The organism is Bacillus sp. OK048 (assembly GCF_900103525.1).
Lineage (GTDB): Bacteria > Bacillota > Bacilli > Bacillales > Cytobacillaceae > Neobacillus.
Map to the genome: position 1 here is coordinate 428,300 of NZ_FNHN01000001.1, position 57,671 is coordinate 485,970.

Below are 57,671 nucleotides of genomic sequence, written 5' to 3' on the forward strand. Positions count from 1 at the left end.
GCTGTTACTGCCAGATCCCTTTAACCCCATTACATTCCAGTCGTCTAATACTTCAAGCTCCTCCTGTGGAATGACCATAATCGCCATTTCCATTCCGCCATCTTCATTTACTAATGGAAAACCAAAGTAACACCAGTCTGCGTGTGGGCTCCCGGAAACAAACGGCCATTGGGCTTCCTCAATATAATAGCCGCCGTCAACCTTTTTGATATCACATTTAATTGGCTTGAAATTCCCAGCCAAAACAACATCTTTATCAGTATTGTAAATTTCATTTAGAGCTTTTTCGCCAAATGTGTAAGAAATCATATAATCACGAATATTACTAAGACATACAAACCAGCCTGCCGACCCATTCCCTCGTGATATTTCGGTAACCACTTCCGTAAATGCTCTCATATTTGTTTGGTAGCCTCCAAACATAAGAGGTCTTAATACTTTCAAAAGACCTTGATTTTTTAAATCCTCAACAATTTCATCTGGAATTCTACTATTCTTATCTATGTCTTCACTATACTCTCTAAGTTTAGGAATTAGCGCCCTAGCTCTTTCCACCAATACATTTTTTGTTTCCAATACACTTTGTTCCATATCATTACCTCCTGCCATCATAGTGGCTAAACTTTGGTCTTACACCATTTTAGTTATACATAGGGTGATTGGAATCTACTGCTTGGGACACTCTTACTGCTTCGGCAACACGAAGTAAATGTCTTTCCATTAGATTTTTTGCCAATTTAGAGTCTTTTTCTTTTAATGTATAGTAAATCATCCAATGCTCTGCTTGCGATTGTTTTCGTCTATCCTTTGAAAACAGTACAGATGGTTTGCCAACATAATTCAAGTAATCCCAGAGCTGTTTGGCAAGACTTAATGCATAGGTTAATTTAGCTGCTTCATAAATAGTCCGATGAAACTCAATATTAAGTGAGGAATATTCATCCACAGATATATCAGGATTATCCATCGTCGTTAGGATTTCTTTCATATATGTAAGTTCTTCTTCGTTGAGTTTTTCTACTGCATGCTCCGTCATTAAGGCATCTAGATTGGCACAAACCAATAAACGTTCTATCACGTCAGCTTGCTCCGGCCTTTTAACAAATACCCCAACTTGAGGAATAATTTCAAGAAAACCTTCTTGTTCAAGCTTAGCTAATGCCTTGTGTACCGGGGTTCTGCTAATGTTCAAATGCGCTGTGACTTCATTGACATTGATAGCTGTTTCTGGTTCCCAAGTACCATCGATAATATGTGTTTTAATATAACGATAGGCTAAATCTATTTTCAATTTCATACACCCTCGATTCTCTTATTGTTATCTTTCCCTCGAACAAACATAAGGGAATCAACGGTATAGGAACAAGATGGATAATCTTATAATTCACCGTTGAAAAAGTCTGATGTTAGTTTAATAAATCTTTCCTTTTGCTCCACTTGTGCCCAATGTCCACACCGTTTGAAAATATGAAGCTGTGCATTTGGCAAATAATCCATTACATAAAGGCTGCTTTGCAGCGGTACAAATCGATCTTGATGTCCATGAATAAGTAAAATTTCTTGATCCATTTGCTTAAGGGCAGAAGGAGGCACAAGCATATCTGACAATTGTGATTTTGCGAAGTTTTCCTCATAAGATTTGCGAACATCCGGTCTTAAGAATAGCTCTAAACGTTCAGCAACGATTTTCTCGAGTTTATCCTCAAGAATACTTTTATCGTATAGGAACCAGCTTAGTAAATTTTTAAATGCCACTGGATCTGGATCTTTATGGAAGTTTGCTAATTTAGCAAGTTCTGGGGTTGGTTCAGTTAAACCACCTCCGGCTCCCATCAATACCACTCGGTTGAATCTTTCTGGAGCATACATCATGAGGTGAAGTGCTATAACACCGCCAAGGGAGTTTCCAACTAAATGTGCTTTCCCAATCTCTAACGCATCCATAAGCTCAATTACTTGTTTTACCCTTATGTTCATCCATTCCGCCCCGTTTTTCGGGTAATTTTCTGGATGATCTGTATTTCCAAATCCGAAAATATCTGGAGCCACTACGTGAAACTTTCCCTGAAAATGAGGAAGAATCTCCCGCCAATTTGACTGCGCACTTACCCCTGGTCCGCTTCCATGTAGAAATATAATGGTTTCAGAGGCAGGATCACCACCTTGATTAATAAATGTTTGATAGTTTCCAGTTTGTATCTTCCGAGTTACAACTCCTGTCATTCCTAAAAACCTCACTTTATAAAATAAAATTAAAAAGCATGCTTTTTCCCTTACTAAAATTTCAGTTTCATATTATCACTTTAACAATAGTGTAAATACCATTAAAAAAGCGCTTTCATTAACTAACTATAATTTTACTTACAGCATTCCCATTTGTCAATGAATTCAAAATATTTTTTGATTTCAGATTTCATCTCCTAAAAAACCTACTACAAAAAGAAAAGGATGTTACAAGAATTCTTCTGTAACACCCCCTTATTATTTAATGATTTAAAGTTGCCTCGATACCTTTTGTTGGTTTCTTTACAGCGATTGCCCAAATTACAGCTAGGACTACTAAGCCACTTGCACTGACAGCCAATGGGAACCTGCCGATATCTTGGTTAAAAGTATTTTGGACAATTTGAAATCCAAATGGACCTAAGATGCCGCCTAATCCTTGACCAACCACTACTAAACCAAATGCTGGCGGAGCGCCTGCAGGAGTTAGTTCAGAAACCTTCGTAAATACCCCTGGAAGTCCAATTCCCATCGCAAACCCACCGATAATACTACCAACAAAAATCATCGTTAACGTTGGTGAGAAATAACAGATAGCCATCCCTATTCCTGTTACTAAAACACCCACAGGTAGATAATAGGTCGGAAGTGCATGTTTGATTTTTCCAAATAAGAATCCTGCAATCAGAGTACCAAAGGTAAACACTGAGATAGCCATTCCAGCTTCTGTAGCATTACCTAACTGATCGCCCTGAATGACAACAGAAATATTTGTTACATAACCAAAAATCAACCCAGAATAAAATACTTGCCCTAAGCATACCCAATAAATTGCTTTTGGGAATTTTACCTTTACGTTAGCATGGGCAGCTTCTGGTACCTGCTTTTTTTCAGGTTCAGGTAAATATAGGAGTGTTATCACTAAAATCCAAATTGGGAAAAGGTAGGTTAAGAAGCCATACTGCCAGCCAAAGGAATCTGCTAAAATCCCACCACCTAATTGGAAGAAAATCGCCCCAATACATGCTACAGTAGAAGTCCCAAAACCAATCAAGAAGTCTCTTTCTCTACCATCAAAGAAATCTGTGATGACATCCACCGATAATGGCATTGTAATTCCAACTCCAAGACCTAAAAGGCCTCTCAACGCAATAATAAGTGGAAGACTGTCAATAAAAGTAGGAAGCGTTCCACCTATAATGAATAAGGTCAAGCCTACGAACAGGAGCGTTTTCTTCTTAAATACCTTTGTAAGCTTTCCATAAAAGAGTGCAGGGATGATTTGTATTAGACCTGGAAAAGTCGCCACCAACATGACAATTGTCGGATCGTAGTCTGGAAATGCCTTAATAATGTCAGCCATTATCGATCCTGCTACACCAGCAGCAACATCTTGGAATGCTAAAATGACGACCAAAAATTTAAGCATGTTTTTACTGATATTTTTTGCCATTTTTTATCCTCCCCTGGTTTTGGTTTATCCATCTTTACATGAAACTTCCTTTGTAAAAAGAAGCCCATTGAAACCGTTTTCATTTTAAAAAGAATAATACCTCCGCTGCTATTGTGGCCATCAATAACAACCTCCTAAAATTTAAGGTTACTAAACCTAAAATTTTAATCTTCTATTTTTTACGTTTTTACCGGTTCAAATCGTAAAAAATGCGTAATCCATTGCTAACTGTAATTTTACAGACGTGAAATATACTTGTCAATATTTTCATAATATTTAATATATTCTGGACAATTACTTACAGATTATCCTTATAAAACTAAAAAACTCGCGAAAATTTCAACGTTTTTTAGTTAATTTTTTTCTAATTTTCATCTTATTTTTCCTTACAATAGCTCCCTACTATTGCGTACCGCCTAAAATTTCACTTCTACGAAATTATGTAACCGCCTACATTATTATTGTTCAAAAACATTTAAAGAATTTAAAGTAATTTCATTTAAAATATTTGAAAATATGTTATATTCTAATAAATAAAAAAGGAGTGAGAAAATGAATTCACTAATACAGCGTGCCTATAATTTTAATGCTGGTCCATCCGCCCTTCCGCTTGATGTTCTTGAAAAGGCCAAAGAGGAACTTGTTGATTTTCGAGGCACAGGTATGTCTGTCATGGAGCTTAGTCACCGGAGTGCAGCCTATGAAGAGGTACATAATCATGCGATTGCTCTTCTAAAAGAATTATTATTGATCCCAGACAATTATGAAGTCCTCTTTTTGCAAGGTGGCGGAAGTCTACAATTTTCAATGGTCCCCATGAACTTTTTAAAGCCTGGAGAAAAAGCGGGTTATATTATGACAGGTTCTTGGTCAGAAAAAGCTTTTTCCGAGGCAAAATTATTCGGGGCTCCTTATCATGTTGCGAGTACGAAAGAGGGTCAATATCGTCGGATCCCACAATTTGATGAATTATTCTATAATTCTACAGATGCCTATATTCATTTAACATCTAATAACACCATTTACGGCACTCAGTGGAAGGACTTTCCAAATACTGGAGATATACCTTTAATTGCAGATATGTCTAGTGATATCTTATCCAAGCCATTTGATGTCAGCAAATTTTCATTAATTTACGCTGGAGCCCAAAAAAATCTTGGCCCTTCCGGTGTTACGGTGGCAATTATTCGTAAAGATTTAATTGAAAAAGCCAACCCTAACATTCCAACAATGTTAAAATATAGTACCCATTCCAAAAACAACTCTTTATATAACACACCTCCGACATTTGGAATCTATATGCTTGGTGAAGTGTTAAGCTGGATAAAAGACTTAGGCGGGATAAATGCACTAACCAAACGGAATGAACAAAAAGCTCAAGTTATTTATGACGCCATCGACCAAAGCAATGGATTTTATGTTGGCCATGCTGAAGTTGACAGCCGTTCTCTGATGAACATCACTTTCCGGGTAAATGATGAAGAATTGGAGAAAAAATTATTAGCAGAAGCAAAAAAGGAAGGGTTTGTCGGTGTAAACGGTCATCGTTCTGTTGGAGGCTGCCGAGCATCTACCTATAATGCTGTTCCATACGAAACGTGTAAGGCATTCAGCGAATTCATGACTCAATTTCAAACTGTTAATCAATAAATATTAAAAGGAAATATATGATATTTATATATTTCCTTTTTTTATTTTTCGAAATAGACGATATCCCTTTCTAACACCGTTAACGATAAAGTAAGGAATCCTTGGGTGATACTTATATAGAAATGGCAGGTAAATTTTGTAATAGGCTGTTTTCAGATCATCCCACTTACGGCAGTTACCTTGCTTATAAAAATCTGAAACATCGACGATATACCCTCTTCCATTGCTCATCACCACATTTTTCCCATGGACATCAAACGGGTTAAGCCCCACTGACCGAGCATAAGCGATCCCCTCATCCACATCCTTAATCACAGATTCTGGTATAGGTATCCCCTTAACAGCTGCGTCAAATAGGTTAATTCCATCTATCCTCTTTAAAATCAAATAATTATCTCCATGGTCAATGAGTGAGGAAAAGGATTCGTGATTGCCCAATTTCTTATAAACTTCTACTTCCCTTTTTAATTCCTCAGGTTTTCTTCCATATACCTTTACAACCCACTTAGGATTGGATTGATGTAGGAAGACACCTGCATAATTCCCACTACCAATTGTCTTCCAAGTATTTGAGATATTTTTCACAATAATTGGATCAAAGGGTCCTTCTGTTTTTAGGTTGATATTGGGTAATAATTCGTTACCAATTAATCTTATATATTTCTCTATTTTCATGTTCACACACCTCTGAACGAAACGAATGAAGTCACTCTATATTTAAGTATACATTCGATATACAATTAGAGTAGATAAAATATTCTCTATTTTTCAAAAAAGTTCATCTATATATTTTTTACTTTAAAAGAGGTTTTAAGACCAGAAAGGAAAAAACCAGGGGTAATAATTCTCCTGGTTTTGCCAATTCTTAAAAAAAAGAAAAAACTAGGAAGTAAAGACTTCCTAGTATGTTTATTCCTCTTCGACTCCGAGTAAGAAATCTGGATTTAACTCCTCGAATTCCTCGTCGTCAACATCCAATCCCCAATCATCGTCATTGTCCTTGCAACCGTGTGGATTAATGGCGACACAAACTTTCGTTTCACCAATGACTTCCACTAGGAATTCCCTTTCAACATGGACAATGATCCGATTTCCATTAGGGGAGATAACTGCTTCACAACAATTAGGCTGCTGCAGGACGCGAGCACAAATTTCATTGTCATCCAAGCAATCATTGTCACGATACTTTAACTTAATGACATCACAGTATTGGACCTTTTCGGTAACAACTTCTGTTCTGGTATTGTCATTAAATGAATACCAAACGTTGATGTCATACGAGCCGTGTATCTCTACAGTTTTGCCGACTTTTTTCGCGTTGTATTTATGGTTGATAATCCAACATCCAAGAATGCTTGTTGGACTATGTGCCGGGCTAATCGTATGATTGGACTGGGTGAATTTACGCCCTTTCGCTACTACGGCCTTCGTAATTATCTCTCTGTATTCTCCCATTTCGCGCGAACCCTCCTCATTCATTTTCATTTCATCCTATGCTAGATTTTTGACTAGTGTGAGAAATATTTCTGTGAATACTGGATAAAAGTTTAGTCATAATTCATTTTATGCGGGAGTTTAAGGTAGGTTCCAATTAGGCAAGTACTTTAAGTGGAGAAGGATTATTAAAAAAGGACAAAAAAAGTCGGGCTTTTTAAAAGCCCGACTCCCGTTACTTAATGTTCGTGATTGTGATCATGGTCATGATCATGATTTCCACATGACCCGCCATTTTGTAGACTTGCTCCTGTTTCTCCGCGTAAAACATCTCCGCCAGTTGATTCAATAATCACATCTGTTACCTTATTAGAGATTGTAGTCGCAATTAACTGGAGTAATTCATTTACTTCAATTTGAGACTGTTTAAATTCTTGAACAACTGGAATGTCATCCAGTTCCTGTTCGATAGAAGCAATTTTAGCTTCCACTTTTTTCAATGCCTCTGGTTTTCCGTAATGTTGTAAATTAACAGCTTGCTTTTGCAATCCCTTAATATCTGAAATTAACGTACTGACCTTTGGATTGACGTGAATTTGTGCTTCCGCACGTTTGAAGAAATCAACTTCCTCAGTATCTGCTATCATATGTGCTAATTCTTGAGCCCGAGTGATGATGTCGTTTTTTGTGTATTTAGCCAACTTACTTCACCTCTACTGTTTCTATTTCTTCCACCATTTCTCCGTTTAATGACCATGTTTTTGCGTCAGTAATTCTCACCTTTACAATCTTACCAATAGCAGATTTAGGTGCGACAAAATTTACAAGCTTGCTCCTAGATGTGTATCCTGCAAGGACATCAGGATTGTTCTTGCTTTCCCCTTCAACAAGAACGTCTACAATTTGACCTTTATGCCTTTTCATTGCTACAGCTGAAAGCTCGTTAACTAACGCATTTAAACGCTGTAAACGTTCCTTCTTTACCTCCATTGGAACATTATCCTGCATTTTTGCCGCTGGTGTACCTTCTCGAGGTGAATAGATATACGTATATGCAAGTTCAAAGCCCACTTCTCGATATAACGATAATGTTTCTTCAAATTGTTCATCCGTTTCATTCGGGTAACCAACGATAATATCAGTGGTGAATGCAACGCTTGGAATAGCTGCTTTAATTTTGCGTACCAGCTCTAAATACTGTTCTCTCGTGTATTTACGAGCCATAATTTTTAATACATCAGTAGAACCGGATTGAACAGGTAGGTGGATATGATCCATTAAGTTTCCGCCTTTTGCAAGGACCTCAATCAAGTGATCATCAAAATCACGTGGATGACTTGTCATAAAACGAATACGAGGAATATCAATCTTCTGTAATTCTTCAAATAGGTTTCCAAGACCATAGTTCAATCCCTCTAGATCTTTTCCATATGCATTTACGTTTTGGCCTAATAGAGTGACCTCTTGGTATCCTTGTGCTGCTAAATGACGCACTTCTTGGATAATCTCTTCAGGGCGACGGCTTCGTTCTTTACCACGTGTAAACGGAACAATACAATAGGTACAGAACTTATCACAACCGTACATGATATTAACCCATGCCTTAATATTGCCGCGTCGTACTCTTGGAAGGTTTTCAATGACGTCACCTTCTTTAGACCACACTTCAACAACCATTTCTTTCGACATGTATGCTTCATGTAAAATATTTGGCAGGCGATGAATGTTATGCGTACCAAAAATCATATCAACCTGATTATAGGTTTTAAGAATCTTATTAACTACAGATTCCTCCTGTGACATACAACCACAAACACCTAATAATAAATCTGGCTTTTCCAACTTCAAATGCTTTAAATGTCCTAGTTCACCGAACACTTTATTTTCTGCATTCTCACGGATTGCACATGTATTTAGTAGAATAACATTGGCATCCTCTGTGGAATCTGTTGGCTCATATCCTAATGCCAAAAAGATCCCTGCCATCACCTCGGTATCATGTTCATTCATTTGACATCCATAGGTACGAATATAGAATTTACGTCCTTCTCCCATGTTGCGAAATTCTTCTGGAATAGAGAAATCGTTATGATACTTCACTTCTTCTTTACCGCGTTTTTTAGCATCCTTTAAAGAAGGTGCTGTAATGACTTGCTCAAAGTACTTGCTGTAATCCTTGGCGGATTTTTTGTCCGAAGAATTAGCAGTTTCGATTTGTTGAGCTTCTAAACGTTGTTTTTCATTCATCCGTAAAAAATCTCCTTTCGAACAATTAGAAAATTTGACTATGAATATTTTTAAAGGTAATTTTTCCCTTGTACTAGTGTATAAGAAACCGCCTGACACACATCCGCACATTATTATAGTATAAAGGTTAATAGGTTTGAAAACAATAGAAAATCCCGTAGCAGACGACTACGGGATTTTTGCGATACCTATTACATAAATTCATTAACTAATTTATCAAAGTATTCTTGATCAAGGTCTAATTCAGCTTCTGCCAAAGGAGTTTCAGAGAATCCAGAAATTAATTCTTGGTAAGACTTACGCTCTGTATTTTGATAAATCAGACCAGTAACAAGGCCATTATGTTTCATTAACGTTTGCATGGCATCTTCGCGGTTTGAAGGATCATATCCTTCAATATCACTTAACTTTGTAAGATTTTCTTTAAACCAGTCATAGGTATTTACTTTGTTATACGTTACACAAGGGCTGTAAACGTTTATTAGAGAGAATCCTTTATGTTTAATACCTGCTTCAATTAAAGCAGTTAAATCTTTTAAATCTGTTGAGAAGCTTTGGGCTACAAATGTTGCCCCTGCAGTCAACGCCATTTCCATCGGTGAAATGGCTTGTTCAACCGAACCCATTGGAGTTGATTTCGTTTTAAATCCTACAGCTGAACGCGGAGACGTTTGTCCCTTTGTCAATCCATAAATTTGGTTATCCATTACAACGTAAGTAATGTCAATATTTCTGCGAATAGCATGAATGGTATGCCCCATACCAATTGCAAAACCGTCTCCATCACCGCCTGAAGCGATAACTGTTAAATCACGGTTTGCCATTTTTACACCTTGGGCGATTGGTAATGAACGTCCATGAATTCCATGGAAACCATATGAATTAATGTATCCAGAGATACGACCAGAACATCCGATACCAGAAATAACAGCTAAATTTTCAGGCTCTAGACCTACATTTGCTGCTGCACGTTGCATTGCCGCTTGTACAGAGAAGTCGCCACAGCCAGGGCACCAGTTCGGTTTTACATTATTTCTAAAATCTTTAAAAGTGGCCATGTTTAGAACAACTCCTTACATTTTGTATATACTTCGTGTGGTAAGAACGGATTACCGTCATATTTTAAATGTTTAATAATCTTTTCAGCATGACCAACATTCATTTTCATGATGTTTGCCAATTGTCCAGTTGCATTGTTTTCAACAACGACAACTTTTTTTGCTGAACGAACAAGTGGAAGGACTTCGTCCGTTGGGAATGGGTGGATTAAACGAATCTGTGCATGATTCACTTTTATTCCTTCATTTTCTAAACGTACCATCGCTTCCTCAATTACACCTCTAGTAGAGTTAAAGCCAACTAGTAAAACGTCTGCATCTTCATGCTTCGTATTTTTATAAACAGGTGTTTTGAAACGAATATTTTCAATTTTACGGAATCGCTTGTCCATTTGAGCAATTCTATTTACAGCTGATTCTGAAGGCTTTCCAGTTTCATCATGTTCTACCCCTGTAACATGGTGGATGCCATTTTTCATACCAGGAATAACACGTGGAGAAACTCCATCAGTAGTAACTTCATATCGTTTGAAATATCCTTTGTTTTCAATTTCAGGAATTTCATCTGTTACGAGCTTGCCGCGTCTAATTTCAACTTTATCCATACTTAAAGGCTCAACTGTCTGCTTTCCTAAGGATAGTTGAAGGTCTGTCAGAATAATAACAGGACATTGATATTCTTCAGCAAGGTTAAACGCCTCTGCCGTGTCATAGAATGCTTCTTCTACCGTACTTGGTGCCATAACGATTTTAGGGATTTCTCCATGTGTACCATAGATCATCGCCATTAAATCTGATTGTTCCTGCTTTGTGGGTAATCCAGTAGAAGGACCTCCACGCTGCGTATCAACAACAACAAGTGGAGTTTCAGTAATACCTGAAAGACCAATTGCTTCCATTTTTAAAGAAAGGCCTGGACCAGCAGATGCAGTAATGGTACGAACACCAGCATAGTTAGCACCAATTGCCATTGTACAAGCAGCAATTTCATCTTCTGTTTGAATAACAGCTCCACCAAGTGCAGGAAGCTTTTTAATTAAATATTCCATTATTTCAGAAGCTGGTGTAATGGGGTAAGCAGCCATAAAACGACAGCCAGCAGCAACGGCTCCTAATGCAATTGCATCGTTTCCAATCATAAACATCCGCTTCTTGCCGTCAGCTTTTTCCAGCTCCATAATTTCAGTGCCATCCACAAGCTGTTTTTTCATATAATCAAATCCAGCTTTAATTGCATCCATGTTTTTCGCTACTACTTGAGCACCTTTTTTACCGAAAATCTCTTGAACTACTTCTTCAAACACATGGATATCAAGGTCCAAAACAGCAGAAGTCGCCCCAATGGCTACCATGTTTTTCATAAGAGAAGTCCCTAACTCAGTAGCAATTTCTGTAAATGGAACCGCATACAATGAGCTTTGCGTATCTTCCGGTTTTTTTGGCGTGAATTTTGCATCTGCAAGGATTACACCTTTAGCATGCAACTCTTTGTAATTTAAATCGATTGTTTCTTGGTCAAAAGCGACAAGAATATCAAGATCATCAGAGATAGAACGAACTTCTGTCGTACTTACTCTAATTTTGTTATTGGTATGACCACCTTTAATACGAGATGAAAAGTGACGATAACCATATAAGTAATAACCGAGGCGATTCAATGCAATAGCAAATATTTCCCCTGTACTTTCAATACCTTCCCCTTGTTGTCCGCCAACTTTCCACGAAAGTTGATTGATCATGACTTACACCCCTTTGGATATGTAAAAAGTATATTTTTTAAATCGCGTTTAGTGTAGCACTTTTCCGAGTAATTCACTAGAATTTAGCCTATCGTGCTTTAAAGACGAAATAATATGAATTCAGAGAATGTACTAAACGCTTACAATTCTAGACCTCATAACAAAAAATTGCAACCCTTTCGCATTAAAAATTGTCTAAAATATGAATATTTTTTCATAATTTAAAAATTGACATTTGCTTGATTTATGTGAATGGCCATAAAATGCCATTCCTACGGCTTTTGCAAGATATTTCTTAATATATCTACACCTATTATTTTACCATAGAAAGCGTTTTCGGGTTTTCTAGAATAATATTTTACCTGAAATAATAGCATAAAAATACCTGCTTATAGATAAGCAGGTAAAAAGGTCGTTATTTGTTCTTCTTTCTCATGTTTGATTCTATCTCCTTCATCTCGGTTCAACAATAAGCTTTATAGCCGTGCGTTCTTCACCATCAATTTGAATATCAGTGAACGCAGGGATGCAAATCAAATCAACTCCGCTAGGTGCTACAAATCCTCTTGCAATCGCTACTGCCTTAACAGCTTGATTTAATGCACCTGCACCAATCGCCTGTATTTCTGCTGCACCTCTTTCACGCAGAACTCCAGCAAGTGCACCAGCTACAGAATTAGGATTAGATTTTGCTGAAACTTTTAATATTTCCATTCCTAGCTCCCCCTTGTATAATCCCGATCCTGGCATGAGCAGTTTCATGAGCAAATCAGGTATATAAGTTTCCACTGCTACTATATTCATTCTACAATTGACATATTCCGGCTTGGACAAAAAAAGTGCTTATTTATCTAATAAAGAAAAACCCTCCAAATTGGAAGGTTACGAATACCAAGGATTATCTTCATTTATTAAAATTCTTTCCAGTTTTTTGCACTTGCCAGTTTTTCTGTCAAGTTCCATGTAGACTCCACTAAGCTGGGTTCTACCCGTTTTAGGGACTTCAAATCTTACTGGAAGGCTTGTAAGGAATTTTGTGATGACAGCTTCCCTCTCCATTCCAAGAATTCCATCATACGGACCTGTCATCCCTACATCCGTTAAATAGCCTGTACCATTCGGCAGGACACGGCTATCTGCGGTTTGGACATGTGTATGCGTTCCGACGACTGCAGAAACCCTTCCATCTAAATACCAACCCATTGCCAGTTTTTCACTAGTTGCTTCTGCATGAAAATCCACAAAAATAAAAGGTGTCCTTGCTTGAGCCAATTCCACCAATTCATCAGCTTTTTTAAATGGACAATCTAACGGAGGCATAAAGGTACGACCTTGCAAATTTATTACAGCAACTTCCAAATCATTTACCTTAAAAAAGACTAATCCTCTACCTGGAGTTCCTTCAGGGAAATTTGCCGGCCGCACCATATTCTTTGCCGAATCGATAAATTCAAAAATCTCTTTATTATCCCAAGAGTGGTTTCCAAGAGTCACGGCTTGAGCACCAGCTCCCAGAAATTCTCGGTAAATTTTTTCTGTAATGCCTCTGCCGCCTGCTGCATTTTCACCATTTATTATCGTAAAATTAGGTCGATATTTATCCTTTATTTTTGGTACATACTCTTTCACCATATCTCGGCCTGGCGAGCCTACTACATCTCCAATAAATAATAAGTTCATTTGTTATCCTTTCAAAAGCCATATTTACTATAAATTGTATCACACTTTTATTGAATTTAACCGCCAATCAAATAGGCAAAAATAAAGCGGTGCTAAAAGCACCGCTTTATTTTGCATATTCCACAGCCCGTGTTTCACGGATCACTGTTACTTTAATATGTCCTGGATAATCAAGCTCTTCTTCAATTCGTTTCCGAATATCTCGAGCTAGACGATGTGCAGCTAAATCATCAACCGCATCAGGTCTTACAATAATCCGCACTTCACGACCAGCTTGGATCGCAAAGGACTTCTCAACACCTTCATACGACTCAGAAATTTCCTCCAATTTTTCTAAACGGCGGATATAGTTTTCAAGAGTCTCACTTCTTGCACCAGGTCGTGCAGCTGATAATGCGTCAGCAGCAGCAACTAGAACAGAAATGATTGATGTTGGTGCAGTATCCCCATGATGTGAAGCAATACTATTGATAACAACTGGGTGTTCCTTGTATTTAGTTGCAAGCTCAACCCCAATTTCAACATGGCTTCCTTCTACTTCATGGTCAATTGCCTTACCGATATCGTGCAAGAGGCCTGCTCGGCGTGCCAGCGTCTCATCCTCACCAAGCTCAGCTGCAAGTAAGCCCGAAAGCTGTGCAACCTCCATTGAATGTTTTAAGACATTTTGTCCGTAACTTGTACGGAACTTTAAGCGACCAAGGATTTTAATTAGGTCTGGATGCAATCCGTGAACTCCGACTTCAAAGGTCGTTTGTTCACCTACTTCACGGATATACTCATCCACTTCACGACGAGATTTTTCAACCATTTCCTCAATACGTGCAGGATGGATCCGTCCGTCTTGAACTAACTTTTCAAGAGCCAAACGGGCAGTTTCTCGACGAATTGGATCAAAGCCTGATAGAATTACCGCCTCTGGCGTATCATCGATAATCAAATCAATTCCAGTAAGCGTTTCTAATGTACGGATATTTCTTCCTTCACGGCCGATGATACGACCCTTCATTTCATCATTTGGAAGGTTGACGACAGATACTGTCGTTTCCGCAACATGGTCAGCAGCGCAACGCTGGATGGCGAGCGATAAGATTTCCTTCGCTTTTTTATCAGCTTCTTCTTTCGCGCGATTTTCACTTTCTTTAATCATTATCGCAGTGTCATAGGTTAACTCCTGCTCCATTTTATCGATAATGATATGCTTCGCTTCCTCACGAGTCAAACTCGAAATACGTTCAAGTTCTGTTTGTTGTTTTCGTACTAGTTCGTCCACTTTGCTTTCCATCTGTTCAATATGCTGTTGTCTTTGGTTTAGAGAATCATCCTTCTTTTCTAGTAGAATTTCTCGTTTATTTAACGATTCATCCTTTCGATCTAAATTCTCTTCTCTTTGCAGTAAACGGTTTTCTTGTTTTTGCAGTTCATTTCTTCGTTCACGAACTTCGCGTTCGGCTTCAGTACGAAGCTTGTGAATTTCATCCTTTGCCTCTAGCAAAGCTTCTTTTTTCAATGAATCAGCATCACGCTTTGCATCTTCAAGAATCTGCTCTGCAGCATTCTTTGCTCCTGCTATTTTTGCCTCAGCAATGGATTTACGAACAAAATAGCCAACAACGGCACCGACGCCAATGCCAAGCAAAATGGAGATGATAGTAATAGTTTCCATCGTTACACCTCCTCTTGCTATAGACTTTAAGTTACACTTTTTTAAGTGTCGGCATGTACATTGGTTTGGTTCAACATACAGCAAGCACCAAGCTTTTCATTGTATTATTAACAAAAATGTAAAATATACATGTTAATTGTAAATGTGTGTATATTCATTGTCAAGGGTAACTCCTGCTAGCTTTTGGAAATATTTAGACTTTGTTCTAATTATTTAAATCTACAAAATCTAGTGTATATGAATAAAAATACAAATATATGTTTTTTTATTCATAGTTACTAAAAAAGCAAAACCTAATCAGGTTTTGCTCATAATTTTAGTCTATTAATTCAAACTGATCATCTTCATCGGCAGTTTCAGTCACGATTTTCTCTCCATCTAATCCAAAGTGACCACGGATTTTTTGCTGAATATCAAGACGAATACTTGGATTTTCTCTTAAGAATAACTTTGCATTTTCACGTCCTTGACCAATTCTTTCATCATTATATGAATACCAAGAACCGCTTTTTTGAACAATATCTAATTCGGAGCCAATATCAACAATTTCTCCTTCTTTAGAAATACCTTCACCATACATAATATCCACTTCTGCTGTACGGAATGGCGGTGCAACTTTATTTTTAACTACTTTGATTTTTGTTTTGTTTCCTACGACATCGGTTCCTTGCTTTATCGCTTCTGCACGGCGAACTTCAATACGTACAGTCGAATAGAATTTCAACGCGCGTCCACCAGGGGTTGTCTCAGGGTTTCCAAACATAATTCCAATCTTTTCACGTACCTGGTTAATAAAGATCGCGATTGTCTTCGATTTGTTAATAGCACCTGATAATTTACGGAGTGCTTGGGACATTAAGCGTGCTTGAAGGCCCATGTGAGAATCTCCCATTTCCCCTTCAATTTCCGCCTTTGGAACTAATGCTGCAACGGAGTCGACAACAAGAATATCAATTGCACCGCTTCGAACAAGTGCCTCAGCAATTTCAAGTGCCTGTTCCCCTGTATCCGGCTGGGATAGCAATAACTCATCGATGTTTACTCCAAGTTTTTGTGCATATGCAGGGTCTAGGGCATGCTCCGCATCAATAAATGCTGCTTGTCCGCCTCCTGCTTGAACTTCTGCAATTGCATGAAGGGCAACCGTCGTTTTACCCGAGCTTTCCGGTCCATATATTTCGATAATTCTTCCTCTAGGATATCCGCCTACTCCAAGTGCAGCATCAAGTGCCAATGAGCCACTTGGGCTTGTTAAAATCCTTGTATCAGTTTTCTCTCCCATTTTCATAATGGAGCCTTTACCGAATTGCTTTTCAATCTGTTTGAGTGCCATTTCTAAAGCCGCTTTACGATCATTACTCACTACTAGTTCCTCCCTTATATATAAACCCAAAAGTTAATAGCCAAATCTATTTATTTAAATCCTATTAATAATATAACCTCTTTCAAGACTTTTGTCGAGCAAAAAGTCGAACATCCATTCGATTTTTTTGAAGTAATAAATCATGTAAAAATAGGTAATTCCCTCAGACGCTTTTACCTTTTTCAAAATCTATTAAGCTCTAATTTACTTAATTGGGTTATTTTCAGACATTATTATTTTAATGGCTGTGTTAAACTAGGCTGTTGATTTTTGCTCCAGGCGCTTCGCTTTCCGCAGGCGGTTCGGGAAGCCTCCTCGGCGCTAAAGCGCCTGCGGGGTCTCCCCTGTCCCGTCCTCCTGCAGGACATTGATTTACATCCTCGAATCTGCCCACGCACGAAGAAAATGCGATAGCATTTTCGAGGAGTCTCGCGCCTTCCGCAAAAATCAACATAGTTATAAAATCAACAATTACCTTTAACACAGCCATTTTAATAAAAAAATCACAGTGAGTTGTTTTACTCACTGTGATTCTTGCAATTGCCTTAATAAGTAATAGCATCCATATTTTACCGAACGGGTCCGATTTGCCTCTCTTGTACCGCCTAGTTCTAGTTTTTGGACAACCGTCTGTTTGCCTCTAGTCGCAATACCTATATAAACGGTGCCTACAGGCTTGCCCTCTAGCTCGTCCGGTCCAGCAACACCAGTAAAACTTATTCCAATGTCAGCTTCTAGTAAGGAGGAGACATTTTCAGCAAGTTCTCTGGCACACTCATGACTTACCACTCCATGTTTTTCAATGGTTTCTGGGTTAACCTTTAAGACATTCTTCTTTACCTCATTCGTGTAACAAACAATTCCACCCTTATAAACTGAACTAACACCTGGAAAACTAGTGAGTTGCTGTTGAAACAAGCCTCCGGTTAAACTCTCAGCTGCTGCTATCGTTAATTGTTTGTCTTTTAACACGCTCATTAACTCAGCTACTAGTGACGTTTGATTATATCCATATAAAAACTGCCCGACACGGGAATTAATTTTACTCTCGACTTCATCAAGCATTAGCTGTGCAGTTTGCAAATCTTGGTGCTTTGCTGTAAGCCGCAACGTACATTCACCATCAGCAGCAAGTGGAGCGATGGTTGGATTTGTTTGCTGGTCTATTAAATCAACAATTTCTGTTTCTAACGCCGCCTCACCGATCCCAAAGAATCTTAATACTCTAGAAACTATTTTTTCATCTGTTTTTACTTGTTTTGACAAGGCTGCTATCCCAAATTTCAAAAACATCGGTTCCATTTCTTTTGGAGGACCAGGCAGCAGGATATAGGTACAATTTTCGTTCACAGTCATCATACCTGGTGCCATTCCATGGTGGTTTGGCAAGATTTGTGAACCTTCTAAAACAAGTGCCTGTTTTCGATTATTGTCAGTCATTACTCTTTGAGTCTTTTTAAAAAAGAGTTCAATAGATTCCAAAGCTTCTTGGTCCATCACAAGGCTTTTTCCTAAATGCCTTGCAATGGTTTCCTTCGTTAAATCATCCTTCGTTGGTCCAAGCCCTCCCGTAAAAATAATCAGGTTAGAGCGTTTTTCAGCTATCTCGATCGCTGACCTTAATCGGTCCGAATTATCGCCGACGACAGTGTGAAAAAAAACATTAATGCCTAAACCAGCAAGTTGTTGCGATAGAAACCGTGCATTACTATTGACGATTTGACCCAGTAATAATTCTGAACCAACCGCAATGATTTCAGCATTCATGATCCACAGCAGCCCCTTTTACTTTCTACTATTTAGAGTTCTTAAAAACATGACTATTTTTTGCGAAATAATCCCAGCCAGACCAGATGGTAAAGATTAATGCAATCCATAATGCTATATCATCAAATGGAAATCCTATTAATTCAAAAATGATATTATGTAATAAAAGTGCTGAAATCGCGACTATTTGTGCCCAAGTTTTGATTTTCCCGAGCATATTGGCAGCTACCACTTCTCCACCCTCTACAAGTAAGAGACGAAGGCCAGTGACTGCAAATTCCCGGCTTATGATGGCGATCACAATCCAAGATGCTGCATATCCAAGGTCAACAAGGACAACCAGTGCAGCAGAAACAAGTAATTTATCGGCAAGCGGGTCAAGGAATTTCCCCATATTTGTGACTAGATTATATTTTCGTGCATAATAGCCATCCACCCAATCTGTCGCAGAAGCAAAAATAAAAATTAATGCTCCAACAAAATGGGTTACCGGAAGGTCAGCACCCAGTAGATGCATATTTCCCCAATCGAAGGGGACAAGCATAATTATCAAGAAAACAGGAATTAATAATATTCTTGATATCGTTATTTTATTTGGTACATTCATATAATTGCCTCCAGATAATTTTAAAGAACGAAAATAGTCATCACTCGATGACTATTCGTTCTTCGGAACGTATTGAATCGTAATGTTCTGTTGAACCACATCAGCAGGTGCGATTACATACTCAAGCTTTTGGTCATTTACGTAAATCTCAGTATCGACCGCTCTACCAACAACAATGTCTGCTTTGGTTTCGCCCGTTAAATCTACTTCCGTACTTTGCGTACCAGTGGCTGATAATAACCCCTGAAACTTGGATACACCACTGCTATTTTTAATATTTACCCATGTCTGCCCTGTCGAAACCAATTTCACGACAAACTTATCTGCATTTTTTAAATCATACGTTGAGTTTTTCCCTCTATTTTGAACAGCAGTTAATTCTTGTTTAGGTGCCTCGACAACCGGTGTTTCTTTTTCGGTCTTTTTGTCTTCCTCTTTTTTCACATTCTCTTCTTTAGACAGTTCCTTTTCAGTCTTATCCACTTTTTCTAGGTTGTCAGATTGGACAAATTTCACTGGCTCATTTTCTTCATTTGGTGGGTTATTTGCATTGTTTCCGACATTGGTTACAATGAAATAATAGAGTAAACCAGCAGCACCAATCACAAAGATCCCAATAAGGATTTTAGGAATGATATCAAAAATTTTCGAGGAACTTTCTGTTACTGTCTTCCTTGTTTTTACTCTCGATAATTTTTCTGGTAAGTCATCATTGTGAGTCGCAGGTATTTCGTCCTTATATGTTTCAAAAATTTCATCCGGATTAAGCTGAAGCGCTTCTGCATACTGCTTTACAAAAGCACGGACATAAAAATTGCCTGGCATGCTAGAATAATTGCCTTCTTCGATACCTACCAAATAGCGCTTTTGAATTTTTGTGATGGACTGTAAATCCTCTAAGCTTAATCCTTTGGCTAATCGCGCTTCTTTTAGTCGATTACCTAATTCAGTCACTTTATAACACCTTCCAATTTATTAAAATCCAAAATCTCCAAAATCAGACCCAGAAAACATATTATTTTGGTCGACAATATCATATGTAATTTCTTCATCTGCATCGTTTCTTAACTCGATTATATAATCAAAATCATCAAGGGTATACTCCGAATTTTGTACAAATATATCAGGATGTTCGACTACTTTAACTGCAGGTAAACGCATAATTTCACGGACCAGCTGCCAATGCTTTTCACTTGCACGTTTAGTTGAAACGATTCCATCAAGAATAAACAAATTATTTTCGTTGTATTCATCCTGAATAAGCTGATTACGAATGGTTTGTTTTAATAGAGTGGAGGATACAAACAACCATCGTTTATTCGCACAAACACTTGCTGCTACTACCGACTCTGTCTTACCCACCCTTGGCATTCCGCGTATCCCAATCAGTTTGTGCCCTTCCTGCTTGAACAGCTCTGCCATGAAATCAACAAGTACACCAAGTTCATTTCGAACAAATCGAAATGTTTTTTTATCATCTGCATCACGTTGTATGTATCTCCCGTGCCGGACTGCCAGCCGATCCCGGAGTTTTGGTTCTCTAATCTTAATTACCTTTATTGTGTCCATTGTATTTAAAATTGACTCTAACCGTTTTATTTGATTATCATCTTTTGATAACATTAACAAACCGCGTCTGCCTTCATCCACTCCGTTAATCGTGACAATATTTATTGATAGCATTCCGAGTAATGATGATATGTCGCCCAACAAACCAGGTCGGTTTTTTTGAATCTCATATTCTAAATACCACTCTTTTTTCTCCATAAAAAACCTCCTAGCGCGTATACGACAAAATTTCCATATTTTCATCTATCCATAATAATATATGATTTTGATTGAAGATGAAAGCAAAAACAAGTTGAATACTTGTTTACGTATTTTTCCTATGATAAAACGCAAAAAAAGAGAGGTTAACCCTCTCTCTTAGCGACTGCCATTATTTTGGACTAATTTTACCATGATATTAGCAATCGCTTGCTGTTCTTCTTTATCCGCAACCGACCATAGATCGGAAAGAATTCTTTCTTGTTCGTTTTTTGGTTCAACCTGCTCTGCTAAATAATCACCAATCTGTAAGGCAAGAGCACTAATAGCCCCATCGCTCATTCCTTCATTTTGTGCTTGATGAAGACGGTCAGCTAGGAAATCTTCCCATTGTTTCCAGTTATCTAAAACTGACATATGAAACCCTCCTTTTTATTGTACAGAGTTATTTTGCTGTGGTAAGGAGGAAATTATTCATGAAAAAAATATTAAGTATACCAACCACCGTTTATCGATAGGACTTGTCCTGTAATATAAGAAGAGTCATCCGAAAGTAAGAATTTCACACCATTCGCAATTTCTTCAGGAAGACCGATCCTCCCCATAGGGATCTCGTATTGAAGAAGTTGTTTATCCTCCTCAGTAAATTGACTCAACATGGCAGTTTCCACAGCTCCAGGGGCAATTGCATTCACACGTACCCCACTTAAGGCAACCTCCTTGCTTAATGCCTTTACAAAAGAAATTTGGGCCCCTTTAGCAGTCGAATAAGCCACTTCACATGCGGCACCTGTTTGACCCCAAATGGAAGAAATAAGAATGATATTTCCCGACTTTTTCTTCGTTAGTTTTGGCAAAAGTTCTTTCGTTATCATTAATGGATTGGTCACATGAACCCTCATAATCGATTCCGCCTCTTCCCTTTCTAAATCCACAAGGAGACCATATTGGCTATTACCGCTGCAATAAATAATCGCATCAAGCGCAAAAATTTGCGAACAAATCATTTTATATCCTTCAGGATTCTCTAAATCAGCTTGGATAGCTGTATATTCACCACCAAATAATTCAAGTTCCCCTAGTAATTTTTTTATTGCTTTTTCATTTTGATTAAAATGTAAATATAAATGATATCCCAGAGAAGCTAATTTTTTAGCAACAGCATGTCCAATCCCGCCGCTTGCTCCCGTAATTAATGCATATTTTTTCATGTATGTATTTCACTCTTTCTATTTTAACTACTTTCTATTTTAAACGAAAAGAAAAGCGCCGCCTAGCGACGCTTCCGCACTATTTTTTGGGTATTACTTGGCAAACTGAGAATCGTTCTTCTGAAATCACTTCTGATGCTAATGTCTTAACATCATTTAAGGTAATTTTCTCTAGTGTAGGAACGACATCGAATAAATTCATGTCATTAAAGGAATATCTTGTGAATTGATTTGCAATATACTCTGGTGAATTAATTGCCCGTAAAAAAGAACCAATTTTCTTTTTCTTTGCTCGACCCAATTGCTCTTCTGTAAAAGAAGTTCCGTTTTTTGCATGAAATAGCATATCTTTCAGCTGGTCTGCAAGTTTATCAGGGTTTTCTGTATCGCCGCCGATCATCGCAAATCCAAAACCCTGTTCTTGTGTATAGTCATATGAGAAGGTTTCATCAATCAGACCGTCATTATAAAGTTGAGTATAATTTTCAGAGCTCTTGCCAAATAGTATATCCAATAATACATTCATGGTCAGTTCATTCTTTAATAAATCTGGACCCGTTTGATCAACATGAAGTGCTTTCACTCCGATTAAACATTTACCCGTTTGCACATTCATTCTCAAAACCTGCTTCTTTTCTGCTGCACGTGCTGGTTCATCCTCAAACTTACGCTTAATCTCCGGCATGTCTTTGTATACCTTTTTCGCTTGGTTTTCTCTGACTTGATCCATAAATTTTGTAGGATCGACAGGTCCTACAATAAACAACAGCATGTTGCTTGGGTGATAGAAGGTATTATAACACTCGTATAATAAATCTTTCGTGATATGGGAAATCGATTCGATTGTGCCGGCAATATCTATTTTTACTGGGTGATTTTGATAAAGATTCTGAATCATCCCGAAATAGAGGCGCCAATCCGGGTTATCATCATACATGGTTATTTCTTGACCAATAATCCCTTTTTCCTTTTCAACCGTTTTTTCAGAAAAATAAGGGTCCTGAACAAAATCAACTAACGTTTCAAGGTTTTTCTCAACATCAGAAGTACTGGAAAACAAGTAGGCTGTACGGGTAAAGGAGGTAAAGGCATTTGCTGATGCCCCCTGCCTGCTAAATTGTTGAAAGACATCTCCATCCTCTTTTTCAAAAAGTTTATGCTCAAGAAAATGAGCAATTCCATCTGGAACCTTCACATATTCTTCTTTTCCCAAGGGTACAAAATTGTTATCCATTGAACCATATTTAGTCGTAAACGTTGCAAAGGTCTTGTTGAAGCCCTTTTTTGGTAAAATATAGACATTTAAACCATTGGGTAACTTTTCGTGGTACAGCTCTTCTTGAAGTTGGTCAAAATTTATTTTTTCCATTACTTTACCGCCTCCGTTCCCGTTAAGAAGTAGATAGTATCAAGTTCAATTTTATTGGCCACAGCTGTAATTTCTTCTCTTGTGGTTTTTTCCATATCAGTAATCCACTGCTCTAGTCTTATATCCTTACCCGCAACTACATTATGATAGAGAATTTCTGTTAATCCTCGAGAAGTATCAATGGTTTCCAGAATCTGATTTCGAATTACTGCTTTCGTTTGAACTAATTCCTGATCAGAAAAGTCACCTTTTTTCATGGCTTCCAATTGATCGCGAATGATCCCCACTGCCTGTTCATAGTTCTTTAGGTCTATTCCTGACATTACCATCATTAACCCTTTATGACTTTCAAGCCTGCTTGAGACATAGTAGGCTAAGCTTGCCTTTTCACGGACATTAATAAACAGTTTTGAATGTGAAAAACCACCAAAAATACCATTGAACAATTGAAGAGCAAAATAATCCTTGTCCCCATAGACTATATTCGTACGATATCCAATATTTAATTTCCCTTGCTTAACATCCTGCTCTTCTTTTATTTCCTGAACCTGATCCTTTTTCTCTACCTCGATTGACTCACGTTTTTTCGCTGTACGGTTGTCAAAAGTGAGCAGTTCATTTGCGAGGCTTTTCACCTCAGCTTCCTTTACATCCCCAACCACATAAAGATCCATTTCATCTTCCAAAAATGCCTTTTGATAATATTCGTATAAATTTTCTGGCGTAATCGCTTCGACATCCTCTGCTTCACCATTCACTTGCAGTGCGTAGGGTTCTCCTTTACACATTTCCTGAAGTAGTCGGACATTTGAATAACGCATTTTATCATCATATACCGATTGAATTCTTTGCTTCAGCGTTCGTTTTTCTTTGTTCACTGTCTCTTGATGAAATGCACTGCCAGATAGATTAGGTTTTGCTAAAACCTCCGCAAGTAATTCGAATCCTTTTTTTAACAAAGGGGTTGGGTCACTTAGAAATTTTTCATTGGCGATTTCAAGTGTAAAGCTGATAATATGGTACTCACCTTTTTTGGCTAAATCAATATACAGCGTAGCTCCATATAATTCATCTAAATAAGACCTTAAAGCTGTTGTCGTCGGGTACTTTGCGGAACTGCTTTGCAGAACTTGCGGAAGCAGGGCTCTTTTGGTTACATTTTCTTTTGTTAGGGGTGCCTTCATTTTCCATACAAATGTATTTGTTTTGTATTTATTTGTTTCAATGACGTGGAGCTTGTAACCCTGCATTTTGGTAATTTTTTCGGCAGTTGAATCCATTAAAAGACCTCCTTTAGATTTCAAAATCTTACTTATTATATATGTACACATTCATCCAGTTATTTTACATCATTTCCATTGTAATAATCCCTTATTCTTACTATAATTTGCCAGACTTGGTTTTTACAAGCTAAAACCACTGGATTTAAAACAAAATAAAACAGGCTGACTAATTAGCCAGCCTGTTTATGCCATCATTATCGTTTACCTGGATCGAATGGTTCACCAGCTGCTTTAGGTGCTTGTGAAGATTTAGAAAAGATAACTAAAGCAATTAATGTTACCACGTATGGGAAAATTTTTAAAATGATTGGCGGAATAACTGCCAATTCAGGGATAACCTGTGATACGTTAGCAATAGTGCTAGCAAATCCGAAGAATAATGTCGCTGCTAAGATTCCGAGTGGTCTCCATTGTCCAAAAATTAAGGAAGCCAATGCCAAGAATCCTAGACCTGAAACGGAACCAGTAAATTCACCTGCGTAGGTTAGAATAATGATTGCTCCGCCTAATCCTGATAGAGCACCAGATAGCATCACACCGATATATCGAATTCTTACTACATTAATCCCTGCTGCTTGAGCAGCCTGTGGAAACTCACCACAAGATTTTAAACGCAAGCCAAATTTTGTTTTATTTAGAATGAATGCACTAACAATTAGAACTAATAAAATAAACCAAGTTGTCGCATACGTTTTTGTAAACAATAAATCTCCGATTATTGGAATCTGAGATAATATTGGCACATCAAATGGAGTGAAACCGCTGGTAATTCGAATATTACCGCTCCCAGTAATATTTCTAGCTAAAAATACGGTTAATGCCGCTGCAATCATGTTAATGGCTACACCACTGATAACTTGGTCAGCACTTAAATTAATACTTGCAAAAGCATGTAAGAGGGAAAATAAAATCCCAACTACCACCGCTACTAATACACCAATCCATAGAACCATTGATCCATTTGGCATTTTGTCCTGCAAAAAGTTAACTGTCAGCGCACTTGCAAATGCTCCTACAATCATTAATCCTTCTAATCCGATATTGACGATACCACTTCGTTCACTGAAAAGACCGCCCAATGCAGTAATAAGGAGTGGAATAGTAAAAACAATTGCGTAAGGGAATATTTGTTCAATTATGGTCCACATCTTAAGCTTCTCCCTTCTTGCCAACAGGTCCATCTACATCATTTGCATTTGAACGAGTCTTACGGAATTTATTTAATAAACGGTGAATCAATACGCTTGTTGCAGCAAAATAGATTATAATTGCGATTATTGTATTGGCAAGTTCAGGTGGAATCTCAATCATCGCATTCATAAAGCCAGTGCCTGAATAGAGAATACCAAATAAAATGGCTGCAAAGAATACCCCTACTGGAGAATTTGCACCAAGTAATGCTACTGCAATTCCGTCAAAGCCCTGTGAAGGTAAAATACCGATTTGCATGCTGGAAGCATTCCCCGTGTATAAAGCTACCCCTCCAAGACCTGCGAGGGCACCTGAAATTAGCATAGATAAGATAATATTGCGATTAACTTTCATACCTGCATATTCTGCTGCATGGCGATTAAAACCAACAGCTTTTAATTCAAATCCCAAGGTTGTCTTATTAATGATAAATGCCACAATAATTACTGTAATTACCGCAAAGAAGAGACCTAAGTTTATATACGAACCCTGAAACATTTCAGTTAACCAAGGTGTTCTTAGCGTATTTCCTTCTGCAAGCTTTCGTGATTCCGTTTCTAAGAATTCACCTTTAAAATAACCTGGAACGATATAATAAACGGTCCAATAAGCAATCCAGTTCATCATAATCGTTGCTACTACCTCATGCACATTAAATCTAGCTTTTAATAAACCTGGAATAAATGCCCAAAGTCCTCCTCCAATAATACCAGCAAGTACCATTAAAAGAATTAAAATCGGTCTTGAAAAATCAAACGTTAAACCAACTGCAGTGGCAGCAAGGCCACCAATCAGCATTTGTCCTGCTACACCGATATTGAATAGACCAGTACGAAAAGCAAAAGCTACAGCAAGTCCAGTAAAAACTAAAGGTGTTGCAGTTGCTAATGTATCACCTAGCCGTGAGATATTCCTTAATGCGCCTTGGAATAAATAAGTGTAACCTTCAATAGGGTTTGCCCCTATAAAGAGCATTAACAAGCCCCCTGCTATTAGACCTAAAACAATTGAAATTAATGATACGATGGTGTTTCTCATACGCTTCTCTCCTTATTCACTCCAGCCATCATCAGCCCTACCTCATTTTCATTCGTTTCAGAAGCATTAACTGTTCCAATGAGTTCTCCATTGTTAACAATGGCAATTCGGTCTGATAGCTGCAGAATCTCATCAAGCTCTAAAGAGACTAAAAGAACGGCTTTTCCTTTATCACGATGCTCGATCAATCTTTTGTGGATATATTCAATGGAACCTACATCCAAACCACGTGTAGGCTGCACAGCAATGAGCAAATCTGGATCTAATTCCATTTCTCTCCCGATAATTGCCTTTTGCTGGTTACCGCCAGAAAGCGTCCTAGCAATGGATACCCCACCTTCTCCTGAACGAACATCGAAGTTTTCTAGGATTTTTTTAGCATAGTTCTTAATTGCAGCGCCATTCATTAGGCCATAATTTGCGAATGGCTTTTTATTATAAACTTCTAAAACCATGTTGTTTTCTAACGTATAATCAAGAACTAGTCCTCTTTTTTGCCTGTCTTCAGGAATATGGCCAATACCACTTTCAATTCTTTCACGAATTGGAATTTGAGTTACTTCTTTTTCATTTAATAGTATCTTTCCCGATTCCACTTTACGAAGACCTGTAATCGCTTCCACAAGCTCTGATTGACCGTTACCTTCTACTCCAGCAATACCGACTATTTCTCCTTTTCTAACTTCAATAGAGAAATTCTTAAGTCCCATTACTTTCCTGTTGTTCTTAACTGAAACAGAATCTATTTGAAGTACAACATCACCAGGTGTACTAGCTTTCTTATCCACTTTAAAGTTAACTTCACGGCCAACCATCATTTCTGCCATTTGTGCTTCGCTTGTTTCCTTTACGTTAACCGTTCCAATTCCTTTTCCACGTCGAATAACAGTACAACGATCTGCTACGGCTTTAATTTCCTTTAATTTATGTGTAATAATAATAATCGATTTTCCTTCATTAATAAGGTTTCGCATGATTTTCATTAGTTCTTCTATTTCATTTGGGGTTAAAACCGCAGTTGGTTCATCAAAAATAAGAACCTCGGCTTCACGATAAAGCATTTTCATTATTTCTACTCTTTGCTGCATTCCTACAGAAATATCTTCAATTCTTGCATGTGGATCAACGTTTAAACCATAATGCTTAGACAATTCAGAAATTCTTTTTGCAGCCTTATCAATATCTAAAACTATCCCTTTTAACGGCTCACTGCCAAGAATAATATTTTCAGTTACTGTAAAATTTTCAACTAATTTAAAATGCTGATGAACCATACCAATACCGAGATTATTGGCAACATTAGGATTGGTAATTTTCACTTCCTTCTCCCGGATTTTAATGATCCCTTGTTCAGGTTGGTACATACCGAACAATACGCCCATTAATGTTGATTTACCGGCACCGTTTTCACCTAATAGGGCATGTATCTCCCCTTTTTTTAATGTTAGGGTAATATTATCATTTGCTACAATACCAGGAAACTCTTTCCTTATATTGAGCATTTCAACCACATAACTCATAGTAGCACTCACCTTTTTATTTAGACTCGAAATTCTTTGAAAATAGGGAGTCCCCTATTGCAACAAGGATTTTGAAAAGTTTTTTTACCAAACGCTATCTATTAAACCACTATTGCCACATAACGTACATAAAAGAGACGGGAAAGTGCCGTCTCTTTTATAATCTTTTACTTGAATAAGCTGCCTTGCACATCTGAAACTTTAATATCTCCAGACTTAATCTTTTCATATACCTCTTTTGCTTTAGCAACTGTATCATCAGTTAAGTTTGGATTTTTTTCTGGCAGTCCAATACCGTCGTTTTTAGCATCATACGTTAATGTTTTGCCGCCAGGGAAAGTTCCATCTAACTCTTGTTTGATCAAGTCAAATGTTACAACATCCAATTTTTTCATTGCTGAAGTTAAGATAGCGGATTTTTCACCCTCATAAATTCCATCCGCATATTGGTCTGAGTCAACACCAACGATCCAAATATTGTCTCCAGCTTTCTTACGAGTTTTTGATTCATTGATAGCACCTACACCAACACCACCTGCAGCAGCGAAGATAACATCTACTCCACGGTCATACATTTGTGCAGCAATTTGTCCACCAGCAGCTACGTTATCAAAGGAACCTTGGTAAACTACGTTCTCAGCTTTGATGTTTAATTTTGTACCTAAGTTGTCATTAGCGTATTTAACACCTTGTTGGAAGCCCCAGTTAAACTTTTGAACAGCTGGAATTTCCATACCACCGATAAAGCCTGCATCGCCTTCTTTTACTTCAAGAGCAGCAGCTACACCTGCTAAGAAGCCTGATTCATGTTCAGCAAAGAAAACTGCTACAGTGTTTTCTTTAACAACTGGTTTGAAGTCACCAGAATGTGGGTTTCCATCAAGAATGATGAATTTTGCATCTTTATATTTATCTTGTGCGTGGAATACCGCAGTTTCGAATTTGAATCCAGGTAATACGATAAACTTGTATCCGGCATCATATAAATTGCCCATTTCCTTCAGGTATTCTGCCTCTGTAGTACCAGCTGGCTTAAGATATTTTGATTGAATCCCTAAATCTTTTTCAGCTTGTTTAATACCTTCCCAAGTACCTTGGTTAAATGATTTATCATCAATTGTACCAGCATCAGTAACCATACCAATTTTAACTGCTTTTTTACCGTTATCCTTACTACCATTATCCTTGTCACCGCCACCACAAGCACCAAGTATCGTGCCTGCTGCCAATATCAATGACATAGCCAAGCCAAATTTACTTTTTTTCAAGGCAATTGACCCCCTATATTTTTTTGTTTGATTAAGTAGGATATTTAAGTAACAGCGTGTTTGCGTTTTCAAAAACTATAAAAAAAATTAGAATCTTTTTCTCAGGACTCGAAAACTAAATTTATCTGCCTTAAAATAGTTTACCGAAAACAGGACAGGCTCATCCATTTCATCGAAATGCATTTGCTTTAAAACAAGCAAAGCAGTTTCTGGTTCACATTCTAGAATGGGGGAAATCTTTTCATGGTAACCAATGGGTTCAATTTGTGCAATCGCGTATGTAATTTTACGGTTTGCCTCTTCTTCCAGAATCGAGAAGATTGATTCCTCTCCATGTGAAAAAGTTTCTGGCAAGATTTTTTCAGGTACTTTGTCGATGCAGTATACAACTGGTTCCCCGTTTGCAGTTCTAACCCGTTCCATGATTACAATTTCCTCATTTACAGAACATGAGAAACGACGACTATCCTCTTCCGTTGCTCCAATTGTTGACGAACTTAAAAAGATGGTGCCTGGTTTCATACCTGCTTGAAATATCATGTCAGTAACGCTATTAAGTTGTTCAATCCCTGTGGTAAACAGCGGTTTTGCGTTAACAAACGTGCCAACACCATGTCGACGAATGATAACATTGTCCTCTTCAAGAATACGCAATGCTTCTCGAAGTGTTGCTCTGCTTACTCCAAGTTGTTTTGCAAGATCGAATTCAGAGGGTAATTTTTCTTTTTCTTTATAGACTCCTTGTTCAATATCTTGCTTTAACCGATCAATAACTTGTAGGTATAAAGGTCGGTTATCTAGCTTAATAGACATGCAGGTACCTCCAGCTTTTTCCTAAGTCATCAGACATCTGATGTATAATCATTCCTACTAATCGAAAATAATATAACATTTTTTTAGTGATAAGGAAATAGAAATTCAAAATTTTGTCGAAAAAAGCAGACTTGCAAAAATTTCTCTACCATGTTTTGGCATTTTAATTTTTATATCTGTTATAATATATACTTGTCTTCGATATTTAGAATTAATCATAAAAAAAGAGCCTGTCGACTCTTTTCCTTTAGTTTACCTCTTCGTTGGGCTTGGATTGCAGTACTGTTCTAGGTTTACTTCCTTCGTAGGCACCAACAATTCCACGTGCCTCCATTTCGTCAATTAAACGCGCCGCTCTAGTGTATCCAATTCGAAAACGCCGCTGCAGCATTGAAACCGATGCGGTTTGCATTTCAATTACGAGGTCTACTGCATCTGCATATAAATCATCATCAACCTCGCTCATTGATTCTGGTGTATCATCTGGAATCATCTCTTCTTGGTACTGTGCTTTTTGCTGACCAATTACAAAATTAACCGTATCCTCAACTTCATCATCTGATAAAAATGCACCTTGTACACGAACCGGTTTAGAGGCACCAGCTGGTAAAAATAGCATATCTCCTCTGCCAAGCAGTTTCTCTGCCCCACCCATATCCAAAATTGTTCTTGAATCCGTCGCACTTGAAACTGCAAAAGCAATTCTAGAAGGAATATTGGCTTTGATTACACCCGTTATTACATCAACGGATGGGCGCTGGGTGGCAATAATTAAGTGAATCCCTGCTGCTCGGGCCATTTGTGCTAGTCTAGTAATCGAATCCTCTACATCAGAAGAGGCTACCATCATTAGATCCGCAAGCTCATCTACGATTACTACTATATATGGTAAAAGTGGCTGCTTGTCATTTTCTTCGATATTATGCCTTCTAATATGATCATTATATCCTTCAATGTTGCGAGTACCAGTGTGTGAAAACAAATCATAACGTCTTTCCATTTCACTTACGACCTTTTTCAATGCTTGCGATGCCTTTTTAGGTTCTGTTACTACAGGTGCTAATAAATGAGGTACTCCATTATAGACATTCAACTCAACCATTTTCGGGTCAATCATCATTAATTTTACTTCATGCGGCTTTGCCCGCATTAAAATACTGGTAATAATCCCATTAATACATACACTTTTACCGCTTCCTGTTGCTCCAGCTACTAGCAGATGGGGCATTTTATTTAATTCAGCTAGTACTGCCTCACCAGTTATATCCCTGCCAAGACCAATCAAAAGTTTTGCCTCTGGCTTATTATTTTGGGTCGCTTCTAGTACCTCTCTTAAGGAAACTATAGCAACCTCAGAATTTGGTACTTCGATCCCAATGGCGGACTTTCCTGGGATTGGCGCTTCAATTCGAATATCTTTAGCAGCAAGTGCTAATGCTAAGTCATCACTTAAACTAACAATTTTACTAACCTTCACCCCAACATCTGGATGAACCTCATACTTGGTTACAGCTGGCCCTAGATGTACTTGGGTCACACGAGCCTTGACGCCAAAGCTTTGAAACGTCCGTTCTAGTTTAGCAGCATTGGCATGAATTAATTCGTATTCTCCACTCTGGTCTGTTTTTTTTGGAAGCTTCAGAAGTCTTAAAGGCGGTAACTCATAAGCCACATTTTCTACCTCTGTAAAAGTAATCGGTGGAGTGGGTTCTTCTTCTTCCATTTTTGGTTCATTTGTTTTATTTTTTGAATCGTCTTTCCTTCGTCTTGCTTTCGGCGGCTCCTCTTCTTGATAAGCACGGTCAGCAAAACTTGAGATAAGTGGTTCGGGTGTCACGATTTCATCCTGTTGATTCTGTAATGGTGTAATAATTTCGGGATGATGTATAGAAGCTGCACGGTTTTCACGTTCGCGCTGTTGCTGGACTCTTTTTTCTTCACGCCGTTCTTGTTTTTTCTGTTTCCATTCTTCCATATCTAATTGAAAAGCGCTCCATTGTCCTTTTGAAAAATCAGCGATGGTAATACCTACTTTTGCAATAAATTCCCCAAATGATTTACCTGTCAATAAAATAAACCCTATCAAAATAAAGATAAAGGCAATAATCTTCGTACCAGTTTCAGCAAATAAATAATGAAACATCGCAAAAAGTACTGCACCTATTATTCCTCCGCCAAGGTCGATTGTGCTCGTTTCTCCTTTAACTTCCATCATGAAAATTTCCCATGTGTTGCTGATAACACTAGGGTTATTAAAATTGCCATCCTTTGTTAGTAAATGAAATAAAGTTACATGGCTTAAGAGGAGAATGGCTGAAACAATAAAGTATGTACCAGTTAATTTAATATGAAAGAAAAAAGGCATGGTTCGTTTCCACATTAAATACACACTCAAAATTACTAATCCTATCAAGCTTAGCATGTACCATTCACCCATCCAAAATCGGAAAAATAATACTAATGCTTCACCCACCGCTCCTAATTTTGCTATCGTTATAATTGACAATGCTAATAAAACTAGCGCGGATAGTTCATATTTAAGCGTTTCTTTTAAATGATTATCTCTTTTCTTTGCTGATCTTCTCTTTCTTTTAGCCATAAAAATCACCTATCTATAAAAGTCTAGTACTAGCATTATCATCCTTTTGCTATATCAATCATTGATATAATGCTATAGCAAAAATACCCACAAAAGGAATAAAGCAGCCTTAATGGCTGCTTAAGCTTCGTAACCTGATTATACCATAATATCTTAAAAGTTTGCGGACAATCCTTGAATGCTTGCACAAGATATTTTAGCACCTGGACATATCCGCTCGTCAAGATAATGCTGTGGGTCAGTGCTTAAAATACGTACTACTTGCACATTTTGTGGATCCATTTGTTCCACTATTAATGATACTCCCTGGTAGGTTACCGTTTGTTGTTTAGTAAAGGATTCTGCTTCTGCCGGAAAAATAAATTCCTGAGGCATCGTTGTATAAAGGATCATTGAATCAGCCCCTCATTTTCCACTTTTGACTGATCTATTAATTGGTTGAGTTTCTTCATAGCTTGACCGAGTCCGCCTACTTCATCAATTAATCCATATTCTACTGCATCAGGACCCACTACGTTTGTTCCGATGTCACGGGTAAGATTTCCTTTCGCAAACATTAAATCTTTAAATTTCTCTTCAGAAATATTCGAGTGCTTCGTTACAAAATTGACCACTCGATCCTGCATCTTGTCTAAATATTCAAAGGTTGCTGGTACACCAATTACTAGACCTGTTAATCGAATAGGATGAATGGTCATGGTTGCAGTTTCAGCAATAAAGGAGTGATCACATGAAACAGCAATTGGAACTCCAATGGAATGTCCGCCGCCTAAAACAATTGAAACAGTTGGTTTTGAAAGTGTAGCCAACATTTCGGAAATGGCTAGTCCAGCCTCGACATCTCCTCCAACCGTATTTAAAATGATTAAAACTCCTTCTATTTTTGGATTTTGTTCGATTGCCACTAACTGTGGAATCAAATGTTCATATTTAGTAGTTTTATTTTGTGGAGGCAGTGCTAAATGTCCCTCAATTTGTCCGATTATCGTCAAGCAATGAATTTTTGAATCGGTGGAGAGTTGTGGCACATTTGTTTGACCGAGCTGCTGAATTTTTTCCATTAAAGACGAAGGCTTATCCTCTTTTGATGGTTCTTGCCCTTCTTGATTTCCCGTTTCACCTTTTTGTATATCCTTATTCATCTTAAGTCTCCCTTCACGCATGATAACGTTAGTATTGACCTATGAGTTAATTTCATTCTTAGATAGTTACAATTATGGAATCGAATTAAAAACAGGCATTGGATTGTCCCAATGCCTGTTTCTTGTAATTTATACTTCCATAATAATGGGAAGGATCATTGGTCTTCTCTTTGTTTTATCAAACAAAAACCGGTTTAATCCATCTCTAACGTCCTGCTTTAGGCTTGACCATTCAAAAGATTCCTTTGAGATGTTCCTTTGCACAATATCATGCACTAATTTTGTTGATTCATCCATTAGTTTTTCCGATTCACGAACATAGACGAAACCGCGCGAGATAATTTCTGGACCAGCAGCTATTCTCTTATCTTGTCGTGTTAAGGTAACCACAACAATTAGGATTCCATCCTGCGACAATAGTCTTCTATCTCGTAAAACGATATTCCCCACGTCACCAACACCGATACCATCTATTAAAACATTACCTGACGGAACCTTACCCGAGATACCTAACTTGCCATCTTTATATTCAACTACATCTCCACGATCAGCAATAATAATATTTTCATCTTTTATTCCACAATCAAGCGCTAATTTCCGGTGCGCTTTTAACATTCGATATTCACCATGGACTGGAATAATGTACTGTGGTTTCATTAAGTTGATCATAAACTTTAATTCTTCTTGACTGCCGTGACTGGAAACATGAACCGTTCTTTTTCCGGAAATAACATTCGCTCCGGCTCTAAACAGCATATCCACTGTTCTAGAAATTAATAATTCACTACCCCTAAGTGGTGACGCGGCGATTAATACTGTATCTCCTGGTTGGATATTTACATATTTACTAGATTGCTTTGCCATTTTTTGAAGCCCTTCAATCGGCTCCCCTTGACTTCCCGTCATTAAAACCAGGATTTCTCTATCTTCATAGTTATTGATCTCACTTACTGGGACGATTAGTTCTTCTTCCACTTCTAAGTAGCCTAAATCTAAAGCGATATGATAAATTCTTTCAAGGCTTTTACCCACTACTGCAACTTTACGGCCGTTATCCCTTGCTGCGTTAAATATATGTTGAATTCTGTTAATATCAGACGCAAAGCAAGCTGCAATCATTCTTCCTTTTGAATTATATATTGCGGTTGATAGTTCTCGTTCAACAGTTGCCTCTGAAATAGTGTAACCAGGTTTTTCGGCTTCTGTACTGTCAGATAGTAAACACAGTACACCTTTATCTCCAATTGCCGCCATTTTCCCTATTTCTGGCTTATACAGCTTTGTGGCTGCCTGATCAAATTTAAAATCTCCTGTATAAACGATGATACCTTCTGATGTATGGATACATACACCTACTGAATCTGGAATACTGTGATTTGTTCGAAAAAAGCTTACTTCAACAGCGTCCATTTGAATAATTGTGTCGGATGATACTTCAATAAAATTGGTGTTCCCGTAATATTCCTGTTCCTTTAGCTTTGCATTTGTAAGAGCTAAGGTAAGTCTTGTTCCATATACAGGTACATCCATTTGGCGAAGAAGATAAGAAAGAGCGCCGATATGATCTTCATGACCATGCGTCAGGAAAACTGCCTTAACTCTTTCTTTGTTGTCTGTTAAATAGGTGATGTCAGGAATAACGATATCAATGCCAAGCATTTCATCCTCGGGGAACATTAACCCGGCATCGATGATGAATATATCTTTGTCCACTTCAACAAGATACATATTTTTTCCGATTTCTCCAACACCACCAAGTGTGATGATTTTTATGGAACTATTTGTTCTACTAATCAATTTCCGTTTCCTCCTATGTTGATTGTCTAGCTCAAGCACCGATTCACTAGAGGTCTTCGACATTTCATTATTGCCCGATCGAAATCAGTTATGACTATTATACTTGATAGTTGAAAACCTTTACAACCATTTTCCAAAAGGAGGATATAGTATCAACATAATCACGTAACTTGGACCAAACTAAAAATGCCAATCAATGGAACTCGATTGGCACCTTTAATTATAATAATAATTTTATTAGAGTGGACCGTTCTTGTTCATTTAGTGGAACAAGCGGTAGTCTTACTGACCCTACGTCAAGCCCTTTGACTTGGAGTGCTGTTTTAATAGGTGCAGGACTTGGGGCTGCAAATAGTCCTTGCATCAGTGGTAGAAGCTGTTGGTGCAGCTTAGCTGCTCTTGTAGGATTACCTTCTAAATAGGCATATACCATCTCTTTCATTTCTTTCCCAATCACATGTGAAGCAACAGATACAACCCCTGACCCACCGATAGAAAGAACTGGAACAGTCATACTATCATCGCCACTGTAGAGGTCAAAGTTACTATCGGTATTCGCAATAATGTGAGCCATGGCATTTAGGTCACCACTTGCCTCTTTCACAGCAACAATATTCGGAATTTTTGACAACCTAATGATTGTATCAGGATGTATATTTACAGCAGATCTTCCAGGAATATTATAAACCATTACAGGCAGCGACGTAGCTTGGGCAATCGTTTTAAAGTGCTGATATAAACCTTCTTGATTCGGTTTATTATAATAAGGACCCACAAGCATAATCCCATCCACACCAAGCTGTTCCGCTTTTTTAGTCAGTTCTACCGAAGCATAGGTATTATTACTGCCGGTGCCCGCGATGACAGGTATTCTCTTTCCCACTACTTTAACAACATAATCAAATAATGCCAATTTTTCTTCTTTTGACAAAGTCGGCGATTCACCGGTTGTCCCCGCTACTACAAGTGATTCCGTACCATGATCGATTAGATAATTTACCAATTGAGTGGTCTTAGGAAAATCAATATGTCCTTTCTTATCAAAAGGTGTAACCATGGCAGTTGAAACCCGGCCAAAATGTACCATTTTACTGCTCCTCTCAATTACGAAAATCAAGTTGAATAATGGCAGCTTGCGGTTCAACTGCCATTCCTACCATTAAGATATTAGAAATCCGTAAGCTTTGTTTCCATTGTTTCTACTTCAAGGTGAAAGGCGTCATGCAATGCATTCACTGATTTTACCAAGTCGTCTTGCTTCACAAGTACCCAAATTGTAGTATGGCTATCAGCAGATTGGAGGATGCGAATTCCATTTTCCGAAAGAGCCGTAACAATCCTTGAAGTAACACCTGGCACTCCTGCAATTCCGGCTCCCACAACAGATACTTTAGCACAATGACGTTCTACTACAGGTTCATGTCTGATTTCTGTTAAGACCTTAATGGCCCTGTCAGTCATTTCATCCGTCACGGTATATACAACGCCATTAGGTGATATGTTGATGAAGTCTACACTAATTTTTTCGTTTGCCATTGCTTTAAATACTTCTGCTTGCAAATTGTATTGATCTTTTTTTGCAAAAACCTTAATTTGCGTTACATTGGAAACATGTGCGATTCCGGTAACCGTTCGTTCTTTAATATCACTGCCCCGGGATCCTTTTGATATTGAGGTAACTAGTGTACCTAGATTATCGGAATACGTGGAACGAATTCGGATAGGAACCTTTGCCTGCATCGCGATTTCGACGGCTCTAGGGTGAATAACCTTCGCACCCTGATAGGCCATGTTACAAAGCTCAGTGTAGGTTACTACTGAAAGCTGCCTGGCATTTTCTGCAATCCTCGGATCTGCTGTCATGATTCCTTCTACGTCGGTAAAAATATCTATCCATTCTGCTTGTAAAGCAGCCCCTAATGCAGCCGCAGATGTATCACTGCCACCTCGTCCAATTGTTGTGATGTCACCGTTCTTTGCAACACCTTGAAATCCAGCAACAACGACTACATCATTATATTCTAATTCTCGTAACAATCGGTCACATTTCATTTCTACAATCTTAGCTTGGGAATGATCGTTATTCGTCCGAAATCCCGCCTGAGCCCCTGTCAAAGCAGATGCATTAATACCATTTTCTTTGAGCATGTTTGCAAAAACAACACTAGAAATGATCTCTCCACAAGATAAAAGCAGGTCATGTTCACGTTTCGTAACCTTACTTTGATTACCTCCAATTAAAGAAAGTAATGTATCTGTTGCGTAGCTGTCCCCTTTTCTTCCCATCGCAGATACTACTACTACAACCTTATACCCATCTGCTATTGCTTTTTCAATATGTTTCTTAGCATGCTGCCTGCTGGCTTCATCCCTGACAGATGTCCCCCCATATTTTTGAACTATTATTTTCATAGACATAATAACCTGCCTTTTTAATCAGACCTTTAGTTTTTTTCTGTAATTAAACCTAGCTTAATTAAGCTCTCTGCAATTTGAACTGAATTCCAGGCAGCGCCCTTGAGTAAATTATCGGAAACAACCCACATATGGAAACCACGACTCTCGTTAAGGTCGTTACGAATTCTACCTACAAACACATCATTACTTCCAACGCAATTTGCAGGCATTGGATATACTTGATTCTCTGGATCATCTTGTAAAACTACCCCTGGTGCAGTTTTCAACAATTCTTTTATTTCATTTGCAGTGATGTTACCTGCTTCGATTTCAAAATAAACAGATTCAGAGTGACCCACTGCTACTGGTAATCGAACACAAGTGGCCGCTACAGAGAGTTCTGGCAAATGCATAATTTTTTTTGTTTCATTTATCATTTTCATTTCTTCAAAGGTATAGCCGTTTTCTGTAAATTTATCAATTTGTGGTATAGCATTAAAAGCAATTTGGTAGTGGTTCTCATCACCTTTAACAGGTAAAATTTTCGGTTCTACTGCCTCACCATCAAGAATTGCTTTCGTCTGGTTCTGTAATTCCTCAATTGCGACAGCTCCAGCACCAGAAACAGCTTGATAGGTTGAAACAATAACTTTTTTCAGTCCAAACTTTTGTCGAATAGGTTCTAAAGCTACTACCATTTGGATAGTGGAGCAATTAGGATTCGCGATTATTCCATTATGGTTGTGCAAGTCATGTTCATTTACCTCTGGGACAACTAATGGAATATCCTGATCCATTCTAAAAGCACTTGTGTTGTCCACTACAATGGCACCATGCTTCACTGCTTCTGGCGCAAGCTCTTTCGAAATATTGCCTCCAGCTGAGAATAATGCAATATCGACGCCCGCAAAACTTTCCGGCTTAGCTTCCTGGATAGTATGCTCAACACCATCAATTGTAACTTTCTTACCTGCTGAACGTGCAGAAGAAAGCAGGGTCAATTGTCTAATTGGGAATTTTTCTTTTACTAACGTTTGGATTATTTGTTGGCCAACCGCTCCAGTTGCTCCTACTACAGCAATATGGTAACCACTTGTTTTACTCATTTTCTAATGCCCCTTTCAAACTTCCATCTATGATTTATTGATCCATTCTGTTTCAATGTAAAAAGAATCAGAAAAGGTTAATATAAATTCTCATCAGTGAGGTAATCATTGGTCTCACTGATGATCGAATTATAAATATATTAACATATTCTTTGAAAGAAGAAACCATATTTGATGAAAGGAGAAAGAATTAGTCGATATCATTATATCTTTCCACTAGAACTGGTTGAATTTGTCTTCCGGAAATGGCAGCTTCAACTGTTTCCATTAACATAGGCATTCTTGCCACCATCGAATTAGGTTTTTTTTCAGGGTCATCCTGACCATACGGGATAAAATAAATATGTTTTGTTGCCATTAACCTCATTAAGTTAACTCCATTTAAACCTAAAGCATCATTTGTTGAAATTCCGAGTACCACTGGCTTTAAATTTCTCAGAGTGGCTTTTGCAGCCATTAATACTGGGCTATCGTTTATTGCATTCGCAAATTTACTCATGGAAACACCGGTTAATGGCGCTATTACCATACAATCCAAGGGGATTTTTGGACCTAGCGGCTCTGCTTTAACGATGGAATCAATCGCTCTATTACCCGTTAGATCCTCAATCCTTTGAATCCAGTCCTCACCTTTACCGAAACGCGTTTCCGTATTTTTTACCGTAAATGTGACTACAGGCAAAACCTCGGCACCTGCCTGAACTAATTTCTCAATTTCAGGAAATACTGCATCATACGTACAATGGGAACCTGTTAATCCAAAGCCTATTTTTTTCCCTTTTAAACTCATTTTATTTTCCCCTTTCGCTTGCTTAAATCATCTTGAAGCAATTGGGCCAGAACATTGGCTAGTATTTGACCAGCTGTTTTTGGCGCGACTATTCCAGGTAAACCTGGTGCAAGTAGAGCTTTAATACCTCTTTTTTCTGCATACCTAAAATCGGTTCCACCTGGCTTTGAGGCAAGGTCAATAATCAGCGTATGCGCAGGCAACTTGGAAATAACTTTAGCACTTACTATTAATAACGGTATCGTATTGATTAAAATATCTGTATCTTTAACCTCTTTTTCTAAATCGTTTAAATGGAATGGTGTTAATCCCATTTCAGTAATTCTGGCAAGATGTTCACTTTTTCTTGCACCCACCTTTACTTTTGCTCCAAGTGCTTGGAAGGTCCTTGCCACACTCATTCCCACTCTTCCTAATCCTAATACCGTTATATTTGAGCCATGAATTGTGAAGTCTGTATGCTGGATGGCCATCATAATCGTTCCTTCTACTGTCGGAATTGAGTTGTAAATGGCCACATCGTCTCTCTCAAAAAGCTGAACCAATCGACGATTTGCTTCCTTGGTAATACTGTTTAAATAAGCATTACTAATTCCGGAATAAATGGTACAATGGCCAGGTGTTTTCAAAAGCATTTCGGCTGTCAGAACAACCTTTTCATTTGAAAAGATTGTTTCTATATGCCCTTCTAAATTAGTACCGGGTACCGGTAAGATAAACGCATCCATAGTTAAAAAATCGACTTCATCTAACTTTTCCTTAACAGCACCTGTGAACGCGTGGTCAAGCTGCTCGAAGCCAATTAAAGATAATCTAGCATCTAACTCGGTTAACTTCCGGATAATTTCCAGCTGTCTTGCATCTCCACCGATCACGGCTATCTGCATCCCTGTCAGCATGAAATCATTCACCTTCTTTTTTTAAAAAATCCAAGCAGAAGTCTTTTCTTCTTATCACTTCAACATCTTATGTAAGTGTAATTGAATCTGTGAGTTTTCCAATTATAGATAAAAAAAAGCCCAAGCAAAATTTTATTTGCTTGGGCTTTTAAGACTCTCTTTTCCATTTTCCATGTTACTCTTCTTCATGCACATCAATAATAATCATATCGGAGCCAATCTTTTTTATATGCTGCCATGGGACTCTAATTTCACCGCCTTGCTTCCTAAATCCAAACCATTTTAATGATGATGGAATCAGCAAGGCTTGAATTTGTCCTGTGCTCTCATTAATTTCAAGATCTGTTTGACCAAGTACACCTAGCCGTTCCGCCTTTTTTACATCCACTATTTCTTTACCGCTTAATTCACTTAACCTCATTTTATTGGCCCCTCTCTCAACACCTTTACTATATACTTATCGATGGAAGTCCAAATTTAGACTAAGAAAAGTGGAAGCGCCTCGCCCAGGCGCTGGAACTAGACCATAAAAGAAAAAACAGTTCGAAATTGAACTGTTTTTTCTGCTATCTTAAATTTTTTGGCAATTCACCATCAGGGCTAATTAAGGACACTGAGTATTTGTTTGTAAAAACAGATGTTGCCATTCCATCTACACTTTGTTTTGAAACCTGATCAATTTGTTCAATAATCTCATCAAGTGAACGATGACGCTTTAAGAGCAGTTCGTTTTTCCCATTACGACTCATCCTGCTATTGGTACTTTCTAAACTTAACATTAAACTTCCTTTTAACTGTTCTTTACTATTGATTAATTCTTTTTCGGTAATTCCCTCTTGTTTTAATTTTTCAAGTGTTTCTTGTACGGTTTCAAATAACACATCCAGTTGCTTAGCCCCTGTGCCGCCATAAACAGTTACAACTCCGTTATCTTGGTAAGCAGAATGGTAGGAGAAGACAGAATATGCTAACCCGCGCTGCTCACGAACTTCTTGGAAGAGCCTGCTGCTCATGCTGCCGCCTAAAATATTATTTAAAATAATTAAGCTATAGACATCTTCATGACCAATTTTTAAACCTTCGAAACCAATACAAAGATGTGCTTGTTCTGTTTCCTTTTTACGGGATAAATTATTCGATTGGAATGTAGGAATATTTTCAGTAATGGCACTTTTTCCGCCTTCATATGACCCAAAATACTTTTCAACTTCCTTAATAAAACTTTCAGAAATATTTCCGGCAATTGAAATCACTACATTTTCTGGTGTGTAATGATTGTGTATATATTCTTTAAGTGTTTCACTAGTAAACGTGTTCAAGGTCTTCTCTGTTCCTAGGATGGGGTATCCAAGTGGATGGTCTCCATAAATGGCACGGCTGAGTAAATCATGAACAATATCGTCTGGAGTATCATCATACATTTTGATTTCTTCAAGAACGACATTTCTTTCTTTATTTAATTCTTCTTCAACAAAAGTTGAGTTGAAGAACATATCAGCTAGTACATCTAAAGCGAATTGTGCATGTGTATCTAGTACTTTTGCATAGTAGCATGTGTACTCCTTGGAGGTAAAAGCATTGACTTGACCACCAATACTGTCGAAGGATTCAGCTATCTCTTTCGCTGAACGAGTCTTCGTTCCTTTGAAGAACATATGCTCTAAAAAGTGTGAAATACCATTCGTTTGGGGATTCTCATTTCTTGAACCAGTTCCAATCCATACTCCAATGGCTACAGATCTCACTGTTGGAATATTTTCTAATACAATTCTTACTCCATTTTTGCAAGAATACTTATTTATCATCAAAATCCTCCTATTGATAAAAACCAGAAATTAACCTATTTTCCTATATTATCTGGAAATAAAGCGTAATTTATTTTACCATTCTTTCTTCACTCATTAAATCGCTTACAATACTTATCTGTAAACCTTTTTCTTTTATCAGCGTAATTAGCCGATTTAATGATTTGGCAGTCGATTCTGTTGGATGCATGAGTACCATTGACCCATTATCAATTTTTGTAATCACACGATTAATCAGTTGGTCTGGTGTTGGTTTTTGCCAATCGACTGTATCAACTGTCCACATTACCGTCTTCATATTTAATTCAGCTGCTATTTTTACCGTTTCATCCCGATAACTGCCACTTGGAGGTGCAAACCATACGCTTTTTTTTCCTGTTGCCGCCTCGATTACTTCGTTTGTTCTTACCATCTGATCCCTTGTTTGATATGCATTTAGTTTTTGCATATTCGGGTGCGAATATGAGTGGTTTCCGACCTCATGGCCTGCACTGACGATCATTTTTGCTAAATCTGGATTATTTTTTACCCAATTCCCCTCGAGGAAAAAACTAGCGGTTACTTGATGGCTTTTTAAGGTAGCTAGGATTTCAGGCAAATATTCATTTCCCCATGCTACGTTAATGATGAAGCTGACCATTGGCTTATCTGGATGTCCACGATATATAGGAGATGGCGGCAAATCTTTAAGATGAATCGCAGGTTCTATTTGTTTATAAACTAATTTTTTCTCATCAAAAATTCCATTTTTCTTCATATTTTTATATGAAGCATCAATATCGACCTTTATCCCATTATAGCCTGGGATCGCTTTCCACACTCTATCGATTTTTGCATCGGAAGGTGGAATTTCATATGTAGGAGCATTTTTAACTATACTTTGATAAAGTGAATTTTCTTGCTCTCCGACAGTTAGCGCATTGCCTTTAAGTGAAGACACATATGTATCAACCAGTGGATTGTTAACAGAAAACCAGGCAGCAATTACTAAGAAAGCGAACATACTTAACTTCTTCATCTTCCTTCCCCCTTCATACTAAATATATGAAATGCAGGGACAAGGTAGAACCAATAGAAGTAATAAGGAAAAAGTCAGGGTTCCCCCTGACCTTCTATTACGAGAATGGCTTTTTATTGTTTCTCTGCTTCAGCCTTTTCACGCTGTTCTTTTAAAATTGCCTTACGTGATAAGTTTACACGACCTTGTTTATCAATTTCGGTAACTTTCACTAAAAATTCGTCGCCAATTTTGATGACATCCTCCACTTTTCCAACTCGCTCTTCAGCTAATTCAGAAATATGGACAAGTCCGTCTTTTCCAGCAAATATTTCTACAAACGCACCGAATTTTTCTATACGTTTGACTTTGCCAAGATACATTTCACCAACTACAACCTCACGAACGATATCTTCAATAATTTTCTTTGCTTTTTGATTCATTTCTGAATTTGTAGAAGCAATAAATACGGTTCCGTCTTGTTCAATATCTATCTTAACGCCAGTTTCCTCAATAATTTTATTGATTTGTTTACCGCTCGGTCCAATAACATCACGGATTTTATCTGGGTTAATGGTCATCGTTAAGATTTTCGGTGCAAATTGTGAAAGCTCTGTTCTCGGCTCGTCAATAGTTGCAAGCATTGATTCAAGGATGTGCATTCTTCCTTTTTTAGCCTGTTGAAGTGCTTCCTCCAGAATTTCTCGGGAAAGACCTTTTATCTTAATATCCATTTGAAGAGCAGTTACTCCCTTAGCCGTTCCTGCTACTTTGAAATCCATATCACCAAGGTGGTCTTCCATTCCTTGAATATCAGATAAAACAGAATAATGGTCACCTGATTTCACAAGTCCCATCGCAATACCAGCAACTGGTGCTTTAATTGGAACACCAGCATCCATCATTGCTAGTGTACTTGCACAAATACTTGCTTGTGAAGTGGAACCATTTGATTCAAGAACTTCAGAAACAAGGCGAATCGTATATGGGAAGTCCTTTTCAGATGGTACAATTGGTTCTAGTGCACGTTCACCAAGAGCACCATGCCCGATCTCACGACGACCTGGTCCACGGATGGGTCCTGTTTCACCCACACTAAATAGAGGGAAGTTGTAGTGGTGCATAAAACGCTTCTCTTCTTCAATCCCCAATCCATCTAGAATTTGAACATCACCCATGGCTCCTAATGTACAAATACTTAAGGCTTGAGTTTGTCCACGAGTAAACAAACCGGAACCATGCGTACGCGGCAGTATACCTACTTGTGAAGACAGCGGACGTATTTCATCGATTTTCCGACCATCAGGACGAATTTTTTCAACCGTTATTAAACGGCGAACTTCACCCTTAACAATTTTATCTAAAATTTGTTTAACCTGTTTCAAATCTTCATCGGTTGCTTCGTTCTCTTCGAACTTAGCAATTACAACTTTTTTCACTTCTTTAATGGCATCCTCACGTGCATGCTTTTCTTGAACTTGAATAGCCGTTACCATATCCGCTTCGCACATTTCTCTAACTTCAGCTTCAAGTTCTTTATCAAGTTCGTAGAGGGCTACTTCTCTTTTTACTTTGCCTGCTTCAGCCACAATCTTTTCTTGGAATTCAATAAGACGTTTAATCTCTTCATGTCCATACATAATCGCTTCAAGCATTATTTCCTCTGAAACTTCTTCTGCGCCTGCTTCCACCATGTTAATGGCATCTTTCGTTCCTGCAACGGTTAAATGAATGTCGCTTTTTTCAGCTTGTTCTACAGTTGGGTTTATTACAAACTCCCCGCCGACTCTGCCGACGATAACGCCCGCAATGGGGCCTTCAAATGGAATGTCCGATGTACAAAGTGCTAAAGAAGATCCAAACATTGCCGCCATCTCAGATGAACAATCTTGATCCACACTCATAACAATACTAATAACTTGTACATCATTACGGAATCCATCTGCAAAAAGCGGACGTATCGGGCGGTCGATTAAACGGCTTGCTAAAATTGCCTTTTCACTAGGACGACCCTCACGTTTAATAAAGCCGCCAGGTATTTTACCTACAGCATATAATCTTTCTTCATAGTTACATGTTAATGGAAAAAAGTCTAAGTTTTTTGGTTCTTTTGAAGCTGTAGCTGTACTTAAAACTGCTGTATCTCCATAACGGACCATTACCGCTCCATTTGCCTGTTTGGCTAATTGTCCAATTTCGACGGTTAATTTACGGCCAGCCCAATCCATGGAATACTCATGTTTCGTATGTTCCATTTTATTACCCCTCTCTATCCAAATCACACTAGAGAAAATGCGACATAGTATCGCTCTTATCATCTAATATAAAAAGCTATTTTCACTTATGTTATAATGCAAATATACTTATAGTATGCACAAAGTTTCTGCAACTTAAAATATGTAAATTTCCTTTTTTTAACCTAACAAAAAAGCGGGAAAAATCCCGCTTCTTTTGATTATCGACGAAGTCCTAGCTTATTGATTAATACGCGGTAACGTTGAACATCTTTGTTACGTAGGTACGTTAAAAGATTACGACGCTTACCAACCATTTTCAACAGACCGCGACGTGAGTGGTGGTCCTTCTTATGAGTACGTAAGTGCTCATTCAAATTGTTGATTGATTCAGTAAGGACAGCGATTTGAACCTCTGCAGATCCAGTGTCATTATCATGAGTTTTATACTCAGCGATAAGTTCGTTTTTACGTTCTTGAGTGATTGCCATCCTATTCACCTCCTAAAGTTACTATCCCCTGTTACTGAGCAAGCGTCGGTGATTCGACTTGCCAAGCAAAGGTTATTTTTAGTACGTTAATAAGAATACAACGTTTTTCAGCAAAAAGCAAGGTCTAACCAAATAATATGTTATTTTTTAAAGTATTTTATTGTATTTTGCTTATCTCTCTCTATTTGAGAGACGAGTTCTTCGATTCCCGAGAATTTTTGTTCTTTGCGAAGGTATTGGTGCCATTCAATGATTACAAACTCATCATATATATATTTAGTAAAATCAAATACATGGACTTCTACTGACACTCTTAACGCTTCCTTATTAAAGGTTGGCTTATATCCTACATTGCAAACCCCTTGGTACCAATGTTCACCTATCTTGATTTTCACTGCATAAACACCAAGCGGGGGTAAAATATAATCTTCGTTTGTTTCGACATTTGCCGTTGGAAATCCAATGGTCCTGCCTCTTTTATCCCCATGGATAACAAAACCAGTTGTTAGATAGTATCTACCAAGCAACTCTGGTAATTCAGCTGTTTTTCCTTCTTTAATATATTGACGGATTCGAGTTGAACTAACTTTTTCATCTCCACAGGTGAATTTTTCAACTACTGTAAAAGTAAACTTCTCTCTTGAATGGAATGGCAATGTCTCCATCGTTCCTTTTCCCATCCGGCCATAAGAGAAATCAAATCCAGCAACTACATGTTTTACATTTAGATCTATTACAAATTGATCAATAAATTCTTGTGGCAGCAGGTTAGCAAAATCTGCAGTGAAGTTGACAATAAAAAGATAATCGACACCTAAATCCTCAATAATTTTTATCTTTGCTGCTAACGGGGTAATATATTGAACACGCCCAACGTTCTTCCTTAACACTACCGATGGATGAGGGTCAAAGGTCATGACAGCAGATTGAAGTCCTTTTTCCTTCGCATGTTTTTTTGCCTCAAGAATTACTTTTTGATGGCCACGATGCACACCGTCAAAATAGCCAAGTGCCATAGATAACGGTGGTATTAAGGATTTATCTATATCTAAAGGGAAATTTAGCTTTATTATTTCCAAATGAAACTCACCTTTTCTTGACGGTAACCTGATTTAACCTTGATCATTACGCAAAACTTTAACTGGTTTTAAAAGCCCTGGCTTGTCCGGGTGTACCGAATAAATGGCAAGAGCTTTTCCTTCTTTGTTTTCCGCGCATATAGGTCCGTTGCTATTTTTTAAAAACTCTGGTATAGGTAAAAGTGCGCCATTTTTCACTTTCTCTGCTACTTTATCATTAATTATGTATTTCGGCAAATCCGAAAGTGCTAGTTCTAAGGGCCTTAAACAAGTGGAAATTGCACCCGTTTCCATTAATTTTTCAATCTCCTCGAAAGTAAGACAATCTTCAATTGTAAAGGCTGCTGATTGGACTCGTACTAAATTTGACATATGGGCAGGGTAGCCTAGACTTTCGCCAATCATTACTGCTAATGTCCTTATATATGTTCCCTTACTACAGCTTACACGAAAACGAAATGAAATCGTTTCTCCTGTGAACTCTTCTCTATCATCCAGCAATTCGATTGCGTAAATCGTTACTTTTCTTGTTGGACGTTCTACTTCAATTCCTTTACGAGCATATTCATATAGCCGAGTACCAGCTACTTTTACGGCAGAATACATCGGGGGAGTTTGTTCTATTTCACCTAAAAAAGAATCAAGTACTTCAAGAATATCTTTCCTGCTGAAGGAACGTGCTACCTTCTTTTCCTCCACCATTTCTCCAGAAGCATCTTCGGTTGTAGTAGAGTAGCCTATTGTTACTTCTCCTTCATAACTTTTCCCTGCATCGGTTATATATTCTGCAACCTTTGTTGCCTTTCCTATACAAATAGGAAGGACACCTGTTACGTCAGGGTCAAGTGTTCCTGTATGACCGACTTTTTTTGTTTTTAAAATTTTTCTCAATCTAAAAACACAATCATGTGAGGTTAACCCCGCTGGTTTATATAATGGTAAAATTCCTTCCATCGCAATCACCCTCCATTTAAGATTCGAAAAAAAAGGATAGACAATTGTCTATCCACTTATTCTTCTTCATTTTTATCTATGCTTTTTTCGTCATGGTGCAATTGATGAATAAGAGTATTAATACGATTCCCGTACTCCATCGATTCATCCCATTCAAAAAGGATTTCAGGTGTTTTGCGCAGGCGGATACGATGTCCAATTTCTGTTCTGATAAAGCCAGTCGCCTTTGCTAGACCTTTTAAGGTATTTTCCTTTTGTTCATCATCACCCAAAACAGAAATATATACTTTTGCCTGCTGCAGATCTCCTGTTACTTGAACATCTGTAACCGTCACAAAGCCGATCCGGGGATCCTTAATTTTTCGACCGATGATGTCACTTAGTTCTTTCTTCATTTGTTCTCCAACACGATTTGCTCTGTGGCTCATGCCTTCACCTCTTAACTTTAAAGCCATTCTATCTCGGTGATCGTTCTTTCTATTTCAGGAAAAGAATCAATTAATTTAAGTGCATTTTGCAGTTCCAGTTCAGTCATTACCCGGTTAGATGTGACAGCAGTGATTGCTATTTTCGTTCTTTGCCAAACATCCTGAAAACCAACTTCTGAAACAGATACATTAAATTTTTGCTTTAACCTGGTAAGAATACGCTGCAAAACAGCACGTTTCTCTTTCAATGAATGTGCATCATAGATAATACATTCACAAAGTGCTAAACCTACAATCATTTACGCTCAATTTCTTCCATGATGTAAGCTTCAATAATATCTCCTTCTTTAACATCATTGAAGTTTTTAATGGTAATACCACATTCATAACCTTGCGCGACCTCTTTAGCGTCATCTTTAAATCGTTTTAATGCATCAATATTTCCTTCGAAAATGACAACACCATTACGAATTAAACGAATTCCGCTATCACGAGTAATTTTCCCGTCAATTACATAAGAACCAGCAATGGTTCCAACCTTAGAAACTTTAAAGGTTTGACGAACTTCCGCTTGACCAATTACTTTTTCCTTAAATTCAGGATCAAGCATACCTTTCATAGCGGCTTCAATTTCTTCAATAACCTTGTAAATAATGCTGTGAAGTCGAACGTCGACCTTTTCTTGCTCAGCTGCACGTTTCGCATTTACATCAGGACGAACGTTAAAGCCAATTACAATCGCATTAGAAGCAGAAGCTAGGGTAATATCTGACTCGTTAATAGCACCAGCACCACTATGAATAATTTTGATATTAACGCCTTCAACGTCAATTTTTTGCAGTGAAGCTGCCACAGCTTCAGCTGAACCTTGAACATCCGCTTTTAGGATGATATTTAAATCCTTCATCTCACCTTGCTTTAACTGTTCAAATAAGTTATCTAGGCTGACGATTGTTTTTTCTCCACGCTGTACTACCAATGCTTGCTGTGCACGTGCTTCTCCTACTTGACGAGCTGTTTTCTCATCGTCAAATACAACGAAACGGTCACCTGCCTGTGGAACATCACTTAATCCTGTAATTTCAACAGGTGTAGACGGTCCAGCTTCTTTCACACGGCGTCCTACGTCATTTACCATTGCACGAACACGACCATATGTGTTTCCTACAACAATAGGGTCACCTATTTTCAGTGTACCATTCTGTACGAGCAAGGTAGCCACTGATCCACGGCCTTTATCTAATTGTGCTTCAATTACGGTACCAACTGCTTTACGATCCGGATTTGCTTTCCATTCTTCCACTTCACTAACAAGTAGAACCATTTCGAGCAAACTATCTATCCCATCACCATTTTTCGCAGAAATTGGAACAAAAATCGTATCTCCGCCCCATGCTTCGGAAACTAAACCATGCTCGGTAAGTTCCTGCATCACACGATCAGGATTTGCTGTTTCCTTATCCATCTTATTAACTGCAACGATAATTGGAACTTCTGCAGCCTTAGCATGGTTAATAGCTTCAACCGTTTGCGGCATAACACCGTCATCAGCCGCTACCACTAGGATTGTGATATCCGTGATTTTTGCACCACGAGCACGCATTGTTGTGAAGGCAGCATGTCCCGGTGTATCAAGGAATGTGATCTTCTTACCATTTTCAACAACTTGGTAGGCACCAATATGCTGGGTTATTCCACCCGCTTCACCTTCGGTTACCTTAGTGTGACGAATGGAATCAAGCAAGGTTGTTTTCCCATGGTCGACGTGACCCATAATCGTAACAACTGAAGGTCTTTCAATAAGTTCTTCAGAAGCATCTTCTGTAAAATAAACTTCAAGGTCTGTGGTATCGATTTTAATTTCTTCTTCTACCTCTACCCCATATTCACTGGCAATTAATTCAATGGCGTCCTTGTCAAGTACCTGATTAATTGTCGCCATTACTCCAAGTAAGAAGAGTTTCTTAATTATTTCAGAAGGTTCGCGGTAGATCTTTTTAGCCAACTCTCCAACAGTCAAAGAATCACTAAAAGTAATTTTTGCCGGAAGCTCTTTCACTTTCCTTACTTGTGGCTGTGTTTGTTGAACCGGAGTATGGTTCTTTTTCCGGTTATTATTATTATTGCGGTTTTGATTATTATTATTAAAAGGTTTTTTATTCCCTTTCCCTGCACTGAAAACTTTAGTTTCCTTTGATTGGAATTGTTGATTTTGCTTTTTAGTATCAACTGTTTTTGGCGGTGAGACCACTTTTACTTTGCTAGGAGTTGTTTTTGAGTCATCTTCCTCGAAAGCTTTTGGACTTGTTTTACTTTGCACTTGTGGTTTAGCTCCCTGCTGCTGTGGTTTTTGACTCGGGCGATTTTGTTGTTGAGGTTTTGCCTGCATTTGCCCCGTATTGCTTTGGTTTTTATTATAAGTTGCATCCAGTTTTACTAATGCAGCTTCCTCAATTGTTGCCATATGATTTGAAACTTCAATGTTCATTTCTTTCAATTTAGTGATTACATCTTTACTTGAAATATTATGTTTCTTTGCATACTCATAAACACGTATTTTACTCATATTTTCACCCCCGCTAGAATTAATCGAGCAACGTCATCAGTTTTTTTGCAAATCCATTATCCAGTACAGCTACAACTACGCGGGCTTCTTTGCCAATCGCTTGGCCTAGAAGGTGGCGATCTTCCACTAGTTTATAGGGAACTTCGTATGACTTACATTTATCTGTAATTTTTTTTGTCGTATTTGCAGATGCATCTGCTGATAATAAAACGAGCTTTGCTTTTCCGCTTCGGATCTCCTTAACAGAAAGCTCCTCACCCGATATGATTTTCCGTGCTCGATTTGCTAAGCCAAGTAACGACATCCATTGATTTGTCTTCATATGGACTGCCTATTTTCCTTCTCTATCAGTTCCAATAATTCTTCATATAAAGATTCACTAATGGAAACTTGTAAATGATTTGCTAAGGTATTTTTTTTCTTGGCTAGTAGGACCACTTCCTTGTCCTTAGAAAGGTATGCACCTCTTCCCGACTTTTTCCCTGTCAGGTCGATAGATACATCTCCCTCTTTTGAGCGAACGATGCGAACGAGTTCTTTTTTCGGCTTCATTTCACCGGTTGCGACACACTTCCGCATAGGAACCTTTTTACGATTGTTCACGATCATTCACCTCACTTATTAATCCAATTCTTCTTCATCATTAAAGTCTACATCTACTTGATCATCAAAAAGACGGATCATTTCTTCACGTGGATAGATTCCTAGTTCACGTGCTTCTGTTTCAGATTTAATATCTATTTTCCACCCAGTTAACTTTGCTGCAAGGCGGGCATTTTGTCCGCGCTTTCCAATTGCAAGTGAAAGCTGATAATCTGGTACTACTACCGTTGTCGCTTTTTCAGATTCATTCACCATGACATCTAATACTTTAGATGGACTTAGAGAGTTTGCAACAAAGACAACTGGATTGTCGGACCATTTAACGATGTCAATTTTCTCACCTTTTAATTCATTGACTACCGCTTGAACCCTTGTACCTTTTGGACCTACACAGGAACCAACTGGATCAACCTCATGATTATCCGAATGCACTGAAATTTTTGAACGGTCACCAGCTTCACGAGCAACTGATTTTATCTCAACCGTGCCATCATATATTTCTGGAACCTCAATTTCGAATAATCTTTTCAGTAGTCCAGGATGTGTTCTTGATACAAAAATCTGTGGACCTTTGGTTGTCTTTTCAACTTTGGTAATAAATACCTTAATTCGATCATGAGGCTTATAACGCTCATTTGGCATTTGTTCGTTTACAGGAAGCAGTGCTTCAATTTTTCCAAGGCTGACATAAATAAATTTCGAATCAAGTCTTTGGACAATTCCAGTCATAATATCTTCTTCACGATCAATGAACTCGGAATAAATAATGCCTCTTTCTGCTTCTCGAACTCGTTGAGTAACAACTTGCTTTGCCGTTTGAGCTGCAATTCTACCAAAGTCCTTTGGAGTTACTTCCATTTCGACAATATCTTCCACATCATAGTTAGGGTTAATGCGTCTAGCATCTTCTACTGAAATTTCAAGACGAGGGTCAAAAACTTGATCCACCACTTCTTTTCTTGCAAAAACTCGCATTGAGCCTGTTTGAAGGTTTATATCAATTCGAACATTTTGGGCTTGATTGAAGTTGCGACGATAGGCCGACACTAATGCTGCTTCAATCGCATCAATTAATACATCTCTAGAAATGCCCTTTTCTCTTTCTAGTATTGTAAGAGCATCTAATAATTCGCTGCTCATTTGATCATATCCCCCTATCTCTCATATATTTATATTTTATTATGAAAAAGTAACTGCCAGCCTTGCGCTTGCCACTTTTTCAAAAGGAATCTCAATTACTTTTTTGCGAGTTTTGATTTTCATCTCCAGTTTCACTGTTTGCCCGTCATATTCCAGTAATGTTCCTTCAAATCCTTTTTCGCCGTCAATCGGCTCGTATGTTTTGATAAAGACATTCTTGCCAATTGCCTTTTCAAAATCTTTTGCTTTTTTAAGCGGTCGCTCTGCACCAGGAGAAGATACCTCAAGAAAATAATTCTGGGTTATCGGGTCAAGCTCATCGAGTTTTTCACTAAGCCGTTCACTGACAGTGCCACAATCCTCAATATCAACACCATTCTCTTTATCAATATATACGCGCAGAAACCAGTTTTTCCCTTCTTTTACAAACTCAATTTCCACCAATTCAAGTCCCAAGTCTTGTAAAATTGGCTGCGTTAGCTCTTCTACTACTTCCGTTACTTTGCTCATGTTCAACCTCCCTTACCGACATTTTCACCCATATTATACGTATTTCACGGAAAGTTTTATAAATAACTCTTCAAAAAAATTCTTTATACAAAAACGAAAGAGCGGGTTTCCCCACTCTTGTTCACGAGAGTATTTCTTAGTATTTCCAATAAAACTATACCATAACCAATTTTTATATGCAAACCGAATCGCATTATATACAGGTTTTTACTATTTAGAATAGTGATAGCTGATTTTGCTCTGGTAATGAACTCAGACAGCCTTGCTTGTCTAAATATTCTAGAATAGTTTTTGATACTTTACCACGCTGTTGTAAGTCTTCTTTCGAAAGAAATTCTCCATCCTGTCTTGATTTCACAATATTATAAGCCGCATTGGTTCCAAGTCCAGGGATTGAATTAAATGGAGGAATTAACGAATTTCCTTCAATGATAAACTCTGACGCATCTGATTTATATAGATCGTAATTTTGGAAAGAAAAGCCTCTTTCCGTCATTTCAAGTGCTAGTTCCAGAACGGTAAGTAAGTTTTTTTCCTTATTGGATGCCTCAAGGCCCTTTGCATTGATTTCTTCAATTTTTGCGCGAATGGATTCTGAACCACGTGACATCGCTTCAATATCAAAATCTTCTGCCCGAACAGTAAAATAGGCTGCGTAATATAAAAGTGGAAGATGAACCTTGAAATAAGCAATCCTTACGGCCATTAACACATAGGCCGCAGCATGAGCCTTCGGGAACATATATTTTATCTTTTTACAAGAATCAATATACCATTCAGGCACTTCATTTTTGCGCATTTCAGCTTCCATTTCTTCTGATAAGCCTTTCCCTTTACGAACCGATTCCATTATTTTAAAGGCAAAAGACGGGTCTAGTCCCTGATAAATAAGGTAAACCATGATATCATCCCGGCAGCCGATTACTTCGCTTAGATTACAAGTTCGGTTATGGATTAGTTCCTGAGCATTTCCAAGCCATACATCCGTTCCATGTGATAAACCAGAAATTTGAACTAATTCAGAAAAAGTCGTTGGTTTTGTGTCTTCAAGCATCTGACGGACAAATCGTGTCCCGAATTCTGGTATCCCTAACGTACCTGTTTTACACATTATTTGCTGTTCCGTTACCCCTAATGATTCAGTTCCACTAAAGATTTTCATCACTTCTGGATCATCCGTAGGTATGGTTTTCGGATCCATTCCACTTAAGTCTTGAAGCATTCTGATTACTGTTGGGTCATCGTGACCAAGTATATCTAGTTTTAAGACATTATCATGAATGGAATGGAAGTCAAAATGTGTTGTCTTCCATTCTGAATTTCGATCATCAGCTGGGAATTGAATCGGTGAAAAATCATAAACATCCATGTAATCAGGAATTACAATGATACCACCAGGATGCTGGCCAGTTGTCCGTTTTACTCCTGTACATCCGGAAACTAGTCTATCTATTTCTGCTCCGCGTAATTGTAAATTATTATCCTGCTGATAGGCCTTTACATATCCGAAGGCTGTTTTTTCTGCTACAGTTCCAATTGTACCTGCACGAAAAACATTGTCTTCACCGAAAAGAACCTTTGTATAGTTATGAGCTCGAGGCTGATACTCCCCAGAAAAATTCAAGTCGATATCTGGAACCTTGTCCCCTTTAAAACCTAGGAATGTTTCAAACGGAATATCATGTCCGTCTTTTCGATATTTACCGCCACACTCTGGGCAGTCCTTATCAGGTAAGTCAAAGCCTGAACCAACTTTACCATCATTAAAAAATTCTGAATGCTTGCAGGTTGGACAGACATAGTGTGGGGGCAGCGGATTTACCTCTGTAATTTCTGTCATGGTAGCAACAAAGGAAGAACCGACTGAACCACGGGAACCAACAAGGTAACCATCATCCAAAGACTTTTTTACAAGTTTATGCGAGATTAAGTAGATAACGGCGAAGCCATGTCCGATGATACTTTTCAACTCTTTTTCAAGGCGAGCCTCCACGATTTCCGGTAACGGTTCTCCGTAAATCTTCTTTGCCATTGAATAACTCATCTCTCGCATTTCTTCATCGGCACCTTCGATTTTCGGTGTATATAAATCGTCTTTGATTGGTTTTATTGTGTCTACCATGTCCGCGATTTTGTTCGAATTGGTTACGACTATTTCCTTCGCTTTTTCTTTCCCTAAGAACGAAAAGGCAGCAAGCATTTCATTCGTTGTCCTAAAATGGACATCAGGTAGGTTGTGACGGTTTAGTGGATTTGCACCACCCTGTGAATTAACTAAGATTTTCCGGTATATCTTGTCGTTTTCATTTAAATAATGGACATTTCCAGTTGCAACAACTGGAATGCCTAATTTATCACCCAGCTTTACGATATTACCAATAATATCTTCAAGCGCCTTTTCGTCACGAACAAGTTCCATCTCTATCAAAGGAGCATTTACTTCCTTCGGCATGACCTCGAGATAATCATAGAAATGTGCATGAGCTTCCACTTCATCTGGAGACTTTTGCATCATTCCCTCAAAAACTTCTCCTTTATTACAGCCAGAGCCTACCAAAATACCTTCCCGATATTTTTGAAGAACGGATCGTGGTAATCTCGGTACCCGATAAAAAAATTCTAAATGCGAAATGGAGACAAGTTTAAATAAATTCTTTAAACCTGCTTCCGTTTGCGCTAGCAGTGTACAGTGGAAAGGACGTGCCCGCTGATAGGCATTTCCTTTCCCCATGTAATCGTTAAATTGATCATGATATTCAATATTTTTTTCAGTTGCGTCTTTAAGCATTTTCAACAGTAGGTATCCTGTTGCTTCTGCATCATAAATTGCTCGATGATGCTGGGTTAATTCAATATCAAATTTCTTGGTTAAAGTGTTTAAGCGATGATTTTTCATTTCTGGATACAGAAATCTACCCAATTCAAGAGTATCAATGACCGGGTTTTTTGCCTTTTCCAGCCCAATGTTTTTATACCCGACATTAAGGAAACCCATATCAAAAGAGGCATTGTGCGCAACTAGGACAGCGTCTTCTACCCAATCATGAAATCTTTGGATGACTTCCCCGACTTCTGGAGCATTTTGCACCATATCATCGGTAATTCCTGTTAAGTTAATCGTTGTCGCCGATAACCGATGATGCGGATTTGCAAACGATTCAAAACGATCGATTATTTCCCCATCTTTAATCTTTACTGCTGCAAGTTCAATTATGGTATCATATACGGCTGATAAACCTGTCGTTTCAACGTCAAATACAACAAATGTATCTTCCGCCAATAAACGATGCGCATCATTATAAGTAATCGGGACACCATCATCCACAAGATTTACTTCAACACCATAGAGGATTTTAATATCGTTTTTCTTTCCAGCGCCAAATGCCTCTGGAAAGGATTGAGCTACCGCGTGGTCCGTAACTGCAATCGCCTTATGTCCCCATTTACTTGCTTGAGAAATAAGTGTTGATACCGGTGTAACAGCATCCATTTGGCTCATTGGTGTATGGAGGTGCAGCTCTACTCGTTTTTCATTTTCTGGTGCTGTATCCTTACGTGCAGCTGGTTTAATTTCGTTTATATCATTACCTATCATGACTAAATCTCGGACAAAGGTATCATTTTGAATACTTCCTCGTACTCGTACCCACATTCCTTTTTTCACTAATTGGTAAAGGGCTGCGTCCTCTTTATCCCGAGAGAACATTTTAACCATAAGTGAACTTGTGTAATCAGTAATTTTGAATGTTAATAGAGTCCGCCCGCTTCTTAATTCCCTTGTTTCAGC

The 57,671-nt window shown here is 38.1% G+C and carries 53 protein-coding genes (2 of these 53 running past the window's edge); 1 reads left to right on the forward strand and 52 read right to left on the reverse strand.

The window, feature by feature from the left end:
• From BLR86_RS02050 to BLR86_RS02065, 4 genes are all read right to left on the reverse strand, one after another.
• A protein-coding gene (locus BLR86_RS02050; RefSeq protein ID WP_090757971.1) for an acyl-CoA dehydrogenase family protein crosses the window boundary here: on the reverse strand, positions 1–591 show its beginning. Its footprint begins 603 nt before the window's first position; only the first 591 of its 1,194 coding nucleotides appear in the window; its start codon is at positions 589–591; its stop codon lies off the left edge, out of view.
• Between the two features lie 49 nt (positions 592–640).
• The gene (locus BLR86_RS02055) at positions 641–1,291 is read right to left on the reverse strand and encodes a GntR family transcriptional regulator (RefSeq protein WP_175492763.1); all 651 of its coding nucleotides are present in this window, start codon (positions 1,289–1,291) and stop codon (positions 641–643) included.
• A gap of 86 nt (positions 1,292–1,377) precedes the next feature.
• A complete protein-coding gene (locus BLR86_RS02060; protein ID WP_090757973.1) occupies positions 1,378–2,223 on the reverse strand; it encodes an alpha/beta fold hydrolase in 846 nt (281 codons plus the stop codon).
• 262 nt (positions 2,224–2,485) lie between these two features.
• Positions 2,486–3,676, reverse strand: a complete 1,191-nt coding sequence (locus BLR86_RS02065; protein WP_090757974.1) for an MFS transporter — start codon at positions 3,674–3,676, stop codon at positions 2,486–2,488.
• A 552-nt stretch (positions 3,677–4,228) separates the two neighbouring features.
• Here BLR86_RS02065 and serC point away from each other — a divergent pair.
• The gene (serC, locus tag BLR86_RS02070; protein ID WP_090757975.1) at positions 4,229–5,326 is read left to right on the forward strand and encodes a 3-phosphoserine/phosphohydroxythreonine transaminase; all 1,098 of its coding nucleotides are present in this window, start codon (positions 4,229–4,231) and stop codon (positions 5,324–5,326) included.
• 24 nt (positions 5,327–5,350) lie between these two features.
• Here serC and BLR86_RS02075 read toward each other — a convergent pair whose 3' ends face one another.
• From BLR86_RS02075 to BLR86_RS02310, 48 genes are all read right to left on the reverse strand, one after another.
• A complete protein-coding gene (locus BLR86_RS02075) occupies positions 5,351–6,001 on the reverse strand; it encodes a protein kinase family protein (RefSeq protein WP_175492764.1) in 651 nt (216 codons plus the stop codon).
• A gap of 234 nt (positions 6,002–6,235) precedes the next feature.
• A complete protein-coding gene (locus BLR86_RS02080) occupies positions 6,236–6,781 on the reverse strand; it encodes an outer spore coat protein CotE (RefSeq protein ID WP_090758247.1) in 546 nt (181 codons plus the stop codon).
• Between the two features lie 218 nt (positions 6,782–6,999).
• Positions 7,000–7,461 carry a YlbF/YmcA family competence regulator gene (locus BLR86_RS02085; protein WP_090757977.1) on the reverse strand — a complete coding sequence of 154 codons (462 nt, stop codon included), beginning with the start codon at positions 7,459–7,461 and terminating at the stop codon, positions 7,000–7,002.
• A gap of 1 nt (position 7,462) precedes the next feature.
• Positions 7,463–9,007: a tRNA (N6-isopentenyl adenosine(37)-C2)-methylthiotransferase MiaB gene (gene miaB / locus BLR86_RS02090; RefSeq protein ID WP_090757978.1), complete on the reverse strand. Its 1,545-nt coding sequence runs from the start codon at positions 9,005–9,007 to the stop codon at positions 7,463–7,465.
• Positions 9,008–9,198: 191 nt separating this feature from the next.
• Complete coding sequence (locus BLR86_RS02095) at positions 9,199–10,065, reverse strand: 2-oxoacid:ferredoxin oxidoreductase subunit beta (protein ID WP_090757979.1); 867 nt, start codon at positions 10,063–10,065, stop codon at positions 9,199–9,201.
• A gap of 2 nt (positions 10,066–10,067) precedes the next feature.
• Positions 10,068–11,804, reverse strand: coding sequence for a 2-oxoacid:acceptor oxidoreductase subunit alpha (locus BLR86_RS02100; RefSeq protein ID WP_090757980.1), 1,737 nt, complete (start codon positions 11,802–11,804; stop codon positions 10,068–10,070).
• A 453-nt stretch (positions 11,805–12,257) separates the two neighbouring features.
• Positions 12,258–12,518 (reverse strand): stage V sporulation protein SpoVS, encoded by a 261-nt coding sequence (gene spoVS / locus BLR86_RS02105; RefSeq protein WP_003181955.1) that lies wholly within the window; start codon positions 12,516–12,518, stop codon positions 12,258–12,260.
• Positions 12,519–12,686: 168 nt separating this feature from the next.
• Positions 12,687–13,484 (reverse strand): TIGR00282 family metallophosphoesterase, encoded by a 798-nt coding sequence (locus tag BLR86_RS02110; RefSeq protein ID WP_090757981.1) that lies wholly within the window; start codon positions 13,482–13,484, stop codon positions 12,687–12,689.
• A 106-nt stretch (positions 13,485–13,590) separates the two neighbouring features.
• Positions 13,591–15,150, reverse strand: a complete 1,560-nt coding sequence (rny, locus tag BLR86_RS02115; protein WP_090757982.1) for a ribonuclease Y — start codon at positions 15,148–15,150, stop codon at positions 13,591–13,593.
• Between the two features lie 316 nt (positions 15,151–15,466).
• Positions 15,467–16,513 carry a recombinase RecA gene (gene recA, locus BLR86_RS02120; RefSeq protein WP_090757983.1) on the reverse strand — a complete coding sequence of 349 codons (1,047 nt, stop codon included), beginning with the start codon at positions 16,511–16,513 and terminating at the stop codon, positions 15,467–15,469.
• 250 nt (positions 16,514–16,763) lie between these two features.
• Positions 16,764–17,075: a hypothetical protein gene (locus BLR86_RS26370; protein ID WP_090757984.1), complete on the reverse strand. Its 312-nt coding sequence runs from the start codon at positions 17,073–17,075 to the stop codon at positions 16,764–16,766.
• The gene (locus BLR86_RS02130; RefSeq protein WP_090757985.1) at positions 17,036–18,280 is read right to left on the reverse strand and encodes a competence/damage-inducible protein A; all 1,245 of its coding nucleotides are present in this window, start codon (positions 18,278–18,280) and stop codon (positions 17,036–17,038) included. The genes BLR86_RS26370 and BLR86_RS02130 overlap by 40 nt, the downstream gene beginning before the upstream one ends.
• A 28-nt stretch (positions 18,281–18,308) precedes the next feature.
• Entirely contained in the window at positions 18,309–18,887 is a 579-nt protein-coding gene (gene pgsA, locus BLR86_RS02135) for a CDP-diacylglycerol--glycerol-3-phosphate 3-phosphatidyltransferase (protein ID WP_090757986.1), read from the reverse strand.
• Between the two features lie 51 nt (positions 18,888–18,938).
• Positions 18,939–19,841, reverse strand: coding sequence for a helix-turn-helix domain-containing protein (locus tag BLR86_RS02140; RefSeq protein ID WP_090757987.1), 903 nt, complete (start codon positions 19,839–19,841; stop codon positions 18,939–18,941).
• 21 nt (positions 19,842–19,862) lie between these two features.
• Positions 19,863–20,654 (reverse strand): YmfK family protein, encoded by a 792-nt coding sequence (locus BLR86_RS02145; RefSeq protein ID WP_090757988.1) that lies wholly within the window; start codon positions 20,652–20,654, stop codon positions 19,863–19,865.
• 159 nt (positions 20,655–20,813) lie between these two features.
• A complete protein-coding gene (locus tag BLR86_RS02150; RefSeq protein ID WP_090757989.1) occupies positions 20,814–21,071 on the reverse strand; it encodes a DUF3243 domain-containing protein in 258 nt (85 codons plus the stop codon).
• Between the two features lie 71 nt (positions 21,072–21,142).
• Positions 21,143–21,865 (reverse strand): elongation factor P 5-aminopentanone reductase, encoded by a 723-nt coding sequence (locus BLR86_RS02155; protein WP_090757990.1) that lies wholly within the window; start codon positions 21,863–21,865, stop codon positions 21,143–21,145.
• 79 nt (positions 21,866–21,944) lie between these two features.
• The gene (locus tag BLR86_RS02160) at positions 21,945–23,234 is read right to left on the reverse strand and encodes an EF-P 5-aminopentanol modification-associated protein YfmH (RefSeq protein ID WP_090757991.1); all 1,290 of its coding nucleotides are present in this window, start codon (positions 23,232–23,234) and stop codon (positions 21,945–21,947) included.
• Positions 23,234–24,514 (reverse strand): EF-P 5-aminopentanol modification-associated protein YfmF, encoded by a 1,281-nt coding sequence (locus BLR86_RS02165; RefSeq protein ID WP_090757992.1) that lies wholly within the window; start codon positions 24,512–24,514, stop codon positions 23,234–23,236. Before BLR86_RS02165 ends, BLR86_RS02160 begins: the two co-directional genes overlap by 1 nt.
• 197 nt (positions 24,515–24,711) lie before the next feature.
• Positions 24,712–25,665: an ABC transporter permease gene (locus BLR86_RS02170; RefSeq protein ID WP_090757993.1), complete on the reverse strand. Its 954-nt coding sequence runs from the start codon at positions 25,663–25,665 to the stop codon at positions 24,712–24,714.
• A 1-nt stretch (position 25,666) separates the two neighbouring features.
• Positions 25,667–26,746, reverse strand: a complete 1,080-nt coding sequence (locus BLR86_RS02175) for an ABC transporter permease (RefSeq protein WP_090757994.1) — start codon at positions 26,744–26,746, stop codon at positions 25,667–25,669.
• Positions 26,743–28,266, reverse strand: a complete 1,524-nt coding sequence (locus BLR86_RS02180; RefSeq protein WP_090757995.1) for an ABC transporter ATP-binding protein — start codon at positions 28,264–28,266, stop codon at positions 26,743–26,745. The genes BLR86_RS02175 and BLR86_RS02180 overlap by 4 nt, the downstream gene beginning before the upstream one ends.
• A 167-nt stretch (positions 28,267–28,433) precedes the next feature.
• Entirely contained in the window at positions 28,434–29,507 is a 1,074-nt protein-coding gene (locus tag BLR86_RS02185; RefSeq protein ID WP_090758249.1) for a BMP family lipoprotein, read from the reverse strand.
• 114 nt (positions 29,508–29,621) lie between these two features.
• The gene (locus BLR86_RS02190; RefSeq protein WP_090757996.1) at positions 29,622–30,347 is read right to left on the reverse strand and encodes a GntR family transcriptional regulator; all 726 of its coding nucleotides are present in this window, start codon (positions 30,345–30,347) and stop codon (positions 29,622–29,624) included.
• Between the two features lie 247 nt (positions 30,348–30,594).
• Positions 30,595–32,946: an FtsK/SpoIIIE family DNA translocase gene (locus BLR86_RS02195; protein WP_090757997.1), complete on the reverse strand. Its 2,352-nt coding sequence runs from the start codon at positions 32,944–32,946 to the stop codon at positions 30,595–30,597.
• A gap of 153 nt (positions 32,947–33,099) precedes the next feature.
• Entirely contained in the window at positions 33,100–33,339 is a 240-nt protein-coding gene (locus tag BLR86_RS02200; RefSeq protein ID WP_090757998.1) for a YlzJ-like family protein, read from the reverse strand.
• On the reverse strand, positions 33,336–34,088 hold the full coding sequence (locus tag BLR86_RS02205) for a ClpP family protease (RefSeq protein WP_090757999.1): 753 nt from the start codon (positions 34,086–34,088) through the stop codon (positions 33,336–33,338). The genes BLR86_RS02200 and BLR86_RS02205 overlap by 4 nt, the downstream gene beginning before the upstream one ends.
• Positions 34,089–34,217: 129 nt before the next feature.
• On the reverse strand, positions 34,218–35,885 hold the full coding sequence (locus tag BLR86_RS02210) for a ribonuclease J (RefSeq protein WP_254782203.1): 1,668 nt from the start codon (positions 35,883–35,885) through the stop codon (positions 34,218–34,220).
• A 220-nt stretch (positions 35,886–36,105) separates the two neighbouring features.
• Entirely contained in the window at positions 36,106–36,972 is an 867-nt protein-coding gene (gene dapA, locus BLR86_RS02215) for a 4-hydroxy-tetrahydrodipicolinate synthase (protein WP_090758001.1), read from the reverse strand.
• Positions 36,973–37,052: 80 nt separating this feature from the next.
• Positions 37,053–38,297 carry an aspartate kinase gene (dapG, locus tag BLR86_RS02220; protein ID WP_090758002.1) on the reverse strand — a complete coding sequence of 415 codons (1,245 nt, stop codon included), beginning with the start codon at positions 38,295–38,297 and terminating at the stop codon, positions 37,053–37,055.
• Positions 38,298–38,329: 32 nt separating this feature from the next.
• A complete protein-coding gene (asd, locus tag BLR86_RS02225) occupies positions 38,330–39,388 on the reverse strand; it encodes an aspartate-semialdehyde dehydrogenase (protein WP_090758003.1) in 1,059 nt (352 codons plus the stop codon).
• A gap of 190 nt (positions 39,389–39,578) precedes the next feature.
• A complete protein-coding gene (gene dpaB, locus BLR86_RS02230) occupies positions 39,579–40,178 on the reverse strand; it encodes a dipicolinate synthase subunit B (protein WP_090758004.1) in 600 nt (199 codons plus the stop codon).
• Positions 40,175–41,077, reverse strand: coding sequence for a dipicolinic acid synthetase subunit A (gene dpaA / locus BLR86_RS02235; protein WP_090758005.1), 903 nt, complete (start codon positions 41,075–41,077; stop codon positions 40,175–40,177). The genes dpaB and dpaA overlap by 4 nt, the downstream gene beginning before the upstream one ends.
• 175 nt (positions 41,078–41,252) lie before the next feature.
• Positions 41,253–41,498 carry a YlmC/YmxH family sporulation protein gene (locus BLR86_RS02240; RefSeq protein WP_090758006.1) on the reverse strand — a complete coding sequence of 82 codons (246 nt, stop codon included), beginning with the start codon at positions 41,496–41,498 and terminating at the stop codon, positions 41,253–41,255.
• A 145-nt stretch (positions 41,499–41,643) separates the two neighbouring features.
• The gene (locus BLR86_RS02245) at positions 41,644–42,882 is read right to left on the reverse strand and encodes a M16 family metallopeptidase (protein WP_090758007.1); all 1,239 of its coding nucleotides are present in this window, start codon (positions 42,880–42,882) and stop codon (positions 41,644–41,646) included.
• 70 nt (positions 42,883–42,952) lie between these two features.
• A complete protein-coding gene (locus tag BLR86_RS02250; RefSeq protein WP_090758008.1) occupies positions 42,953–43,900 on the reverse strand; it encodes a polysaccharide deacetylase family protein in 948 nt (315 codons plus the stop codon).
• Positions 43,901–44,013: 113 nt separating this feature from the next.
• On the reverse strand, positions 44,014–46,134 hold the full coding sequence (gene pnp, locus BLR86_RS02255; protein WP_090758009.1) for a polyribonucleotide nucleotidyltransferase: 2,121 nt from the start codon (positions 46,132–46,134) through the stop codon (positions 44,014–44,016).
• A 200-nt stretch (positions 46,135–46,334) separates the two neighbouring features.
• Positions 46,335–46,604 (reverse strand): 30S ribosomal protein S15, encoded by a 270-nt coding sequence (gene rpsO / locus BLR86_RS02260; RefSeq protein WP_045515183.1) that lies wholly within the window; start codon positions 46,602–46,604, stop codon positions 46,335–46,337.
• A gap of 140 nt (positions 46,605–46,744) precedes the next feature.
• Positions 46,745–47,683, reverse strand: a complete 939-nt coding sequence (gene ribF, locus BLR86_RS02265) for a bifunctional riboflavin kinase/FAD synthetase (RefSeq protein ID WP_090758010.1) — start codon at positions 47,681–47,683, stop codon at positions 46,745–46,747.
• Between the two features lie 33 nt (positions 47,684–47,716).
• Positions 47,717–48,637 (reverse strand): tRNA pseudouridine(55) synthase TruB, encoded by a 921-nt coding sequence (truB, locus tag BLR86_RS02270; RefSeq protein WP_090758011.1) that lies wholly within the window; start codon positions 48,635–48,637, stop codon positions 47,717–47,719.
• A 56-nt stretch (positions 48,638–48,693) separates the two neighbouring features.
• A complete protein-coding gene (gene rbfA / locus BLR86_RS02275) occupies positions 48,694–49,065 on the reverse strand; it encodes a 30S ribosome-binding factor RbfA (RefSeq protein WP_090758012.1) in 372 nt (123 codons plus the stop codon).
• 17 nt (positions 49,066–49,082) lie between these two features.
• Positions 49,083–49,364 carry a DUF503 domain-containing protein gene (locus tag BLR86_RS02280; RefSeq protein WP_090758013.1) on the reverse strand — a complete coding sequence of 94 codons (282 nt, stop codon included), beginning with the start codon at positions 49,362–49,364 and terminating at the stop codon, positions 49,083–49,085.
• Entirely contained in the window at positions 49,361–51,631 is a 2,271-nt protein-coding gene (infB, locus tag BLR86_RS02285; protein WP_090758014.1) for a translation initiation factor IF-2, read from the reverse strand. The genes BLR86_RS02280 and infB overlap by 4 nt, the downstream gene beginning before the upstream one ends.
• Before the next feature lie 19 nt (positions 51,632–51,650).
• Positions 51,651–51,953 carry a YlxQ family RNA-binding protein gene (locus tag BLR86_RS02290; RefSeq protein ID WP_090758015.1) on the reverse strand — a complete coding sequence of 101 codons (303 nt, stop codon included), beginning with the start codon at positions 51,951–51,953 and terminating at the stop codon, positions 51,651–51,653.
• Entirely contained in the window at positions 51,950–52,234 is a 285-nt protein-coding gene (locus BLR86_RS02295) for an RNase P modulator RnpM (protein ID WP_090758016.1), read from the reverse strand. Before BLR86_RS02295 ends, BLR86_RS02290 begins: the two co-directional genes overlap by 4 nt.
• A gap of 18 nt (positions 52,235–52,252) precedes the next feature.
• Positions 52,253–53,374: a transcription termination factor NusA gene (gene nusA, locus BLR86_RS02300; RefSeq protein WP_090758017.1), complete on the reverse strand. Its 1,122-nt coding sequence runs from the start codon at positions 53,372–53,374 to the stop codon at positions 52,253–52,255.
• A gap of 39 nt (positions 53,375–53,413) precedes the next feature.
• A complete protein-coding gene (gene rimP / locus BLR86_RS02305; RefSeq protein WP_090758018.1) occupies positions 53,414–53,884 on the reverse strand; it encodes a ribosome maturation factor RimP in 471 nt (156 codons plus the stop codon).
• Between the two features lie 214 nt (positions 53,885–54,098).
• A protein-coding gene (locus BLR86_RS02310; protein WP_090758019.1) for a PolC-type DNA polymerase III crosses the window boundary here: on the reverse strand, positions 54,099–57,671 show its 3' portion. Its footprint extends 750 nt past the window's final position; only the last 3,573 of its 4,323 coding nucleotides appear in the window; the start codon falls outside the window, past its right edge; it ends in the stop codon at positions 54,099–54,101.

Coding starts and splice junctions, on each gene's coding strand:
- rpsO (WP_045515183.1), bottom strand. CDS start 46,604: ATGGCAATCACTCAAGAACGTAAAAACGAACTTATCGCTGAGTATAAA.
- asd (WP_090758003.1), bottom strand. CDS start 39,388: ATGAGTAAAACAAGTGGTTACCATATTGCTGTAGTAGGAGCAACTGGA.
- BLR86_RS02195 (WP_090757997.1), bottom strand. CDS start 32,946: ATGGCTAAAAGAAAGAGAAGATCAGCAAAGAAAAGAGATAATCATTTA.
- BLR86_RS02130 (WP_090757985.1), bottom strand. CDS start 18,280: ATGAATGCTGAAATCATTGCGGTTGGTTCAGAATTATTACTGGGTCAA.
- BLR86_RS02060 (WP_090757973.1), bottom strand. CDS start 2,223: ATGACAGGAGTTGTAACTCGGAAGATACAAACTGGAAACTATCAAACA.
- BLR86_RS02245 (WP_090758007.1), bottom strand. CDS start 42,882: ATGATAAATAAGTATTCTTGCAAAAATGGAGTAAGAATTGTATTAGAA.
- pnp (WP_090758009.1), bottom strand. CDS start 46,134: ATGGAACATACGAAACATGAGTATTCCATGGATTGGGCTGGCCGTAAA.
- BLR86_RS02075 (WP_175492764.1), bottom strand. CDS start 6,001: ATGAAAATAGAGAAATATATAAGATTAATTGGTAACGAATTATTACCC.
- rbfA (WP_090758012.1), bottom strand. CDS start 49,065: ATGAGCCACAGAGCAAATCGTGTTGGAGAACAAATGAAGAAAGAACTA.
- infB (WP_090758014.1), bottom strand. CDS start 51,631: ATGAGTAAAATACGTGTTTATGAGTATGCAAAGAAACATAATATTTCA.
- BLR86_RS02280 (WP_090758013.1), bottom strand. CDS start 49,364: ATGATTGTAGGTTTAGCACTTTGTGAATGTATTATCTATGATGCACAT.
- BLR86_RS02170 (WP_090757993.1), bottom strand. CDS start 25,665: ATGTGGACCATAATTGAACAAATATTCCCTTACGCAATTGTTTTTACT.
- dapG (WP_090758002.1), bottom strand. CDS start 38,297: ATGAAAATAATAGTTCAAAAATATGGGGGGACATCTGTCAGGGATGAA.
- BLR86_RS02110 (WP_090757981.1), bottom strand. CDS start 13,484: ATGAACTTATTATTTATTGGAGATGTAGTAGGCTCGCCAGGCCGAGAT.
- pgsA (WP_090757986.1), bottom strand. CDS start 18,887: ATGAATGTACCAAATAAAATAACGATATCAAGAATATTATTAATTCCT.
- BLR86_RS02205 (WP_090757999.1), bottom strand. CDS start 34,088: ATGAATAAGGATATACAAAAAGGTGAAACGGGAAATCAAGAAGGGCAA.
- serC (WP_090757975.1), top strand. CDS start 4,229: ATGAATTCACTAATACAGCGTGCCTATAATTTTAATGCTGGTCCATCC.
- nusA (WP_090758017.1), bottom strand. CDS start 53,374: ATGAGCAGCGAATTATTAGATGCTCTTACAATACTAGAAAGAGAAAAG.
- BLR86_RS02180 (WP_090757995.1), bottom strand. CDS start 28,266: ATGAGTTATGTGGTTGAAATGCTCAATATAAGGAAAGAGTTTCCTGGT.
- BLR86_RS02165 (WP_090757992.1), bottom strand. CDS start 24,514: ATGGATTCAACTGCCGAAAAAATTACCAAAATGCAGGGTTACAAGCTC.
- BLR86_RS02080 (WP_090758247.1), bottom strand. CDS start 6,781: ATGGGAGAATACAGAGAGATAATTACGAAGGCCGTAGTAGCGAAAGGG.
- BLR86_RS02250 (WP_090758008.1), bottom strand. CDS start 43,900: ATGAAGAAGTTAAGTATGTTCGCTTTCTTAGTAATTGCTGCCTGGTTT.
- BLR86_RS02145 (WP_090757988.1), bottom strand. CDS start 20,654: ATGGAGAAAAAAGAGTGGTATTTAGAATATGAGATTCAAAAAAACCGA.
- BLR86_RS02190 (WP_090757996.1), bottom strand. CDS start 30,347: ATGTCTATTAAGCTAGATAACCGACCTTTATACCTACAAGTTATTGAT.
- BLR86_RS26370 (WP_090757984.1), bottom strand. CDS start 17,075: ATGCTATTACTTATTAAGGCAATTGCAAGAATCACAGTGAGTAAAACA.
- BLR86_RS02155 (WP_090757990.1), bottom strand. CDS start 21,865: ATGAAAAAATATGCATTAATTACGGGAGCAAGCGGCGGGATTGGACAT.
- BLR86_RS02290 (WP_090758015.1), bottom strand. CDS start 51,953: ATGAAGACAAATCAATGGATGTCGTTACTTGGCTTAGCAAATCGAGCA.
- rimP (WP_090758018.1), bottom strand. CDS start 53,884: ATGAGCAAAGTAACGGAAGTAGTAGAAGAGCTAACGCAGCCAATTTTA.
- rny (WP_090757982.1), bottom strand. CDS start 15,150: ATGGAAACTATTACTATCATCTCCATTTTGCTTGGCATTGGCGTCGGT.
- BLR86_RS02065 (WP_090757974.1), bottom strand. CDS start 3,676: ATGGCAAAAAATATCAGTAAAAACATGCTTAAATTTTTGGTCGTCATT.
- BLR86_RS02240 (WP_090758006.1), bottom strand. CDS start 41,498: ATGAGGTTAAGTGAATTAAGCGGTAAAGAAATAGTGGATGTAAAAAAG.
- BLR86_RS02185 (WP_090758249.1), bottom strand. CDS start 29,507: ATGTCATTGATATTGGCAGCAGGCACGATACTTGGTGCTTGTGGTGGC.
- truB (WP_090758011.1), bottom strand. CDS start 48,637: ATGGAAGGAATTTTACCATTATATAAACCAGCGGGGTTAACCTCACAT.
- miaB (WP_090757978.1), bottom strand. CDS start 9,007: ATGAATGAAAAACAACGTTTAGAAGCTCAACAAATCGAAACTGCTAAT.
- BLR86_RS02100 (WP_090757980.1), bottom strand. CDS start 11,804: ATGATCAATCAACTTTCGTGGAAAGTTGGCGGACAACAAGGGGAAGGT.
- BLR86_RS02095 (WP_090757979.1), bottom strand. CDS start 10,065: ATGGCCACTTTTAAAGATTTTAGAAATAATGTAAAACCGAACTGGTGC.
- BLR86_RS02160 (WP_090757991.1), bottom strand. CDS start 23,234: ATGGAAAAAATAAATTTTGACCAACTTCAAGAAGAGCTGTACCACGAA.
- dpaA (WP_090758005.1), bottom strand. CDS start 41,077: ATGCTGACAGGGATGCAGATAGCCGTGATCGGTGGAGATGCAAGACAG.
- BLR86_RS02150 (WP_090757989.1), bottom strand. CDS start 21,071: ATGTCAGTTTTAGATAACTGGAAACAATGGGAAGATTTCCTAGCTGAC.
- BLR86_RS02175 (WP_090757994.1), bottom strand. CDS start 26,746: ATGAGAAACACCATCGTATCATTAATTTCAATTGTTTTAGGTCTAATA.
- spoVS (WP_003181955.1), bottom strand. CDS start 12,518: ATGGAAATATTAAAAGTTTCAGCAAAATCTAATCCTAATTCTGTAGCT.
- BLR86_RS02200 (WP_090757998.1), bottom strand. CDS start 33,339: ATGATCCTTTATACAACGATGCCTCAGGAATTTATTTTTCCGGCAGAA.
- dapA (WP_090758001.1), bottom strand. CDS start 36,972: ATGGTACATTTTGGCCGGGTTTCAACTGCCATGGTTACACCTTTTGAT.
- dpaB (WP_090758004.1), bottom strand. CDS start 40,178: ATGAGTTTAAAAGGGAAAAAAATAGGCTTTGGATTAACAGGTTCCCAT.